Genomic DNA, 57671 nt, shown 5'->3' with positions numbered 1-57671 from the left:
ATCCGACGGAAGATGGTGGTATCGGTATGCAGATGGAAGCTACCCTGTAAATACCTGGAAAGCGATCCGCGGCAACTGGTATTTCTTTGATGTACACGGCTGGATGCAGACAGGCTGGATCCAAAGCGGAGGCAGTTGGTATTACCTGGACGGAAGCGGCGCCATGAAAACCGGATGGCTCAAAGAGGGAATGTTCTGGTACTATCTGGACAGAGGAGGCACCATGCGGACCGGATGGCTCAAAGAAGGAGCTTCCTGGTATTATCTGGATGGAAACGGCGCCATGAGAACGAAGTGGCTGCAGTGGAAAGATCACTGGTATTATCTGGCTTCTTCCGGTGCCATGCAGATGGGATGGATTTTGGAGGACGGCAACTGGTATTACCTGGATGGAAACGGAGCCATGCAGACCGGATGGCTGCAATGGCAGGGAGGCTGGTACTATCTGGCTTCTTCCGGTGTGATGCAGACCGGTTGGATCACATCTGGCCAGTTTTCCTACTATCTGGATAAAAAAAGCGGAAAAATGCTGGCGGATACCATTACTCCCACCGGACATTATGTATATCCGGACGGGCACCGCAGCAAGGAGGAGCAGGACATTACTTACCGAAAAACAGATACTGTGGCCGGGAAGAGCTACTACAGGAAATATTACAAAAAAATCGCCACAGAAGATACGGCTGTGATGGAGGAAACGGGAAGAGTCACAGAGCGGGAAAATAAGATCACCCTGGAGCTTTTGAAGAAAATAAAGTTTGATCAGGGAGAAAAGCTGTTGCTGCAGCTGGATCAGAAAAATAAAGAAGAGGGATTTGAAAAGGTAGGAGAGGCATATATTGCATTTGACTGGAGCTATCATACGTTTGATGTACCGGTGTACGGCGTGCTGTACGAAAAAACAGAAGAAAACGAAGAACAAGGCTACGGCGGCAAACATTATGTCCGGATCTACAGCCTGGAAACGGGAAAATTGTGCGCGGAATATGAAGAAGGTCTGAAATAGAGGCATGGACTGCAGTAAAGCGATAGAATAACAGAAACATACGGCCTGCAACGTAGTGATCCTGCAATAGCCGGGGGTACCTCAGAAGTCATGGAATGGCGGAGGTGTCCCCGGTTTTTCCACGTTCTTTTGTTCTGGCGGAAGTCTTGACAGGTTGGAGAAAAGCGTATAAAATGAAAACGGATTTCAATTTTAATTTTAAACTAGCGGAGAAATATCATGAGAGAAAAAAGAAGATACAGAACCAAACAGCAGGAACAGATTAAAACGCTGCTGGAAAAGCAGGGAATGCAGTTTTACAGTGTAGATCAGTTGGCAGAGCAGTTGAAAAAGGAAGGAACACAGGTAGGACATACTACCGTCTATCGCCTTTTGGAAAGATTATCAGAAGAGGGCAGCGTGCTGAAAGTTCCGTCCATGGACGGACGTCCGGCGCAGTACCGGTATCTTGCCGGTCAGGAAGGATCGGTGGGGAAGCTGGTCTGTATTGCCTGTGGGCGGATGATCCCTCTGGAATGTGGCTGTATTGACCAATTTTCAGAGCACATTCAGAAGGCGCATCAGTTTCTGCTCAGCCGGCAATATGCTGTTTTATATGGTTACTGTGAAAACTGCAGATAAGAGAAAGGAAGGACGTATGAAAAGAGGAAAAGCGTTGGGGATTCTTGTGCTTGCAGCATCTGTCATCTTGTGTGGCTGCGGGAAGGCAAAAGGGGAAAGCAAAGACACATCCGGAAAGGAGAAAAAGATCAAAGTAGTGACCAGCTTCTATCCGATGTATGATTTTGCTACGAAAGTGGCGGGAGATAAGGCAGAGGTGGTGAATCTGGTACCGGCAGGGACAGAGCCCCATGACTGGGAGCCCACTACGTCGGATCTGAAGGAACTGGAAGAGGCAGATGTGTTTGTTTATAACGGGGCAGGCATGGAAGAATGGGCAGAGGACGTGCTGGAAAGCCTGGAAAACAAAAAACTGGTAGTGGTGGAGGCTTCCAAGGGAGTGGAGCTCCTGAAGGGGGAGGCGCATCATCACGAAGAAGAGGGAGAACATTCTGAGGAAGAGGAGGATTCGACCGAATCTGAAACAGGAGAAGCGGAAGAGGAACACTACGATCCACATGTGTGGCTGAACCCTTTGTACGCCGGAATGGAAATGGAACAGATCAAGGAAGGACTGATCCGGGCAGACAGCGCCAACAAGAGCAGTTATGAAGAAAATTGCAGCAAATACAAGGAGAAGCTGGAACAACTGGACCAGACCTACAAGGAAGCCCTGACAAACGTTTCCCGGCGTGATCTGGTGACGGCGCACGAAGCATTTGGCTATCTGTGTCAGGCATATGGCCTGAATCAGGTGGGGATCGAGGGATTGTCGCCCGATTCGGAACCGGATCTGGAGCGGATGCATGAAATCGTAACCTTTGCAAAAGAAAACCATGTCACGACTATTTTCTTCGAGGAACTGGTAAGTCCCAAAGTGGCAAAAACCATAGCGGAGGAATTGGGAGCAAAGACGGCGGTACTCAACCCGGTGGAAGGGTTGACGCAGGAGCAGATGGATGCAGGAGAAGACTATTTTTCCATCATGAAAACAAATCTGGAGGAACTGAAGAAGGCCCTGCAGTAGTACAAAAAACAGACGGATTGTGCAGAAACGAAGGAAAAGGAAGGATTACAGACTATGGAGATGATCCGATTGGACAGGGTGACTTTTTGCTACAGGGAGATCCCCGTTCTAAAAGAGGCAGACCTGTTGATGGAACAGGGGGACTATGTGGTGTTGACAGGAGAAAACGGAAGCGGGAAAAGCACCCTGCTGAAGCTGATCCTGGGGGAAAGGAAACCGCAGAAAGGGCAGATCCGTCTGTTGCAGAAAGAAATCCTGCAGGCTTTGAAAGAGGAAAAAGTCGGTTATGTGCCACAAAACAGCATTAGTCAGAACGCCAGCTTTCCGGCCACCGTGCAGGAGGTTATGCGAACAGGACTTTATCGGAAAGTATCACGATTTCAGGTGGGAAGAGAAAGGCAGATCTGTCTGGATATGCTGGAACGGCTGGGAATGGCGGAAACTTTCCACAAAAAGATCGGAGAGCTTTCCGGAGGCCAGCAGCAGCGGGTCATGCTGGCACGCGCCATGGCGGGAGACCCCAAACTTCTGATCCTGGATGAGCCTACCGCCGGAGTAGATGCCGTGTCGGTGGAAACGCTGTACCGGTTACTGGAAGAATGGAACAAAGAAGGCTTGACCATTTTGCTGGTGACCCATGACGACCCTGCAGAATGTAAGGGCGCGACAAAAATTTTAAGAATGAAGCAGGGGAGGATAACAGAGGTATGACCATCTTACAGTACGGATTTATGCAGAGGGCTTTTCTGGTGGGGATCCTTGTGGCTCTGATCACCCCCTGTATCGGGATGACGATCGTGTTGAAGCGGATGTCTATGATCGGAGACGCCTTGTCCCACGCCTCTCTTTCCGGTGTGGCCATCGGATTGCTCCTGGGGAGCAACCCGGTACTGGGGGCGGCCGCCATCTGTGTGGCGGCTGCGCTGGGAATAGAAGGGATCCGCAGAAAGCTTCCCCGCTATTCGGAGATGGCCATTGCTATTGTTATGTCGGCGGGGATAGGCCTGGCAGGCGTTCTGTCAGGATTTGTAAAAAACAGCGCCAATTTTAACAGCTTCCTGTTCGGCAGCATTGTGGCCATCAGCCGGGAGGAATTGTTTCTGGTCTGCGGGATCAGTCTTCTGGTACTTCTGACCGTTATTTTTTTGTATCGGGAGCTGTTTTATATTGCCTTTGATGAAAATGCAGCAAGGATCTCCGGGGTTCCGGTAGATCGCATCAACTTTATCTTTACGGTGTTGACGGCGCTGACCGTCTCCGTTGCATCTAGAACGGTAGGAGCCTTGATCGTTTCTTCCATGCTGGTGGTTCCGATAGCCGGCGGAATGCAGATGGGAAAAAGTTACAGGGGCGTGCTGGTGTTTGCAGTCATCATTGCAGTTTCTACGACGGTAGGAGGACTCCTGCTTTCTTACCATTTTGGATTGAAACCGGGAGGAACCATCGTTTTACTGGAAGTGTTATGGTTTTTGATCGTATTGGTGGGAAGACGGCTGTGGGGGCAGCGAAGATAACCGTCTGAAAGAATCTTCCTATTGGCTTCCTTTTTGAAATATTTCTTGTAAGACCTGGCAAAACAGCGTATAATGAGGCGTTGAGAGAACGAAAAGAAAAGGAACAGCGTGAGATCATGTCAGAAAAAAATCAGGAAATCAAAGAAGAAATCAGGAAGCGGAGGACATTTGCGATCATTTCCCATCCGGATGCGGGAAAGACAACCTTGACAGAAAAATTCCTTCTGTACGGAGGAGCCATCAACCAGGCGGGAAGCGTGAAAGGAAAAGCGACGGCGCGCCATGCCGTTTCCGACTGGATGGAGATCGAAAAAGAACGAGGGATCTCTGTAACATCTTCCGTGCTTCAGTTTGAATATGGAGGCTTCTGTATCAATATCCTGGATACGCCGGGACATCAGGACTTCTCCGAGGATACTTACCGGACGCTGATGGCGGCAGATTCTGCGGTGATGGTAATCGACGCTTCCAAGGGAGTGGAAGCCCAGACCAGAAAATTGTTTAAGGTGTGTACCATGAGACACATTCCCATTTTTACCTTTATCAATAAAATGGATCGGGAAGCCATGGACACCTTTGAACTTTTAGATGATATTGAGCAGGAGCTGGGGATCGCCACCTGTCCTGTGAACTGGCCGATCGGATCCGGGAAAGAGTTTAAAGGAGTGTATGACCGTCAAAAAAACCAGGTAGAGCTATTTTCAGACACACAAAAAGGAACCAGGCAGGGAAGTGTAAGGATCCTTGACCGAAAAGACCTGGAGAAAGAAGAATGGATCTCCGGCGAACAAAAAGACAGATTGTTTGAGGAGCTGGAACTTCAGGACGGAGCCGGGGCGGTATTTGATCAGGAGCTGGTAGAAAAGGGTAAGCTTTCTCCGGTATTTTTTGGTTCGGCGCTGACGAATTTTGGAGTGGAAACCTTCTTGAAATATTTTCTGGAGATGACGACGTCTCCCCTGCCGAGACGATCGGACCAAGGAGAGATCGACCCCATGGAGGAAGAGGCGTTTTCTGCTTTTGTATTTAAGATCCAGGCAAATATGAATAAAGCCCATCGGGACCGGATCGCATTTATGCGGATCTGCTCCGGCAGATTTGAGGCAGGGATGGATGTGTGGCATATTCAGGGAAACAAAAAAGTCCGCCTTTCCCAGCCTCAGCAAATGATGGCAAGCGAGCGCAAAATGGTGGAAAAAGCTTATGGGGGCGACATTATCGGTGTATTTGATCCCGGAATTTTCTCCATCGGTGATACCTTGACGACAGCGAAGGAGCAGTTTGTCTATGAAGGGATCCCCACTTTCGCACCGGAACACTTTGCCAGAGTTCGGCAGGTGGATACCATGAAGCGAAAGCAGTTTTTAAAAGGGGTCAATCAGATCGCGCAGGAGGGTGCGATCCAGATTTTTCAGGAGTATCACACCGGAATGGAGGAGATCATTGTGGGAGTCGTTGGAATCCTGCAGTTTGACGTGCTGAAATATCGGTTGGAGAAAGAATATAATGTGGAGATCCGCATGGATTCTCTGCCGTATGAGTATATCCGGTGGATCCGCCACTGCCCGGTGGATCTGGATAAGCTTTCGGGTACTTCTGATATGAAAAAGGTCAAAGATCTGAGAGGACGTCCGCTGCTGCTGTTTGTAAACAGCTGGAGCATCCGTATGACCCTGGAACGGAATGAAGGTCTGGAACTGACGGAATTCGGATAAAGGCAGTCTGAAAAAATGACAAAATGATCCGGAAGAAAAGACGCGGCGCTGGGAGACAGAAGTGTTTAAGTACAGGCATTTGCCTGTAGAAGAAACAAGGCTTTCCAAATAGCCGCGAATTTGCTATAATCAAGGAAAGTAAGTTTTCGAGGAGGTTTTTTCATGGGCAAGGAAGTAAAGAGCAATACATATACAATACCGACGGAAAATCAGTTGGGAGAAGTAAAGGTGACAGACGAGGTTGTGGCTATGATCGCAGGCATTGCGGCGATGGAAGTAGAAGGGGTTGCTTCCATGGCGGGAAGCACTACCAGAGAGATCATGGGAAAATTCGGAGTCCGTTCCGTTTCCAGGGGCGTCAAGGTAGATATTCTGGAGCAGATCGTGACGGTATCCTTGGCGTTGAATCTGAAATACGGATATTCGGTGAAAGCGACCACAGGGAAGGTGCAGGAAAAGGTAAAAACCGCCATTGAGAACATGACGGGACTTACCGTGGCGGACGTGAATATACGGATAGCAGGAGTGACAGTTTCGGAGGAAGCATAAGTGAAAAGGACACAGTTGAGAGAACACAGCTTCCGCCTTGTTTTTGAGGCAGAATTCTATCCGCTGCAGGAATGGAAAGAACAGGTAGAGATCTATCTGGAACACACAGAGGAAGCAAGTGAAGAAGAAAAAGAATACATCCGCAGCCGGGTCTTTGCAGTGATCGAACAAAAAGAAGAGATCGATGCGGGGATCAATCTGCGCGCCAACAGATGGAAGACCAGTCGTATGAACAAGACGGATCTGGCGATCCTGCGGCTGGCGATCTACGAGATCCGATGGGATGAAGAGATCCCGGAAGGAGTGGCGATAGACGAGGCTGTGGAGCTGGCAAAGCGTTACAGCAGCAACGAAGCGCCGGCGTTTGTCAATGGTATTCTGGCCGGGTTTGCCAAAGCGGAGTAAGAGGGAAGGAAATGGCTGACAATATTTATACAGTAAAGCAGGTAAATTCTTATATCAAACATTTGTTTACCGGAGACTATTTATTAAAGCGAATTTCCGTAAAGGGCGAGGTGTCCAACTGCAAATACCATTCTTCGGGGCACATATATTTTTCATTGAAAGATGAGTCTGGAACGATTGCCTGCGTTATGTTTGCGGGGAAGCGAGGCGGACTCTCTTTTCATATGAAAGAGGGGGACCAGGTGGTCGTCAGCGGCGAGATCAGCGTTTATGAAAGAGACGGAAGGTATCAGCTCTATGCCGGGCGTATTGAGGAAGCCGGGAAGGGGCAGCTGTACGAGCAGTTTCTGAGACGGAAAAGAGAACTGGAAGAGATGGGGATGTTCGATCCGGGGTATAAGAAACCGATCCCCGTTTATGCAAGGACGGTAGGAATCGTAACGGCAGCTACAGGAGCCGCAGTCCATGATATCATCAATGTGGCAGGCAGAAGGAACCCTTTCGTGCAGCTGATTCTGTATCCGGCAAAGGTACAGGGAGAGGGCGCGGCGCAGAGCGTGGCAGATGGGATCAAAGCCCTGGAAAAACAGCAGGTAGATGTGATGATCGTGGGAAGAGGCGGGGGTTCTATAGAGGACCTTTGGGCATTCAATGAAGAAATTGTTGCGCGAGCTATTTTTGAATGTACAGTGCCTGTCATCTCGGCTGTGGGACATGAGACGGATGTGACGATCGCAGATTTTGTGGCGGATATGAGAGCGCCCACCCCGTCGGCAGCCGCAGAGCTGGCTGTCTGGGATGCCGGCCAGACCCGGATGAGGCTGGAGGAGTACAGGCTTCGTTTCCGAAGGACGATGGAGCAGAAGACAGACCGGCTCCGTTTGCGTCTGAGAGAGATCCGGACCAGACTGACCTATCTGCATCCCCGATATAAATTGCAGGAAAAGCAGCAGCGCCTCACAGAGCTGGAAGATCGTCTGAAGGGCAGGATGCAGCAGTCTCTTCTCAGAGATAGGCATAGGATGGAGCTTTACATCGAAACATTCCGGAATCTGTCCCCTTTGACAAAATTGATGGGCGGCTATGCCTACGTGGAAAAAGAGGGGCATCAGAGAGTTAAAAGTATTCGGGAGATTGCGCCGGGAGAAGCTCTTTTGATCCATGTAACAGACGGAGTGATCCGCGCACGGGCGGAGGAAGCAGAGGAAAGAACACAACCATACGAAAGATAGCAGGGCGGGAGAAATTATGGCAGAGAAAAAAGAAAAAAAACAGGAAGAAAATCTGGAAATATTATTTCAAAAGCTGGAATCTGTGATCCACACAATGGAAACAGAAGAACTTCCCCTGGAGGAGGCTTTTTCCAAATACCAGGAAGGGATGGAAGTGTTAAAAGAATGTTCCAAGCGGGTAGAACAGGTGGAGAAACAGGTGCTGTACCTGGACGATAAGGGAGAGTTGCATGAATTCTAAACAGGAATTTTCAGCGCAGCTGAAAGAAAAGATAGCAAAGATCGAACGGATCCTGAAACGGTTTATGCCGGAAGCCGGAAAAGAATATAAGGTTTTGGAGGAATCCATGTCTTACAGCCTTTTTGCAGGCGGAAAACGGCTGCGTCCGATGCTGATGTGGGAAACCTATCGGCTGTTTGGAGGGGAAAAAGAGGTGATCTTTCCTTTTATGGCAGCCATTGAGATGATCCATACCTATTCTCTGATCCACGATGATCTGCCGGCCATGGACAACGATGACTACCGCAGGGGCAGGCTGACCTCCCACAAAGTCTATGGGGAGGATCTGGCGATCCTGGCGGGAGACGGCCTGTTAAATCTGGCATTTGAAACGGCAACGTCCGCCTTTTCCATGAAAGAAGCAGACGCAAAGACGGTAGGCCATGCTTTGCAGGTACTGGCCAACAAGGCGGGGATGTACGGAATGATCGGCGGACAGGTGATCGATGTCACCTCCTGTCAGACAGACGTTTCCAGAGACCGGCTGCTTTTGATCTATCAGATGAAGACGGCGGCTCTTTTGGAGGCGTCTATGATGATCGGAGCCATTTTAGCGGGAGCAGACCAGGAACAGGTCGAGAGCATAGAACAGGTGGCAAGAGACGTAGGAATTGCCTTCCAGATCCAGGATGATATTCTGGATGTCACCGGAGATCCGGAGACAATGGGAAAGCCTGTCTACAGTGATGAAAAAAACAAAAAAACCACATACGTTGCTTTTGCAGGTGCAGACGGCGCCGCAGAAGAGGTCGGCCGACTGTCAAACAGAGCCGTTGCCGGGCTGCAGAACTTTCCCGAGCAAAATCCCTATCTGGAGCAGCTTCTGCTTTGGCTGATCTGCCGGGACAGGTAAAAAGGTGGACAAATTATGCTGGAAAAAATAAAAAAAGAAAATGATATCAAAAAAATAAAAAAAGAAGAACTCCCCCTGCTGGCACTGGAGATTCGGCGTTTTTTGCTGGAGAAACTCAGTCAGACAGGAGGACATCTTGCCTCCAATCTGGGCGTGGTAGAGCTGACGATGGCCATGCATCGGACATTTTCGCTTCCGGAGGATAAGATCATCTGGGATGTGGGACACCAATCCTATACCCACAAGATCCTGACCGGCAGAAAGGACGGATTTGATCAACTCAGGAAATATGGCGGGATGAGCGGATTTCCCAAAAGAAAGGAAAGTGACTGCGACGCTTTTGATACAGGACACAGCTCTACTTCCATATCCGCGGGACTGGGATATGTATACGCCAGGGATCTGAAACAGGAAAAGTATCATGTGATCTCTGTATTCGGAGACGGATCCCTGACAGGCGGGATGGCGTATGAGGCCTTAAACAACGCCGCCTCCCTTCGCACCAATTTTATCATGGTTCTGAATGACAATCATATGTCCATCTCCGAAAATGTAGGCGGGATGTCCAAGTATCTGGCGAAACTGCGGACGGCAGACATCTATACCGGACTGAAAAAACAGGTGGTGCGGACTCTTCATAAGGTTCCGGTGGTGGGCAAACCCATGATCCGGAACATCCGAAAAACCAAAAGCAGCATTAAACAGCTCCTGGTTCCGGGAATGTTTTTTGAAGATATGGGAATCACCTATCTGGGTCCTGTGGCAGGACATGACATCGAGATGCTGTGCGAGGCTTTCCGGGAGGCGGCAAAGGTGGAAGGGCCGGTGCTCCTTCATGTCCTGACGAAAAAGGGTAAGGGATATCCGCCGGCGGAACAGTACCCGGACAGATTTCACGGCATCGGACCTTTTCAGGTATCTACAGGACTTAGCCGGGACAAAAAGGAGAAGGAAACTTACACGGATGTGTTTGGAAAAACATTGACCAAACTGGCCAAAGAAGACGAGAGGATCGTAGCCATCACGGCGGCCATGGCGGGAGGAACGGGTCTGGAGCCCTTCCAGAAACAGTTCCCGAAGAGATGCTTTGATGTGGGGATCGCAGAAGGCCACGGGGTCACCTTTGCGGCAGGACTGGCAGCCGGAGGGCTGCGCCCGGTCTTTGCGGTGTATTCTTCTTTTCTGCAAAGAGGGTACGACCAGATCATCCATGATGTGGCGCTACAAAAGCTTCCGGTGGTCTTTGCTATCGACCGGGCAGGGATCGTAGGAAGCGATGGGGAAACCCATCAGGGAATCTTTGACCTCTCTTATCTGGGAAGCATTCCCAATATGACCATCCTGGCACCCAAAAGCGGACGGGAGCTTTCCGATATGCTGGAATATGCCATGAAGCTGGACGGTCCATCCGCCATCCGATATCCCAGAGGGACAGCTTACGAGATGCCAGAGGAAGTCTGTCAGGAAATTCGATATGGGAAAAGTGAGATTATTGCATGGGAAAGCCAGATCGCCATCATAAGCTACGGGCATCTCTTTGAGGAGGCCGTGACGGTCAGGCGGCTGCTGAAGGAAAAAGGGTATTCCTGCACGCTGGTCAACGGAAGGTTTGCCAAGCCGCTGGATACCGATATGCTGGAGGAAGTCTGTAAGGAACACCGACTGGTGGTTTCCATGGAAGAGAATGTGCAAAGAGGAGGCTTTGGCGAAAGCATCATCGCCTACTATGCAGGCAGAGGCAAAGCTGTCAGGGTATTGCCCCTGGCTCTTCCCGACGACTATGTAGAGCACGGAAGTATTGGTGTGCTCCGAAAAGAAATGGGACTGGATGCGCAGACCATGGCAGACAGAATCGAAACAGCCTATCAAGAACAGGAGAAGCTATGAAAGAAAGACTGGATATCCTGCTGACGAAACGGAACCTGGCGCCTTCCAGAGAGAAGGCGAAGGCCATTATCATGTCAGGGATTGTTTATGTAGAGGGACAGAAGGAAGATAAGGCCGGATCCTTTTTTCCGGAAGAGGTGTCCATAGAAGTAAGAGGCTCCACGCTTCCCTATGTCAGCAGGGGAGGATTGAAGCTGGAAAAGGCCATGAAACAGTTTGCGGTGTCGGTGAAAGGAAAAGTATGCACCGATGTGGGAGCTTCTACGGGAGGATTTACCGACTGTATGCTGCAAAACGGGGCAAAAAAAGTGTATGCCATCGATGTGGGGAGAGGACAGCTGGACTGGAAGCTGCGGCAGGATGCGCGGGTGATTTCCATGGAAAAGACCAATATCCGGTATGTGACACCGGAGGCGTTTCAGGAGCCGGTAGAGTTCTCTTCCATTGATGTTTCCTTTATTTCTCTAAAGAAAGTCCTTCCGCCTGTTGCAGCGTACCTGACAGAAGACGGCGAGATCGTAGCCCTGATCAAACCACAGTTTGAGGCGGGGCGGGAAAAGGTAGGGAAAAAAGGAGTGGTACGAGATAGGACTACGCATGTTGAAGTCATAGAAATGATCGTCCGACATGCAGAAGATATCGGATTTCAGGTGAGAAATCTGGAATATTCTCCCATCCGGGGGCCGGAAGGGAATATTGAATACCTGATCCATCTTGCCAGAAAGCATTCTCCGGGGGAGGATCTTGCTGTGGAAATTCCAAAACTGGTGGAGCAGGCCTTTGGAGAACTGACAAAAGAATAAAGGGACAAAATCAATGGACAAATTTTTGATCGTAACAAACGACGGAAAAGATAAAGACGGAAAAGTGACGGGAGAGGTTCTTTCCCTTCTGGAAAAAAACGGAAAGAAGGGAATCCTCTGTCCGAAAGATGCAGAAAAGAAGATCCTGCTAAAGGAGATCCCGGAAGATGTGGAGTGCGCCCTGGTGATCGGCGGAGACGGCAGCCTGATAGAGGTGGCGCGCTTGCTCCGGGGACGCGGGATTCCCATCCTGGGGATCAATATGGGAACCTTGGGGTATCTGACGGAGGTGGAACCTGGAAGTCTGGAAGCTGCCATGACTCAGGTGGTTCGGGGAGAATTTGACATAGAAAACCGAATGATGTTGTACGGAGAAACAGGAGAAAATCGATGGGATGTGGCTCTGAATGATATTGTAGTGACCCGAAATGGCGGGCCCAGGATCATTCGCTTTGACCTGTACGTAAACGGAGAGCTGCTAAATGAGTATGAGGCGGACGGCGTCATTATTTCCACACCGACAGGATCTACGGCATACAATCTGTCGGCGGGGGGGCCTATCGTGGAGCCTACTGCTTCCCTGATCCTGGTAACGCCTATCTGCTGCCATGCCCTTTATGCAAGGAGCATTATTTTATCGGCGGAAGATGAGATCATGATCAAGATCGGGAAAGGACGAAGAGGGACAAAGGAAGAGGCGCTGGTGTCTTTTGACGGAATAGAAAGCATGGCGGTGAAGACGGGGGACAAGATCAGCGTGCGCAGAGCAAAGGAAGCCACTCGGATCCTGCAGTTGAACCGGGTCAGTTTTCTGGAAACATTACGAAGGAAGATGAGAGGAAATTAAGATGGTAAAAGCGGGCAGACACACAAAAATCATAGAGCTGATCCACAAATATCAGGTGGAAACCCAGGAGGAACTGGCCAGTTACCTGCGGGCGGAGGGATATGATGTGACACAGGCGACGGTGTCCCGGGATATCCGCAATCTGAAGCTGACAAAAATCCAGGGGGAGAACGGTCGTCAAAGATATGCCCTTCAGCAAAAGAGTCACGGCAGTATGAAAGAAAAACATAGGAGAGTTCTGAAAGAAGGATATTTGTCCATGGACGTGGCGCAGAACATTCTGGTGGTCAAAACCATGTCGGGAATGGCGATGGCGGTCTGCGCAGCCATTGATGGAATGGAATGGGAAGAGATCGTAGGAAGCGTGGCAGGAGACGACACGATCATCTGTGTAGTCCGCAGCAAAGAGGCTGTCGGGACGGTAATGGAAAAGATTCGCAAGATCATTTGATGGAGGCAGGATGTTACAGAATCTATATGTAAAAAATCTGGCGTTAATAGAAGAACTGGATATGGAATTTACAGAAGGACTGAATATTTTGACCGGAGAGACAGGTGCCGGAAAATCCATTCTGATGGGATCGATAGGACTGGCTCTGGGCGGGAAGTACGCCGCAGATATGATCCGGGAGGGTGCGGAATCCGGACTGGTGGAACTGACCTTTCTGGTACAGGATCCGCAGCAACAGAAAAAGCTGCAGGATCTGGGCGTCGAGACAGAGGAGGATCAGGTAATCCTGTCCCGCAAGATCAGCGGAAAAAGAAGTGTCAGCCGGATCAACGGAGAGACGGTGCAAAAATCCAGACTGTCAGACGTGGCGTCCCTGCTGATCGATATCCACGGTCAGCATGAGCACCAGTCTCTGTTACAGAAAAAGAACCATCTGGAGATCCTGGACAGTTTTATCGGAGAAAAAGCATTTGAAAAAAAGCGGGAGATCCGGCACTGTCACCAGGAGTACCATCGACTGCGAAGAAAGCTGGAGCAGGGCAGTGCAAGGAGCGCAAACAGCGGCAGAGAGCTGGATCTTTTGCTGTATGAGGTGAAAGAGATCGAGGAGGCGCGCATAACCCCGAAAGAGGATATGGAACTGGAAAAAACCTACCACAAGATGCTTCACGGAAAAAGGATCCGGGATGCCTTGTGGGAGACCGTCAGATATACCCGGGAAGGGGGCGAAAGTGCAGGAGACGTCCTGAGCAGGGGAGTCCGTTCCCTTGCGGCAGTGGCAGACCTGGATGGAGAGGTGGACAGCCTGTACCAACAACTGGTTCAGATAGAAGGACTGCTGGAGGATTTTCATCGGGATCTGGATCATTGCAGCCACAGTCTGGAGTTTTCCCCGGAAGAATTTGAGGAGACAGAGGAGCGATTAAACCTGCTGAACCACCTGAAGGCCAAGTATGGAGCAAGTGTGGAAGAGATTCTGGAAGCCTGTCAGAAAAAGAAAGAAAAGATAGCGATCCTGAAAGACTTTGACGGCTATCTGAAGCGGCTGGAAGATAAAGTAAAAGAGATCGGAAGGATCTTACGTGAGAAGGCAGGAGAGCTTTCTGAACTGCGCAGAGAGTATGCAGCCCGACTGGAGCCGATGATCGAGGAAGGACTGCGGGATCTGAATTTTGAATCAGTGGTATTTCAGATCTCCCTGGCGGAAGCAAACGCCTGTACAGCCGATGGGATCGATGAAGCAGAATTTCTGGTATCCTTAAATCCGGGCCAGTCGCCGAAACCCTTGATCCGTGTGGCATCCGGCGGAGAATTATCCCGTCTCATGCTGGTCATTAAGACCATTACAGCCAGAAAGGGACAGACGGATACTCTGATCTTTGATGAGATCGATGTAGGGATCAGCGGCAGGACAGCCCAGAAGGTATCGGAAAAAATGGCAGTGATCGGAAAGCATCATCAGGTTCTTTGCGTTACCCATCTGGCTCAGATCGCAGCGATGGCAGATACACATTTTCGGATCACAAAGACCACGAAAGAAGATTCGGTCAAAACACAGATCAGCCGGCTAAATGAAAAAGAACAGGTGGAGGAACTGGCAAGGATCCTGGGAGGGGCAAAGATTACAGAGGCAGTAAGAAAGAATGCCTCCGAAATGAAAGAACTTGCGTTTCAGATAAAAAGTGATATATAATGATTGCATATTTTTTTCAGGGAGGGAAACGATATGAAAAAGGTATTGTTTGTAGCATCGGAATCGGTTCCATTTATTAAGACGGGAGGACTTGCAGATGTAGTAGGCTCCCTGCCTAAATATTTTGAGAAAGAAGAGTGGGATGTGCGGGTCATTCTTCCCAAATATCTGTGCATGAAGGAAGAATGGAGCAGTAAGCTGATCTACCGGACACACTTTTATATGGATCTCAATTGGCGGACGCAGTATGTGGGGATCCTGGAACTGGTTCATGAGGGGATCACCTTCTATTTTATAGACAATGAGTTCTATTTCGGCGGATTTGCCCCTTATGGAGATGTATATACCGATGTAGAAAAGTTTGCTTTTTTCTCCAAGGCCGTATTAAGCTCCCTTCCGGTCATTGATTTCTGCCCGGATATTATCCACTGCCATGACTGGCAGTCGGGGCTGGTGCCGGTTTATCTGGATAATTTCAGATACGGAGATCCCTATTACAGAGGGATCCGTACCGTGATGACCATTCACAACCTGAAATTCCAGGGAATCTGGGATACCAAACGGATCCAGGATATCACAGGACTTCCCTCTTACTATTTTTCTCCCGACAAAATGGAAGCCTACAAGGACGCCAATTATCTGAAAGGCGGAATCGTATATGCAGATCGGATCACGACAGTCAGCAATTCCTATGCACAGGAAATACAGATGCCCTTCTACGGAGAAGGACTGGATGGATTGATGCGGGCCAGATCCAATCATTTGTGGGGAATTGTCAACGGGATCGACTACAAAGAATATGATCCGGCCACAGACCGGCATATTTTTAAGAAATACACGGTGGACAGCTTCCGCAGGGAAAAGAAGAAAAACAAAACGGAGCTGCAAAAGGAGCTGGGGCTGGAAGAAAACCCCAAGGTTATGATGCTGGGTATCGTATCCCGACTGACAGACCAGAAAGGCCTGGATCTGATCGCCTGCATTTTGGACGAACTGTGCCAGGACGCCATTCAGTTGGTAGTTCTGGGAACCGGAGAGGAGCGGTATGAAAATATGTTCCGTCATTTTGAATGGAAATATCCGGAAAAGGTTTCTGCCAATATCTATTATTCGGAGCCTATGTCCCATAAGATTTACGCATCCTGCGACGGATTTTTAATGCCGTCCCTGTTTGAGCCCTGTGGCCTCAGCCAGCTGATGAGCCTTCGGTACGGAACAGTGCCGATCGTGCGGGAAACGGGAGGATTGAAAGACACGGTGGAACCGTACAATGAGTTTGAAAAAGCAGGAACAGGATTTAGTTTCAGTAACTATAACGCCCACGAAATGCTGGGGATCATCCGCTATGCAGAGCATGTCTTCTATGACAAAAAGAGGGAATGGAACCGGATCGCTCAGAGAGGGATGGAAAGAGACTTCTCCTGGAACAGTTCCGCCCGGCAATATGAGAGACTGTACCGGGAACTGACAGAGTAAACGCAGATGTTTTGGATAACGAAAAGGATGAGCAATGAAGATTAAAGACATTTTAGAAAAAAAAGGCGCCCATATTTCTTTTGAAGTCTTTCCGCCCAAGACGGAAAGTGGAAAAGAATCTGTTTTGCAGACAGTAAAAGAACTGATAACCTTGCAGCCGGATTTTATCAGTGTGACCTACGGCGCAGGCGGAGGAACCAGCAGTCAGACGGCGGAGATCGCAGCCGCCATCTCCAAAGACGGAGTAACCAGTCTGGCACATCTGACATGTGTGTCTTCCACACGGGAGCAGGTACACCAGGTCATTGACAGACTGAAAGAAGAAGGGATCGAGAATATCCTGGCCCTTCGGGGGGACATTCCGGACTCCGGTCAGTTTCCCCTTCCCAATCACTATCGGTATGCATCGGAGCTCATCGAAGATATCCGGACCAGAGGGGATTTTTGTATCGGAGCTGCCTGTTATCCCGAAGGACACGTGGAAACGCCCCATAAAAAAGACGATATCCGGCATCTGAAGGAAAAAGTGGACTGCGGTGTGGATTTTTTAACGACACAGATGTTTTTTGACAACCATATCCTTTATAATTTCCTCTACAGGATCCGGGAAAAAGGGATCACGGTTCCGGTAATACCGGGAATCATGCCGGTAACCAATGCCAAACAGATGCAGAGGATCTGTCAACTGTCCGGAACAGTTCTTCCGGCAAGATTTCTGGCAATCCTGGATCGTTTTGGAGAAAACAGTGCGGCGATGGAGCAGGCCGGTATCGCATATGCCACCGATCAGATCATAGATCTTCTGGCAAACGGGATCCGCCAGGTACATATTTATACCATGAACAAACCGGAGATCGGAAGGAAGATCCTGGAAAATATTTCCCAGATCATCCGGGTATAGGGCAAAGCAGATGGACAGAAAAACAAAAGAAGCGATCCGTTATCTGGGATATGGAAAAAATGCGGTAGATGCTGACACCAAAAGACTGATATCCGACTCCTTCCGGGAGCTGGATCAGGTGGCAGAGCAGCGAATGGTCTACCGCATTTTTGAATTGCAGGAGACGGACGGGCAGATTACCATAGGATCCCTGCTGATAGAAAGCAAAGCTCTGAAAAAAAACATGAAGGGGTGTGAAAAAGCTCTTATGCTGGGAGCGACCCTGGGTGCTGAGGTAGACCGTCTGCTTCGGAAATATGAACTGACAGACATGGCAAAAGCGGTGGTCTTACAGGCGTGTGCCGCGGCCATGCTGGAAGAATATCTGGACACCCGGCAGGAGGAACTGAAAGAAGATCTGGGCCAGGAGGGATGGTATCTGCGTCCCAGGTTCAGCCCCGGGTATGGAGATTTTGATATCCGCCACCAGAAACTGGTACTTCGTATGCTGGAAAGTGAAAAAAAGATCGGACTGATGGCTACAGACAGCTGTATGCTGATTCCTACCAAATCGGTAACAGCAGTGATCGGGCTGAGCAAAACGCCGATTTCCTGCCACAGACAGGGCTGCGAAGCCTGTGATAAGACGGACTGCACCTATCGGAGGGCTACTTCATAAGATAAAGAAGAGATACAGGAGGCATCGTATGCTGCGAGACAGATTAGGAAAAGAACTGTTGTTTTTTGACGGAGGGATGGGAACTCTTCTCCAGGAGGAAGGATTGAAGCCGGGAGAGCTGCCGGAATCCTGGAATATAGAAAAACCGGAAGTGATCATTGACATTCACAGACAGTATGCGCAGGCCGGAAGCCGCATCCTTCTGACCAATACCTTTGGGGCCAATGCCTTGAAGTTTCAGGGAACGAGGTATTGCTTACAGGAAGTAGTGGAGGCAGCCGTCGATCATGTAAGGCAGGGGATCCGAAGAAGCGGGTGCAGGGAAGAGTGCTATATCGCCCTGGATCTGGGGCCTACCGGAAAGCTGTTGAAGCCCATGGGGGATCTGGGATTTGAAGAGGCCTGTAACGCCTACAAGGAAGTGATCCGTTACGGAGAAAAGGCCGGGGCAGATCTGATCCACATCGAGACCATGAGCGATACCTATGAGGTGAAGGCGGCCGTGCTGGCAGCAAAGGAAGCATCCGACCTTCCGGTGTCTGTCACCATGATTTTTGACGAAAAAGGAAAACTTCTGACGGGGGGAGACGTTCCTTCGGTGGTAGCCCTTCTGGAGGGATTGGGCGTAGATGCACTGGGAATCAACTGCGGACTGGGACCGGCACAGATGCTTCCCATTCTGGAGGAACTGACCCGTTATGCCAGCGTCCCGATCATTGTGAAGCCAAACGCCGGCCTTCCTATACAGAAGGAAGGAGAGGTGTTCTATGACATTTCGCCGGAAACATTTGCCGAGATCATGGGAGAGATCACAGACAAAGGAGCCTGTATCATCGGTGGCTGCTGCGGAACGACGCCGGAGCATATCCGTCGGATGATCCGGGTATGTAAAGATAAGACCTGCCCGAAGGTTCTCCCCAAGCCGCACACAATGGTCTCTTCCTACGGAAAGGCGGTTCTCTTGGGAGAAAAGCCCGTCCTGATCGGAGAGCGGATCAATCCTACCGGGAAGAAGCTGTTTAAGCAGGCTCTGAAGGAGCATAACATTGATTATATCCTAAAGGAAGGGATCACTCAGCAGGATGGGGGAGCAGACATTTTGGATGTGAATGTGGGACTTCCCGATATTGACGAAGTGCGTATGATGACAGAGGTGGTAAGAGAACTGCAAAGTGTCACCAGCCTTCCTCTCCAGATCGACACGGTAGACGCAGAAGCGATGGAACAGGCGATGCGTATCTACAACGGGAAGCCTATGATCAATTCCGTCAATGGGAAACAGGAATCCATGAAGGAGGTGTTTCCCCTGGTTCGAAAATATGGAGGCGTGGTAGTGGGGCTGACCATTGACGAGGATGGGATTCCCGATACGGCAGAGGGGCGGGTGCAGATCGCAAGGAAGATTGTGCAGACAGCCGCCGAATACGGGATCGCAAAAAAGGATGTGGTGATCGACGTACTGGCTATGACCATCAGCTCGGAACCAATGGGCGCAGCAGTTACGCTGGAGGCTCTCAGGAGAGTTCGGGAAGAGCTGGGAGTCTGTACCGTTCTTGGTGTTTCCAACATTTCCTTCGGTCTTCCCGGCAGAGGGATCATCAACTCCCACTTTTTCACGATGGCCATGCAAAGCGGCCTGTCGGCAGGGATCATCAATCCCTCCTCGGAAGATATGATGCGGGCGTATCATGCCTTCTGCGCCTTGATGGGATATGACGGGAACTGTGCGTCTTATATCCGGACATACGCGCAGCAGGCGACCGGACAATCGTCCTCCGCAAAAAGCGGAGGGAGCATTTCCTTACAGGAGGCCATTGAAAAAGGACTGAAGGAGGAGGCTTACCAGTCCACCCTGGCGCTTTTAAAAGAAACGGACGGATTTACCATCATCCAGAAGCATCTGATCCCGGCGCTGGACGCGGTAGGAAAAGGATTTGAAAAAGGCAGTCTCTTTTTGCCACAGTTGCTTATGAGTGCGGATTCTGCTAAAATTGCCTTTGGAGTCCTGAAGGACAGGCTTGGCGGGGAGGAAGGGCAGGCGAAGAAAAAGGAGCCTGTCATCCTGGCAACCGTCAAGGGAGACATTCATGACATCGGAAAAAATATCGTGAAGGTCCTGCTGGAAAATTATGGCTTTGACGTGATCGATCTGGGCAAGGACGTAGCGCCGGAGACGATTGTGGAAACAGCGCTGAAGCGGCAGGTAAATCTAGTGGGCCTAAGCGCTCTTATGACGACTACCGTAGTCAGCATGGAGCAGACCATACGGCTTCTAAGGGAAAAGAAACCGGACTGTAAAGTCATGGTAGGAGGAGCCGTACTAAATCAGGAATATGCAGACAGCATCGGAGCAGATTTTTATGGAAAAGATGCCATGCAGTCTGTATACTATACACAGAGACTATTTGAAGGAAAACAGAAGCAGGAGGAAACAGCATGGCAATAACCATTCCAAACAACTATGATCCACATTTGAGTGTGAGAAAAACGCAGGAGGCGATCAAATACATCCGGGATACCTTCCAGAAGGAGCTGGGAAAGGAAATGAATCTGGAAAGGATTTCCGCCCCCCTGTTTGTAGAAAAGAGCAGTGGATTAAACGACAATCTCAATGGGGTGGAGCGGCCGGTATCCTTTGATATGGCAGCGATCGCAGGAGAAGAGATGGAGGTCGTCCATTCTCTGGCCAAATGGAAGCGTATGGCGCTGCATAAATATGGATTTCAACCGGGAGAAGGACTATATACCAATATGAACGCCATCCGCAGGGACGAGGAACTGGATAACCTTCATTCCTGCTATGTGGATCAGTGGGACTGGGAAAAGGTCATCACCAAAGAAGAAAGAACGGTAGAGACCCTGAAGGACACAGTTCACAACCTGTTCAAGATCATCAAGCATATGCAGCATGAAGTCTGGTATAAATATCCGGAAGCGGCAGCCAAGCTTCCTTCCAAGGTGACCTTTGTGACCACGGAAGAGCTTTTGGAGCGTTACCCGAATCAAACAGCCAAGGAACGTGAAAACCTGATTGCAAAGGAGCATGGCTGCGTCTTCCTTATGAAGATCGGCGACCGGCTGGCAAATGGAATCCCTCACGATGGACGGGCGCCGGACTATGATGACTGGGCGCTGAACGGAGATATTCTCTTTTGGTTCGAGCCTCTCCAGTGCGCGCTGGAGATTTCCAGTATGGGAATCCGGGTGGATGAAAAGGCGCTGGAAGAGCAGTTGAAAAAAGCCGGATGTGAAGAACGCAGAGAGCTTCCCTATCACAAGATGCTGTTGAACGGAGAACTTCCGTACACCATCGGGGGTGGAATCGGACAATCCCGGCTTTGTATGCTGCTTTTAGGAAGGGCGCATATTGGTGAGGTCCAGGCCAGTATCTGGCCTCAGAAGATGAGAGAGACCTGTGAAAAGCACGGGATGATTCTGTTATAAGAGAAGGAAGAAGGAGGGCTGTCCGCGATGATGCGAGGATTGAACACAACCGTCAGAAAGCTTCGGAACGAAGTGTTTAAAGAAATTGCCGCATTGGGATTTCAGGAAAACAAGGAGCATCTCAATGATGATATAGAGGCGATTCCTTACAAAATGGTCAATGATGAGACTACCTACAGGGAAAGCGTGTACCGGGCGAGGGCTGTCGTCAGGGAACGGCTCAGATTGGCAATGGGACTTTCCCTGCGTCCCGAAAACAAACCGGTTCATCTGACAGCGGGGCTGGAGGACAGCAATATTTCAGAAAAGTATTATGAGCCTCCTCTCATGCAGGTGATTCCTTCTGCCTGTGAGGCTTGCGAGGAAAATATGTATGAGGTCAGCAATATGTGCAAGGGATGTCTGGCACATCCCTGCGTGGAGGTCTGTCCCAAGGGAGCCGTCTCCATGAGAAAGGGACGTTCCTTTATCGATCAGGAAAAGTGCATCAAATGTGGGAAATGCAAGGCCGTCTGTCCCTATGACGCCATTGCAAAAAAGGAAAGGCCCTGTGCGAAGGCCTGTGGAGTAGGAGCCATTGGTTCAGATAACTGTGGAAGAGCCGAGATCCAGAACGACAAATGTGTGTCCTGCGGAATGTGCATGGTACACTGTCCATTTGGGGCCATCTCTGATAAATCCCAGATTTTCCAACTGGCAAAGAGCCTGAAAGAAGGAAATGAGATCATTGCAGAAGTAGCGCCGGCATTTGTGGGACAGTTTGGCGACAACATTACAGCCAGGAATCTGAAGGCGGCACTGAAGGAAATGGGATTCTCTGATTTTTATGAGGTGGCTTTGGGCGCAGATATCGGAGCCATTGCAGAGGCGCATCATTACGTGGACAAGGTTACGACGGGGGAACTTCCGTTTCTTCTGACTTCCTGTTGTCCCTCCTGGGCGATGCTGGCGAAAAAATATTTTCCGGATATTGTAGATCAGGTATCAGAGGAACTGACGCCTATGGTGGCCACCGCCAGAACCATCAAAAAAGAACACCCCAATGCCAAGGTGGTCTTTATCGGTCCTTGCGCTTCCAAAAAACTGGAGGCTATGCGCACTACGGTGAGAAGTGATGTGGATTTTGTGATCACATTTGAAGAATTGCAGGCAATGTTTGACGCCATGGAAATCGATCTGACAGAGTATGAGGCGGAGTCCTCCTTCCATAATGCTACCGGCGCCGGAAGAGGGTACGCAGTTTCCGGCGGAGTGGCAAAGGCCATCGAGGACTGTATCGCAGAGTACTATCCGGAAGTGGAGGTAAAGATCCAGCATGCGGAGGGGTTGGCAGAATGTAAAAAGATGCTGTCTCTTGCCAAGGTAGGACGGCTGAACGGGCATCTGGTGGAGGGCATGGGCTGTCCCGGAGGATGCGTTGCCGGAGCGGGAACCAATATTCCTATTGCCAAGGCCCAGAAGAAAGTGGAAACCTTCGTCAGCGGATCCAGCAGAAAGGTTCCTCCAAAGGAATTAAAGGAAATCGAATTGAAATAGACAAACACCGTATCATAAGGACATAAACCGGGAATGGGAGGAAAAAGAGATGAAAAGTTATGGAGTAAACGAACTGCGACAGATGTTCCTGGATTTCTTTGCAAGCAAAGAGCATCTGATCCTGAAAAGCTTTTCCCTGGTCCCCAACAACGACAAGAGTTTGTTGTTGATCAATTCAGGGATGGCACCGATGAAACCCTATTTTACAGGGCAGGAAATTCCGCCCAAAAGGCGTGTGGCCACCTGTCAGAAGTGTATCCGTACAGGCGATATCGAAAATGTAGGAAAGACAGCGCGTCACGGTACTTTTTTCGAAATGCTGGGGAACTTTTCCTTTGGAGACTATTTTAAAAAGGAATCCATCGGCTGGACCTGGGAGTTTTTAACAGAGGTGATCGGCCTGGATAAGGACCGGCTGTATCCTTCCGTGTATCTGGAGGACGACGAAGCCTGGGATATCTGGCACAATCAGATCGGGATTCCAGAAGATCGGATCTTCCGCTTCGGAAAGGCAGACAACTTTTGGGAGCATGGGGCAGGTCCCTGCGGTCCCTGTTCCGAAGTCTACTATGACAGAGGCGAACAATATGGTTGCGATAGGGAAGACTGTACGGTAGGCTGCGACTGCGACAGATATATGGAAATCTGGAACAACGTATTTACCCAGTTTAACAACGATGGAGAAAATCATTATACAGAACTGGAACAAAAAAACATCGATACCGGAATGGGGCTGGAGCGTCTTGCCTGCATTGTGCAGGAAGTAGATTCCATGTTCGATATTGATACCATGAAAGCTCTGAGAGATCATGTATGCAAACTTTCAGGGAAGGAGTACGGAAGGGGCGGGGAAACAGACGTATCTACCCGCGTCATCACGGATCATATCCGTTCCGTAACCTTTATGATCTCCGACGGTATCATGCCATCTAACGAAGGCCGGGGCTATGTACTGCGCCGTCTGCTCCGGAGAGCCTGCCGGCATGGGAAGCTTTTGGGAATCTCCGGAGAATTTTTGGTAGATCTGGCGAAAACGGTAGTGGAAGGATCAAAGGACGGATATCCGGAGCTGGCGGAAAAGCAGTTCTTTATCTATGAGGTGATCGCCAAGGAAGAAGAACTGTTTGCAAAGACCATTGACCAGGGACTGACGATCCTTGCAGATCTTCGGGAAGAAATGAGAGCGGAAAAAAGAACGATCCTGAAGGGAGAAGAAGCCTTCCGCCTCTATGATACCTATGGCTTCCCCCTGGATCTGACAAAAGAAATCCTGGAAGAGCAAGGGCTTTCGGTAGATGAAGAAGGATTTTCCAGATCCATGGAGATCCAGCGGGAGACGGCAAGAAAAGCAAGAGAGAAGACCAGTCTTTTGGGAGCAGATATGACGGTCTATGAATCCATTGACCCGTCTGTCACCTCCTCCTTTGTGGGCTATGAAAACACGGAATTTGATTCGGAAATCCTGGTGATGACTACGGAGGATCACATCACAGACCGGCTTTCTCAGGGAGAAAAAGGAACGGTCTTTGTAAAAGAGACGCCCTTTTATGCCACCAGCGGAGGACAGGAGGCAGATACGGGGTGGATCTGTACAGATACAGGAAGATTTGTGGTAGAAGATGTGAAAAAGCTTTCCGGTGGAAAGATCGGCCATGTCGGTTATCTGAAAGAAGGAGCCTTCCAAAAGGGGGACAGGGTGCATCTGGCTATTGACAAAGAGCGAAGAATGCTGGCAGCCAACAACCACAGCGCCACCCATCTGCTGCACAAGGCGTTAAAATCTGTATTGGGAAACCATGTGGAACAGGCAGGATCTTTGGTAAATGCAGAGCGGCTGAGGTTTGATTTTACCCACTTTTCCGCTTTGTCGAAAGAAGAACTGGTTCGTATAGAAGCGATCGTCAACCGTCAGATCCTGGAGAATCTTTCTGTTTCTGTAGAAACCATGCCCATCCAGGAGGCAAAAAAGACAGGAGCCGCCGCTTTGTTTGGCGAAAAATACGGCGACATGGTAAGAGTCGTCCGGATGGGAGAGTTTTCGATTGAACTTTGTGGCGGAACCCATGTATCCCATACCGGAATGATCCTGGCATTTAAGATCCTGTCGGAAACGGGAGTCGCTGCCGGTGTCCGCCGGATCGAGGCGCTGACAGCCAAAGGGCTTTTGGAATACTATGCAGAGATAGAACGTTCCTGGCAGGAAACGGCTTCCCTGCTGAAGGTTTCTCAGGATCGCGTAACAGAAAGAACGGCTTCTCTTTTAGAAGAAAATAAAAAGCTTCATGCAGAGATAGAATCTTATAAAAGCCGGCAGGCAAAGGACGTGTCCGGCAATCTTCTGGATCAGGTAAAAGAAGTAGGCGGAATCCGTTTTCTTGCCGCCAGGGCAGACGGAATGGACATGAATGGCCTTCGGGAGATCGGGGACCAGTGCAAGGAGACGTTAAAGGAAGCAGTCATCCTTCTTCTCTCCGAAAAAGACCAGAGGGTCAGCCTGGTAGCAATGGCGACAGACGGTGCCGTGAAAAAGGGAGCGCATGCCGGCAACCTGATCAAAGCCGTCGCACCTTTGGTAGGCGGAGGGGGAGGCGGACGTCCTTCCATGGCACAGGCAGGAGGGAAAAATCCGGCGGGCATGGCGGAAGCCATGGAAAAGGCCGAAGAGATCCTGCGAAGCCAGCTGAAAGATCTGTAAGAGCGTAAGAGAATAACAAAGGGAATAAGAAATTTTAGAAATTGTCAAAATGTGTTGACGAACAGGAAAAATATGGTATAATCTTTCTAGTGCAGTAAAAATACCCGAACAGTCGTATGATGCACAATACAAGGCTGGAGGGGAGGTTAGGTGTGAGTTTATGTCAAATGTAATCGTAAAAGAAAACGAAACGTTGGATAGTGCTTTACGCAGATTCAAAAGAAACTGTGCAAAGGCTGGTATTCAGCAGGAGATTCGTAAGAGAGAGCATTACGAAAAGCCAAGCGTAAGACGCAAGAAAAAGTCTGAAGCAGCCAGAAAGCGTAAGTATAACTAATATGTGCAGTAAATAGAGTGTTGATGAGACACTCTATTTTTGTGTAGCAGGAAGTTCAGGGGGATTTTCTGCTATGCAAAAGTCTTTGGTGCGGCGTTACGTATCTGTGAAAAAAGGAAACCAGAGAACGAAGTCATGGGAGGAAATATGTGGTGGAATAAAGTGGTGTTTGGCTGGAGTATGTATCATGTGGTGCTGTGGTTTTTAGCATACAGTTTTTTAGGATGGGTGCTGGAGTCTATCTATATGTCATTTTGCAACAGAAGACTGACAAACCGGGGATTTGCCAAGAGTCCGATGTGCCCGATCTACGGAGTAGGGGCGCTGACGGTCTATATCCTTCTGCGGCCGTACAGCTCCAATCCGTTACAACTGTTTTTCTTTGGAATGGTGCTGGCCACTACGTTGGAGCTGATAACGGCTTACATAATGGACAAGATCTTCGGAGAGATCTGGTGGGATTATCACGACAAGCCATTTAATTATAAAGGGATCATCTGTCTGGAAAGCTCCATTGCCTGGGGTGTGTATACATTGGGTCTGTTCTATTTCCTTCACAATTTTGTGTCGGCAGCCATTGACAGAGTGCCTCTGTCCTGGGGAAAGGTGCTGGGTAGTGTTCTGCTGCTGGCTTACGGGCTGGATTTTAGCTACACCCTATATCAGGAAAAGAAAGAGGATGTGTCTGAAAGGTTCGGTATCTGGAAGGAAAAGTTCTGGGGAAGATTTTCCTGATTCCTCAAACCATATACGGAAAACAAAAAGCCAAGGAGGATTTCGGTGCATTTCCCCCTTGGCTGTGATATTATATAGCCATATGCTATCTCTGTCATTGCAAAACTCTGTCATTGCAAAATCCTCTGCCCGGTTTGATGCAGGCAGTCCGACAGAAGCCCCGGCAGGAACGGACGCTGCGGCGGAGATCACAGAACATACAAAAGATCAGAGACGAAGGAGGAAGAATCTATGTATATCAGCGAAGTAAGAAATCAGGCTCCAAAGGATCCGAGAGGGAAACTGGAGCGGATGATGTATGATACCTTGGAAAAGCTGAACATTCCCTACCAGCAGGTGGACAATGATCCGGCAGCTTCCATGGAGGAGTGCGCCCGGATCGACGAAGTGATCGGGACACAGATCCGAAAAAACGTATTTCTCTGCAACCAGAAGAAAACCACCTTTTTTTTACTGGTGATGCCGGCTGACAAGCCTTTTGAAACATCTGAATTCAGCAAAAAGCTGGGCGTTTCCAGGATGTCCTTTGCTCCTCCGGAAAAGATGCTGGAGCATTTGGGGACGACGCCGGGATCTGCCAGCGTCGCAGGTCTGTTAATGGATGAAGACGATTACGTACAGGTGATCATCGACAAGGAAGTGGCAGAGGCAGAATGGTTTGGCTGTAATCCGGGGATCAACACCAGCCATTTGAAATTTAAAACAAAGGACCTGTTGCAGAAATTTCTGCCGGCGATCCATCATCGGGCAAGGATCGTAGACCTGTAGATCCTTTCTGCAGACCGGTTACCGTAAGAGAGAAGAAAAAACAGAAATTTATCCAAGCTTACACAGTAAGGGAGTGAGGGACTGATGGTGACAAAGAATCCTCCGGAAAAGAAAGACGAGACAACAACGCCTTCCTCCAAGGAGAAAATCGGAAGAACAGGAGCTTTCTTCCAGGATCAGGACAGTTCCGGAAAGAACTTTGCAGGAGTCGATTTGAAAGGGGCGGTTTTTCGGAACGTGCGGCTGGATGGGGCGGATTTTTCCGGCGCGAATGTGGAAAATGCGCTGTTTGACGGATGCAGCATGGCGGGAGCCAACTGGACCGGAGCCAATATGCGAACGGCTTCTTTTCGCTTCTGCAATATGCAGGGCTGCCGGATCAATGGAGCGGATCTTTACGGCGCCGTACTGGAACACGCCTGCCTGGAAGGAGTGATCTCTGATGATTCTACCAGATGGTTCCGGCTGCGATGCCCCGAAGAAGGAGCCTTTTTAGGTTATAAAAAATGCGTCAATGACAGACTGGTACAGCTTTTGATACCGGCGGATGCCAAACGGACATCGGCAACCCTGCCTTCCTGCAGATGCAGCAAAGCCAAGGTCCTTACCATCAAAAGTTTTGATCAGACGCAGGAATTTGAAGAGGCCTGGTCTTTGGTGGATGAAAATTTTGTATATCGGAAAGGAACATTTGTGGAGGTGGCGGATTTTAACGAGGATCGCTGGATGGATTCCACCACGGGCATTCATTTCTGGATGACGAGGGAAGAAGCCATCGCGTACTAGGCAGATCGTGGCCGAAAGCAGATCCGGACAATGGCCGGAAAAAGCCACCTGCACCAATTGAAAAAGAAAGGAAGCATTCATAAGAAGTATGATAAAAACATCAGAAGATTTAAGAAAACTATTGCAGGAAATCAATCACAGGAGCTATCCGGCTTATAAAGGAACTAAGGGACAATACCAGTTTGGAAAATATCTGCTGGGAATCGACCATGTGCAGGGAGATCCTTTTGCAGCGCCCTCCCGGCTGAGTATCCGTGTAAAAGGAAGAACTGCTGGGTTTCCGCAGGACTGCTATCAGGAAAAGCACAGAAGGATTGCCTTTGCCGATTATCTTCTGCGGTGCTTTGGAAAGGAAATTCAGAGCTACTCTTTTCAGGCAAAGGGATCGGGAAAAAGCGGCTTGATCTCCATCACCAGGTGCCGGCAGGAGGTGCTGGAACGAACGGCTTGCCAGGTGCGACCGGACGACGGAGAGATCCTTTTACGGTTTGAGGTGGGATTTCCCGCCAGAGGAAGAACCATTCAAAGCGATGAACTGGTACGAATCCTGTTTGACTTTATTCCCAAGTGTGTGGACAAGGCTCTGCTGTTTCGCACAGCCGACAAAAAACGGCTGGAAAGAGTGCTTTTTCTCGCAGATGACTACACTTTCCTGCAGTCCGGCCTAAAGGAAAGAGGACTGGTGGCATTTATTGCCAACGGCTCCATTCTTCCCCGGGAATCGGGGATTTCCAGCCGTCCTATGAAGGATGGAATTCCTTTTCATACGCCAGATGCCATGAAGGTAATGATAGAACTTCCCCATAAAGGAGTTGTGGAAGGAATGGGAATACCGGAAGGCATTACACTGATCGTAGGAGGCGGATACCATGGCAAATCCACTCTGCTGAAAGCCCTGGAGGCCGGCATCTACCCCCACATAGAGGGAGATGGGAGAGAGTACGTTGCCACAGAAGCTTCTGCCGTAAAGATCCGTTCCGAAGACGGACGGAGTATACGGGGAACGGATATTTCCATGTTCATCGGGGAACTGCCCAACGGAAAGGACACCAGAAGCTTCTACACGGAAGATGCCAGCGGAAGCACTTCCCAGGCCGCCAATATCACGGAAAGTATCGAGGCCGGGACAAGACTGCTCCTCATTGATGAGGATACCAGTGCTACAAATCTTATGGTTCGGGATGAACTGATGCAGCAGGTGATCCAGCGGGAAATGGAGCCGATCACTCCGTTTATTGAAAGAGTACGATCTCTGTATCAGACCCACGGGATTTCTTCTATTTTGGTGGCAGGAAGTTCAGGTTCGTATTTTCAGGTGGCGGATGAAGTGATCCAGATGGACAAGTACGAGCCAATCCACATTACAGCAATGGCAAAAGAAAAAGCAGCCGCTTACCCGGGGCTTGAGATACCAGAGGACTGTCCTTCGATCTCTTATTCGGAGCGGAAAGTCTTTCCGGACAGAAAACTGAATGCGGGAGACAGAATCAAACAGAAGGTACAGGGTCTGGATTCTATCTGTATCAACCATGAGGTCATCGATATGCGGTATGTAGAGCAGCTGAAGGATCCCGAACAGCTGCAGGCGTTGGGACAGATCCTGCTCTATATGGAGCGGTCTGTTTTTAACGGAAAAAAGTCGCTGCACCAAAGCGTGGAAGAAACATGGGCTATCCTGGAACGAGAAGGATTTTCCGGCCTGCTGGGACATGCGCTGCCGGGAAACCTCGCCATGCCGCGAAAGCAGGAGATCTACGCCTGCTTAAACAGATACAGACCGCTGGAAATCAGATAGAACGGAAAATACAGGATTCTGTAAGCAGGAAAGCGAAGAACAGTTTCTGTAGAAGCTCCGGAGAAAATGATAGAGAACAAGAGGAAACCAGGAAGACAGGAGGAGTTTTATGAGAGTCATATCCGGAACGGCGCGGAGGATCCCGCTCAAGTGTATGGAAGGCTTTAACACCAGACCGACTACGGATCGTATAAAAGAAACATTGTTTAATATGATTGCCCCTTATCTGTATGACTGCCGGTTTTTGGATCTGTTTGCAGGCAGCGGCGCCATAGGGATAGAGGCATTAAGCAGAGGAGCCAAAGAAGCAGTATTTGTAGAAGCGGACAGGCGGGCAATGGACTGCATCCGTTACAATCTGGAAAAAACCTCTTTGACTTCCAAAGCCATGACGCTGCATTCCGATGTCATGACAGCCCTTTACCGGCTGGAAGGCGAAAAATCCTTTGACTATATCTTCATGGATCCTCCCTATGGAAAGGGGTTGGAAAGGAAAGTCCTGGAATATCTGAAGAATTCAGAGCTTCTTGCTCCCGGAGGGATCCTTATCGTGGAGGCATCACTGGATGAAACCTTTGAGGATGTGGAGAAAATGGGATATATTCTGCTAAAAACCAAACGATACAAAACAAATCAGCACGTATTTTTGGAGCCGCAGGGGAGGAAGGAAATATGCTAAGAGGAATCTATCCGGGGAGCTTTGATCCGGTTACGTTCGGGCATCTGGATATCATTCGCCGTTCCGCAAAAATGGTGGATGAATTGATCGTGGGAGTACTGAACAACAAAGCGAAAATTCCATTGTTTTCTGTGAATGAACGTGTTAAAATGCTAAGTGAGGTAACAAAAGAGATACCTAACCTACAGATTGTCCCGTTTGAGGGATTATTGGTAGAATTTGCCAGAGAAAGAGAGGCTGACATCATTATTCGCGGACTTCGGGCGATCACCGATTTCGAATACGAATTACAGATGGCGCAGACCAATCACAAGCTGGCGGATGAGATCGAGACTATCTTTTTAAATACCAGTCTGGAGTACTCTTATCTAAGTTCTACCACCGTAAAGGAGGTCGCCTCCTTTGGAGGAGACATTTCACAGTTCGTACCCACCTTGGTCATGGATATGATGAAGGAAAAGAGGAATACAAAAGGAGAGTGTAAATGATGAGCAGCCGTATTGAGCAGATTATTGAAGAAATTGAAGAGTATATTGACAGTTGTAAGTTTCAGCCGCTTTCAACGACGAAGATCATCGTAAACAAGGATCAGATGGATGAGCTTCTTCGGGAGCTTCGCGTGCGCACGCCGGATGAGATCAAGCGCTATCAGAAGATCATTGCCAACAAGGATGCGATCCTGGCAGATGCCCAAAGCAAAGCCCAGGATATGATCGAGGACGCCCAGATCCACACCAACGAGCTGGTCAGTGAGCATGAGATCATGCAGCAGGCGTACACACAGGCCAACGAGATCGTGACGACGGCTACCGCACAGGCGCAGGAGATCCTGGACAATGCGACCAGAGACGCCAACGATATCCGCATTGGAGCCATGCGTTATACAGACGAGTTGCTGGCTAACGCAGAAAGCGCTATCGCTCATACCCTGGACAGCTACACCACCAAGTATGACGGCCTGGTAACCTCTCTGCAGGAATGCTACGACATGGTTCGTTCCAACCGTTCCGAGCTGGAGATCCCGGAACAGGAAGAGCCCTCCAACCTTGATGTCACCTACGAGGAGGACGCAGACGATTACGAATAATTCCCAAGAGGAATCATAATAAAGTAAGACAAAAGGAGGAGAAAGATGGGTGTATTAGAAGAGTTGCAGCCGCAAAAGGTCTTCGGCTTTTTTGAGGAGCTGTGCAGGATCCCCCACGGAACATTTGACATTCAGCGTATCAGTGATCACTGTGTGGCATTTGCAAAAGAACGGGGACTGGAAGTGGTTCAGGATGAGGCGGGCAACGTCATCATCAGAAAGCCGGGGACAGAAGGATATGAAAACAGCGCTCCTGTAATCCTGCAGGGACACATGGATATGGTTTGTGAGAAGCGCCCGGAATCAGATCATGATTTTAAAAAGGATCCCCTGCAGATCTATGTGGAAGATGGATTTGTAAAGGCCAAGGATACCACCCTGGGAGGAGATAATGGAATCGCAGTAGCAATGGCGATGGCTGTTTTGGACAGCGACGACATTGCCCATCCACCCCTGGAGGTTCTGATCACAGCAGACGAAGAAGTGGGAATGGGAGGCGCCAAGACGGTAGACCTTTACCAGCTGAAGGGCAGTCGTCTGATCAATATCGATTCGGAAGAGGAAGGTATTTTGACGGCAGGATGTGCCGGCGGGATCCAGTATGAGGCAGAATTCCCCCTCACCCGGACCAGCGAAAACGGAGTTATCGTTTCGGTGCGGATCCATGGTCTCTGCGGCGGACATTCCGGGATGGAGATTCATAAGCAGAGAGGCAACGGACACAAGATGATGGGCCGTTTCCTCCGGAAGGCTTATCTGGACACTCCTTTCCGACTGATATCAATCGACGGCGGAAGCAAAGACAATGTTATTTCCATGGACGTAACGGCCAAAGTCCTGGTGTCGGAGACAGAAACAGCACAGAAGATCACAGATCTGGCTCTTCAGATGAAAGAAATCTGGGATCACGAATTTATGGGAGAAGAACCAAATCTGGCGGTGGACGCTTCCTTCCTGGAAGGAGAAGCCATGGCAGCTACTTTCCAGGAAACAGAGTCTGTGATCCAGTATCTCGTTCTGGTTCCCAATGGAATGATCGAATACAGCAGAAAGCTGGAAAGCATTGTGGAAACTTCTTTAAATCTGGGAATCGTGGAAACAAAGGAAGCCTCTGTCAGGACGGCACACCTTCTCAGAAGCTCGGTAGAGAGCCGGAAGGAACAGCTGAAAGAAGAGCTGGATCAGTGTGTGACTGCCAGTGGCGGTACGCCTTTTGTTACCAGCGAATATCCGGCATGGCAGTTTCAGCTTCATTCAGAATTAAGAGATATCATGGTTGCTTCCTTCCGGGAACTGTACGGAAAGGAACCGGAGGTTTCCATGGTTCATGCGGGATTGGAATGTGGGATTTTTGTAGGAAATCGCCCGGATCTGGATTGCGTATCCTTTGGACCGGATATGTTCGATGTTCATTCTTTCCAGGAAAGACTGAGTATCGCATCCACACAGAGAACCTGGGAATATCTGAAAACGATTTTGAAAAACTGCAGATAAATGAGTCAGACAGGCGGAGAACACTTTGTTTCTCCGTCTTTTGTTTTGTATAATTTTATGCTATAATCTTATGGGTCATGTACCTGTTCAACTGATAGAAAAAAGGAGTATCTGATGAAACTGCCGGTTTCTTTTGAAGAAAAAATGAAACGCCTCTTAAAAGAGGAGTTTGATGCATATATGGACTGCTATAAAAAGCCGAGATTTTACGGACTTCGGGTCAATACCCGGAAGATCTCTGTAGAAGCCTTCCAAGAGATCTGTCCATTTCCCATCACGCCCATTCCATGGATCGAGAATGGCTTTTACTATGATGGGGCAGCCGTTTCTCCGGGGAAACACCCTTACTATGCGGCCGGTTTGTATTACCTCCAGGAGCCAAGCGCCATGACACCTGCCAATCGTCTTCCGGTTGTTCCGGGGGAACGTGTGTTGGATCTGTGTGCGGCACCGGGCGGGAAGGCCACTGAATTGGGAGCGAAGCTGAAAGGAGAGGGACTGCTTGTGGCAAATGATATCAGCAGCTCCAGAGCCAAGGGCCTTCTGAAAAATCTGGAGCTGTTCGGTATCGGGAATCTTCTGGTGCTCAGTGAAGAGCCGGGGCGTTTGGCGCAGTATTTTCCGGAATACTTCGATAAGATCCTGATAGATGCTCCCTGTTCGGGGGAGGGAATGTTCCGAAAGGACAAAAAGATGGTACGTGCCTGGGAAGAACACGGACCGGATTACTTTTCTAAGATCCAGAAGCACATCCTCCTTCAGGCAGCGGCTATGCTGCGCCCCGGAGGAAGGATCCTGTATTCCACCTGTACCTTCGATGAGAGGGAAAATGAACAGGCCATTGAATTTCTGCTGCAGGAGTGCCCGGAATTTAGTATACAGGCAATCATGCCGTATGACGGGTTTGCAGAAGGGATTCCCCAACTTTCTAATACGCAGATGGAAGACCTGAAAAAAACAGTCCGCATTTTTCCCCACAGGCTGGACGGAGAAGGGCATTATCTGGCTTTGCTTCAGAAGAGGGAGAAGGCTTTTGATCTTTCCGGAAGCCCTCGAAAATCTGGATCTCTCGCTCAAAAATCTCAAAGAGGCAGGGTTCGGGAGGTGCCGGAAGAACTTATTTCCTTCTGGAAAGATGTGAACTGGGAGCTTTCCCAAGATCGTCTGGAAATCCATGGGGAAAAGGTTTACTATATGCCTTCGGAAGTTCCTGATCTTAGCGGAGCCAGATTCTTAAGGACAGGGCTTCTCCTGGGAGATTGGAAAAAGCGCCGGTTTGAGCCAAGTCAGGCGTTCGCCATGTATCTGAAAAAGGAAGACTATCAAAAAATACTGGATTTTTCCCGTGCAGACGAAAGAGTCCGAAAATACCTGAAGGGAGAGACCCTGGAGGTTTCCGATCTCGTTTCACCTTCTGAAAAGGGATGGTATCTGATCTGCGTGGACGGGTACTCTCTGGGATGGGGGAAGCTTTCCGGAGGAACCTTAAAGAACAAATATTTGGCCGGGTGGAGGCTTTCATGAAGATACGTTTAGATAAATATCTGGCGGAAATGGGAAAAGGAAGCCGTCAGGACGTTAAAAAACTGATCCGCCAGAAGCAGGCGGCCGTCAATGGCACGACCACGACAAGACCGGAAGCGAAGGTGGACACAGAAACCGATGTTGTCACGGTTCAGGGAGAGGAAGTTCCCTTTGTCGCTTTTGAATATTATATGCTGAATAAACCTGCCGGCGTGCTTTCCGCCAGCAGGGATAAAAAGGAAAAGACGGTTTTGGATTGTGTCGGCAAAACAAAACGCAAGGATCTGTTTCCGGTGGGAAGACTGGATAAGGATACGGAAGGACTGCTTTTGATCACGAATGACGGAGAATTGGCACACCGGCTTCTGTCTCCCTCCTATCATGTTCCTAAATGTTACTACGTAAAAGTAGAGGGGAGATTTCCGGAAGATATCCGACAAAGATTCTATGAAGGCGTCAATATCGGAACTGCTGAAAAAGAAGAGAAAACGGCTCCGGCCAGCCTGGAGATTCTGGAAGAGGGTGAAGTTTCCAGAGTACGGCTTACTATCTGCGAAGGAAAGTATCATCAGGTCAAGAGAATGTTTCTTGCCTGTGGCTGCCAGGTGGTTTACCTGAAGCGAGAGAGTATGGGCAGCCTGCAGCTGGATGACTCTTTGAAACCGGGAGACTGTCGTCTGCTTACGCCGAAAGAGATAAAAGAACTTGGAGGAACCTATGCTGACAAATATTGACGGAATTATTTTTGATATGGACGGAACCTTGATCGATTCCATGTGGGTATGGCCGGGACTGGACGATCGCTATATGGAAAAATACGGTCTGCGCCAGCCGGAAGGATTCCACGAGATCATAGAGGGAATGAGCTGTGAGGAAGTGGCCGATTATTTTTTGGAAAGTTTTCCGAATCTGACCTGCAGCCGGGAGGAAATGATAGAAGAGTGGATCGATATGGCTTATGAGGCATACACCACCCAGGTCACCTTAAAAAAGGGCGTCTTAAATTTTATCCGGAAGATGAAAAAGGCAGGAAAAAAGATCGGGATCGCAACCAGCAATGCCAAATCTCTGGTGGACGATACCTTGCGTGCGCTTCAGGTGTCTCATCTGTTTGACGTGGTGAGGACGGCAGGAGAAGTGCAGGCGGGAAAACCGGCGCCGGATGTCTATCTTCTGGTGGCCCGGGAGCTGGGGATCCGTCCCGACAGGTGTTTGGTATTTGAGGATGTTCCCATGGGAATCTTGGCAGGAAAAAATGCCGGTATGAGAGTCTGTGCAGTGGCGGACGATTTTTCTTTGTTACAACTGGAAAAGAAAAAAGAGTTGGCAGATTATTTTATCCAGGATTTTCGGGATATCGAGCAGGAAACATATGAGATCCTGACAGAAAATCTGCCGGATGGGAGAAAATATAGATGAAGACAAAAGGACAGTTTGGAAATATCAGAAAACGGAGAGGAAAGATCCTGAAGCTGGTTCTTCTGAGTACGGTAGGTACCGCCTTACTGCTTTTGGCCGGATACTATCATACGCATACGCTGACTAATCTTATGACGCTGCTGGCCCTCAGTGCATATATTCCTGCTCTGATCCTGGCAATCCGCGGAATTTCCCTGTTTTTTCACAAGGGGCTTTCTGAGGAGCTGTTCCGGGAACTGGAGGAGAAAGGAAAGCTTCTGGAGAAATGCTATGACCTGATGATCGCCGTCAATGGAAAAACGGTCTCTGTGGGAGCGGTCGTGGTGTATGAAGCCCTGTTGTGCGGCTATTTAACAGAGCAAAAAGAGAGGACAAAGGAGACGGAAAATTTCTTGAAGGAATTTTTGAAACAATCCGGCCACACGAATCTCACCGTCAGATTTTTTGGAGACCGGGCGCCCTTTCTTTCCAGGGTAGAGGGAATGAACGCCATGGCAGACGTGGCAAAAGCCACCAGGGAAAGGCAGGAGGTTTACAGACAGCTGATTCAGTCTGTAACAGACATGTCTATGTAAAAGGAGAAATGGATGCGAGAGTTGAAAGTGACAGAAAACGAGGCAGGACAGCGATTGGATAAGCTGCTGCGAAAATATCTGGAGCAGGCGCCTTCCGGTTTTCTTTACAAGATGCTGCGAAAGAAAAATATCGTACTGAACAAAAAGAAAGCCAGCGGCAAAGAGATCCTGTCCCGGGGAGATGTGATCTGCCTGTTTCTGTCAGAGGAGACCATCCAAAAATTCCTGGTTGGTCCAAAGCAGTCAGGAATCCCCAAAGGATATCAGGGAAGTCTTCCTCAGATCATTTATGAGGACGCACATATTCTCGTACTGAATAAGCCTGTGGGAATGCTGTCCCAAAAAGCCGCCCCACAGGATGTGTCCGTGTCGGATTATGTCATAGACTATCTGATGGCTACGGGAAAACTGACAGCAAAAGAGTTACAGACCTTTCGCCCCTCCGTATGCAATCGTCTGGATCGAAATACCAGCGGTCTGATCCTGGCAGGAACTTCTCTTGCGGGATTGCAGACCTTATCCGCTCTTCTAAAGGACAGAACCCTTGCAAAGTATTATCTTTGTCTGGTAAAGGGAAGGATTCGGGAGCAAGGAGTGCTGACAGGATATTTAACGAAGGACACCCTCCGCAATCAGGTCAGGATCGGCCGGGAAGAAGAAAAAGAAATTGTGACGCAGTATGATCCCATCGCATGGAATCAGGAAATGACGCTGTTAAAGGTGCATCTGGTGACGGGAAGAACCCATCAGATCCGGGCGCATCTGGCTTCGGCAGGACATCCTCTGGCCGGCGACGGGAAATACGGCGACGACAAATGGAACCTGCAGCTAAAAAAGCGATATGGGATCCGCTGTCAGCTCCTGCACGCTTATGAAATGCATTTTCCGGTCATCAAGCAGGAATTGGCGCATCTCTCACAAAAAAGTTTTCAAGCGCCGGTTCCGGACAGCTTTGGAGCACTGATAAAGGAGACAGTATGGGAACATGGACAACAAGAGGCCTTCGCGGCTCTACACTGGAAGAAATGATCAATCGTACCAACGAATGGTATCGGGACAGACGGCTGGCGCTGATCCAGAAGATTCCCACTCCGATTACGCCGGTGCGCATGGACAAGGAACATCGGCAGATCACACTGGCTTATTTTCAGGAACGCAGTACGGTAGACTACATCGGAGCCGTTCAGGGGATCCCCGTCTGTTTTGACGCTAAGGAATGTGTGTCCGATACATTTCCTTTACAGAACATTCATCCACATCAGGTGGAATTTATGCAGGATTTCCAAAACCAGAAGGGAGTCTCCTTTCTTTTGATCTACTATTCGACAAGGAATGTGGCGTATTATATGCGCTTGGAGGAAGTCGTATACTTCTGGGACCGATCCAAAGCAGGCGGGCGGAAAAGCTTTCGATTCGACGAACTGGATCCGGAATTCTTTCTACAGCCGGAGAGGGGATATTATCTGCCTTACCTAAATCCTCTCAGCAAAGATCTGGAACGTTTGGATGCTGAAACATAAACGGACAAAAACAAAGAGAGGAGAAGCCTGTGAAAAAAGAGAGCAGATGGAAGAAGCAGAAAAAACTTTGGATGTTTTTACTTTGTCTGTTGATTCTGTTTCTTTGTAACCAAATTTTTGGATGGAGTCGTTACTGGAAAGATCTGGACAATCTGAAGGGGCTGCGAGATCTGGTACAGGATAATCTCCCGGCGGCAGTGGGAGTATATCTGCTGTTTACCATAGTAGGGTGCGTGGCTTTGGCTCTTCCGGGAATCACGTTTGCACTTTTGGGAGGAATGCTGTTTGGCCCGTGGCTTGGCACACTTTGCTGCCTGGCGGGGACTACTCTGGGAGCTATGGTTTCCTTTTGGGCAGGAAGGTATTTTCTGCGGGACAGTCTGAAGCCGGTGGTGATGAAGAACGCACTTCTGAAAAAGTGGCTGTTTGACCAATCCGGCGACCATCAGCTGGTTCTGCTGATGATCACCCGACTGATCCCTTTATTTCCCTTCAATCTCCAGAATTTTGCTTATGGGATCACAGATATGCCTTTTCGCACTTACGCCTTTGGGACCTTTTTGTTTATGATCCCGGGAACGGCAGCCTATACCATCGGAGCGGCCGGGATCACTGCGGGGAAACATCGGTTTTTATATTTTGGAGCTGCGTTGGTGTTGGTTCTTTTGGTTTCACTTCTGAGTATGAGGCTGAAAAAGAATTACCACATTGATGAAAAAGAGATAAAAGAAAAATAGATCATAAGAAAGCTAACATCGAAAACAAAAGCAAAAGAAGTACCAGAAGATCAAGAAGAGAAGCACACAGATAGAAGGAAAAGAGAAAATGGATAGACAAGCACAGGAAAGCGGGTCGAAATTGCCGGAACTATCGAAAAACCGAACGCGGCAGGAGGCCTGCATTCATTGTAAAAACTGTCAGAGACATTGCGAATTTCTGACGAAATATCATCTGGATATCGGAGATCCCAAGGTAAAGGATCTGGCATACCACTGCTTTTTGTGTGGGAAATGCTACGCTGTCTGTCCCATGGGGATCGACGGAAGGCAGATCCTTCTGGAGCAGAGGATTTCTGACTGTAAAACCGGCCGTTCGCATTTAAAGTCTGTCGGTTACGGACTCCTTCTTTGGGAAAAAGAGTCCTATCTGTTTCGCAATACGAAAAATCTGACAGCGGGAAGTGTTCTGTTTCCCGGGTGCAATTTTCCATCATTTTACCCGGAAACCACCAGATACCTGGCCGAAAAGCTGTATCGGGAAAAGGGAATCGGGACTCTATTGGACTGTTGTAAAAAGCCGGTAGACGAGCTGGGACTGGAAAAAGAGACGACAGAGCAGCTAGCAAGCCTGGAAAACCTTCTTGCGTCAGAGAACATTCAGGAGATCATCGTACTCTGCCCTAACTGCTACAGCTTTTTGAAGTCAAAGTTGACGGTCAGGGTGGTCAGTATCTATGAAAAGCTGACCGAATGGGGCTGGGGGCAAAAGGTATTTCAAAACAGACTCTTTCTTCCCTGTCCGGACAGAGAGAAACAGGAGATGCTAAGGCAGATCCGTCCGTTTCTTGCCAATCCGGAAGAGCTCATCCAGTCCGTGCAGTGCTGCGGTATGGGGGGATGCGCCAGTATCCGGGAGCCGGAACTGGCTTTTCAGCTTCGCAGAAAGGTGGGAAAGGAGCCTCTTTCTACCTATTGCGCCACCTGCTCCGGGAATTTTGTCAGAGGCGGCTGTAAGGATGCCTCCCACCTCCTTGTGGAGATCCTTGGCAGGAAGGAACAGGCAGATACCAGACATTCGCTTTGGAACCGGGCAAGATTGAAATACTATCGCCTGAAGAAGGTTCCGGATATGGAAAAGATTCGGACAGCCAACAGGGACAGGCATCAAAGCAGAAAGGAAATTGAGGGCAAAAACGAAAAAGAAAGGAGAGGACTTTGTATCCGGGGAATGCAAAGTCAAACAGAACATGAAGCATAAAAAGCAAAGGTATATCTGTATTGGATTTTTACTGGTGGGAGCTGCGATGCTGCTGCACCCTGCCGTTCGGGAAAAACTGTCTGATGTGATCCGGATGTTTGCAAGCGGAGACTTTCAGAAAGTAAAAGAATTTGTAGCATCCTATGGAATCTATGCAGCATTGATCTCTTTTCTTCTGATGGTGTTTCAATCGGTGGCTGCGCCACTGCCGGCCTTTCTTATCACCTTTGCCAATGCAAGTCTTTTTGGGTGGTGGAAAGGGGCGATCCTTTCCTGGAGCAGCGCCATGGCAGGAGCCGCTCTCTGCTTCTTTCTTTCCAGAGCCCTGGGACGGGACGCTGCCGAAAAATTCACCAGCAAGGCGGGACTTCAGCACATAGACGGCTACTTTGAAAAATATGGGAAACATACCATATTGATCTGCCGGCTGCTTCCTTTTGTTTCTTTTGATATTGTCAGCTACGCAGCCGGACTGACTTCCATGTCTTTTGGCTCCTTCTTTCTGGCAACCGGAATCGGGCAGCTTCCGGCAACCATCGTCTATTCCTATGTGGGAGGAATGCTGACAGGAGGCGCCAGACTCTTTGTAATGGGACTTCTCATTTTATTTGCCCTCTCAGTTTTGGTGGTATTGTTGAAAAAATTGTACACAGACAGGCAGAACAAGAAAGTGACCGATACGAAATGAAACGTGCTGTGATCCTATTTACACGAGCTCCGGTTCCCGGTAAAACAAAGACACGGATGATGCCCCGACTTTCTCCGGAGGAATGCTCCCTTCTTCATAAAATGTTCCTCTTGGATATTCAAAGGACTTTAAGGGGGATAGACGCAGACATCTATGTGTTTCATGCCTCGGATACCGCCCAGGAAGAACAACTGCTAAAACAGCTTTGGGAAGAGAAGCCCGCGGAAGAACCGTTTCTGAAAGAAAGCAGTTTCGGACAGCCATGGTCCAAACAGTTGAAAGGGTTTTTCCCGCAAAAGGGAGAAACTTTGGGGGTACGAATGTTTCAGTCTATCTGCCAGGTTTTGGAGGCAGGTTATGAAAGCTGCGTTCTGATAGGGACAGATGTACCGGAATTGTCCAGGGAAGATCTGGAAGCCGCCTTTGAAAGACTGCTGGATCAGGACGTGGTCTTTGGGCGAACGAAAGACGGAGGTTATTATCTGATAGGGATGAAGCAGCCTGTCAGGGAAGCTTTCGGACTGTCTTCTTACGGACATTCTGCAGTTTTGGAACAGACCGTCTCTCGGATCGAAGAAGCGGGATTTTCGGTGGGATTTACAGGAACCAGAGAGGATATGGATGTTTTTGAAGACCTGCTTGGCTACCTGCAAAGAGCCCGAAGCTCCAAAAGACTTCCCACCCAGTATACGTTTTTTTATGTACTTGGTTTGCTGCGTATTTCTGTGATCATTCCCATCTACCAGGAAGAAGATACCATCCGGAAGATGAAGCGGCAGCTGGAAGAGATCCAGACAACGAAAGAAGCCTTTCACGAGATCATTTTTGTGGACGGTGGCAGTAAAGACGCTACGCTTTCTCTTCTGGGAGAGGAATATCCTGTGCTTCACTGCTCCAAAAGCCGTTCCCTTCAGATGAACCTGGGGGCGAAGGAGAGTACGGGAGATATTTTGTTCTTTCTCCACTGTGACAGTTTACTGCCGCCTTTTCCAAAACGGGAGATTCTGGAGGTCATTGCGCAAAATCCGGTGGGATGTTTTGGAATCCGGTTCCCTTCACGAAATATATTGATGCACATCTGCAGCCGGCTCTCAAACTTCCGTGCAGAAAAAAGAGGACTTCCCTTTGGGGATCAGGGAATTTTTCTGGAACGCTCCCTCTTTTTTGAACTGGGAATGTTTCCGGAGCTTCCGATTATGGAGGATTACCAGTTCTCCCTGACATTGCGTGCGCAAAAGATCCCTGTAAGACTCACCCCACACAGACTGGTTACCTCCGGCAGAAGATTCCCCAAAGGAATTATCCCCAAGCTTCTGCTGATGTGGAAGATGTATCGTCTGCGCGCCTGGTATCGTCAGGGAGTCAGTGTGAAAAAGCTGGCAGATCTGTACGGAGATGTCCGGTAATACATGACAGCATCCGATAAACGCCGGAAACCAGAATAAAACTCAATAAAATTGGTAAAATAAAGAGGAGAACCATACTGTATGAAGAAGAAAACAATACCGATCTGGAGCTATCCGGTCCTTGCCGCCATCCTGATCCTCTTGGATCAGTGGAGCAAATACCTGGTGGTGCTTCATCTAAAAGGACAAAAAGATATTTCTCTGATTTCCGGAGTACTGGAGCTTACCTATCTGGAGAATAGAGGAGCGGCATTTGGATTGCTGCAGGATCAGCGGATCTTATTTTTGATCAGCGGCCTTTTGCTGATAGTGGCAGTCTTTTGGTTTTTCAGAAAGGCCTCCGGATCTCCCCGGTTCCTGCCATTAAAGATGTGCCTGACCATCCTGCTGGCCGGAGCTTTGGGAAATATGATAGACCGGGTGCGCCTGGGATATGTTGTAGATTTTATTTATGTCAAGCTCATTGATTTCCCGGTATTTAATGTGGCGGATATCTATGTGACGGTAACAGCATTCCTGTTAGTCTTTTTTGTTCTATGTTATTACAAGGAGGAAGATTTTGAAGAAATTTTTGGCAGAGGAAAGCGGAAAACGGATTGATGCCTACCTGGCACAGCAGATGGAGGAGCTCTCCAGATCTTATATCCAAAAGCTCCTGAAGGAGAAAGAGGTCCTTGTTAATCATATTCCTGTGAAGGCCAACTATAAGATAAATGCCGGAGATGTTATTGAGTTCACCCTTCCGGAGGCAAAAGAACTGGACGTTCTGCCGGAGGACATCCCATTGGATATCCTGTACGAAGATGCGGATATTATTGTGATCAACAAGCCAAAGCAGATGGTGGTTCATCCTGCCAATGGACATACGTCCGGAACCTTAGTCAACGGACTTCTGTATCACTGCCGGGAAAATCTGTCGGGAATCAATGGAGTTTTGCGCCCCGGGATCGTCCACCGCATCGATATGGATACCACAGGTTCTCTGGTGGTCTGCAAAAATGATATGGCACATCAAAGTCTTTCCCGCCAATTAAAGGAACATTCTATCTGCCGTGTATACGAAGCCATCGTACATGGCCGGTTAAAAGAAGAGGAGGGAAGAGTGGAAGCTCCCATCGGACGCCATCCCATAGAGCGAAAGAAGATGAGTACCCACTCCAGACATGGAAAGCCTGCCGCCACAAATTATCAGGTTTTAACGCGTTTTGAGCGCTACACGCACATCGCATGCCGTCTGGAGACCGGGCGGACCCATCAGATCCGCGTGCATATGGCAAGTATTGGGCATCCCATTCTGGGGGATTTGGTGTATGGTCCCAGAAAATCAGAATTTCCAAAACTCCAGGGACAGACTCTTCACGCAAAAATCCTGGGATTCCAGCATCCGAGAACAGGGGATTATATGGAATTTCAGGCACCTCTTCCCGCATACTTTGTACACTTGCTGAACTCTTTGAAATAAAAGCAAATAAAAACTATATTTAAAATAAAACCTACATTTTCGTGAAAATATGATATAATATAGGAAAATCACAGGAATGTTTCTGTGTAAACAGAACAATTTTTCTGTCAGAACCGGAAACTTTCTATCGGAACCGTAAACAGGGAGAGGAGTGATCCTATGAAAACACCGATCATATTGACAATCGGAAGACAGTTTGGAAGCGGCGGGCGTGAGATAGGAGAGCGTATTGCCAGAGAACTGGATCTTGCCTTCTATGATAAGCAGTTGTTGGAAATAGCTGCAGAGGAAAGTGATATTGCAAAAGAACTGTTTGAAACCCATGACGAAAGACCTACCAGCAGTCTGCTCTACACGCTGGCGATGGATCTTTATGCCATGCGGTATCCTACCAGCATCCAGGCAGATATGCCTCTGAATCATAAGATTTTTTTGGCTCAGTTCCATGCGATCCAGAAGATCGGAAAAGAGGGGAATTGTGTTCTGGTAGGGCGCTGTTCGGACTATGCCCTTGCAGATCAAAAAAATGCCGTTCACGTATTTATCCGCGCTGATCTGGATGACCGTGTCAGACGGGTTGCAGATACCATGGAGATCTCCCGGGGAAAGGCCAGGGAATTGATCATGAAAGAAGATAAGAAACGCGCTTCTTATTACAATTATTTTACCAGCAATAAATGGGGAATGGCAGAACATTATCATTGCTGCCTGGACAGCTCTCTTCTTGGGATAGAGGGAACGGTCCACGTCCTGAAGGAAATGCTGGAGTGGAAGAGGAGTCGTCAGAGCGGAAAAAGCGGTATTTAAAGCGACTTAATAGAAAGCAACCTAGAGATTGGCAAGAAAAAGATGTTTTTGCAATTAAAAAGCTTGTAATAAAAGGAAATGATAAAAGGAAATGAAAACCGCTGCAGCCCCGTGGCAACACAAGAGGGTTACGGCGGTTTTATCCGTTGTCAGTCTTCCCGGAGCTTGACGGCAGAAGCAGCCTTTCTCCGACGATCTTCATCAATGGCGGCGTAGTGCTTTCGGGTGGTATTTACATCTTTATGGCCAAGGACATCTGCCACCAGATAGATATCGCCTGTTTCTTTATAAAGGGCGGTACCATAGGTGCTTCTAAGCTTGTGAGGCGTGATCTTTTTGTGTGGAGTGACCTGTCTGGCATATTTTTTTACCATATTTTCAATAGCCTGAACCCCCATTCGTTTTCTCTGCGTAGACAAAAACAGGGCGGATTCGTGGCCGGCAGCCGGTTGAATGGCTGAACGGCTGCCTTCTATATATTGTCTCAGCACCTTTTCTACCTCTTCTCCAAAGTACACGACCATCTGACTTCCACCTTTTCTGGTGACGGTGATTCCGTTATTTTTAAAATCCACATCGGTGAGATCCAGGCCAACACATTCGGATACACGGATTCCTGTACCCAGAAGGAGGGTCATAATAGCCAGATCCCGTTCTTTTGTCTTTTTATAATAAAGAAGCGCCTGACCTGACAGCTGAAACTCACAGTTCTCTACATATTCCAGCAAAGAAGCCACTTCGTCCGCATCCAGTCGTACAATGGCTTTTTCATGCAGCTTTGGCATATCCACCAGCAAGGTAGGATTCTTTTCAATGGCCTGCCGCTTAAAATAATAGGCGTAAAAGCTTCTGAGAGCCGACATTTTTCGGGACAATCCCTTTTCCTGATTGGTCAATAATTCTTTATCGTCCGTTCGGACGTAAGCCTTTAAGTATTCCATATATTCTTCAATATCCACAGGCTCAACCCGCTCCAGATCTTCCAGACGGAACTGATCCATGGAATAATTTCGATAGACAGGATTTTCCTCCATCAGAAAATGAAAGAAAACACGAATATCATAGGCGTAGTTGATCCTGGTTTTGGCAGAGGAAGTCGGCTCGATCGCCCGAAAATAATCTTTGGCAAAAGGCGGCAGGGTTTTGAGCAGTTCCCGCAACCGCAGCGTATAAGAAAGCTGTGTGCTTTCATGATAGTTTTTTTCAATGGCCATATAAAAATTCTCCTTTGATGATAGGCTCAATAAGGACCCTGTATGGATCGCAACAGAATAGACAGTTTTCATCAGTCACACACAAATCAAGGAATACACCCTGATAATCATGGATAGTATAGCACGCCTGCTGTCGGATGTCTATATCTATTAAAAAAATCAGTATTTGACGTATAGATGTATTTCCTTTGACATGGCTACAAGCATGGGAAAAGCTGATCGCAGAAAATCTTCTTCTCTGACGATCAGCTCTGTATGGGGTAAGTATAATACTTATATATAATAGAAACAGATTTTCTGTTTCTTATTACATATCCTGGTTATCCATCTGTCTGCCCGATGATCGATCGATTGATTGATTCGTTCCTGGTTCGTGAATCTGTTAATTGGTCGATACATAATAAGGAACAGTCAGATATTGTCCGATAGAAATCTGATCAGATGCCAGATCATTCACTTTCTTCAGCTCTTCTACATAAGACTCTACGGATGCATATTCATCGGACATATTCTGGGAAGCGATCTCCCACAAAGTGTCTCCATCCTGAATGGAAACGCTCTTATAATACTTCTGGCGATTGACTTCCCTTGCAAAGCTGTGATCCAGAGCATTCATCCTGTTGATAAAAATAAGGGAAAGAATGATAATGATGATTCCCATAGTAAGTATAACGGTCCTTTTAATCGCCGCCTCTCTCCTTTTCTGGGCAGCTCCCGGACGATAATTTCGGGTGACCGACACGTGGCCTGTTGCTGATGTATTCCTCATAAGTTCTCTCCCTCCTTTAGAAACAAATGTTCGGAACGTTTGTTCTATTGAATCATATCACCAGAACAGGTGTTTGTCAATCTGTTTTGCAAAAAAATCGAACATATTTTCTGAATAAGTGTTTGCCTTTTCATTTTGCCTATGCTAAAATGAAAACACGAAAACGGATGTGTGGAGGGATATTATGGCTCAGGGTAAGATCAGTGCAAAACAGCAGGAAATATTAGATTATATTAAAATGCAGATCGTAGAAAGGGGATTTCCGCCTGCCGTAAGAGACATCTGCCAGGCAGTTCATTTGAAATCCACCTCCTCTGTCCATGCACATCTGGAGTCTTTGGAGAAAAACGGGTACATTCACCGGGATCCTACCAAGCCAAGAGCTATCGAGATTCTGGACGATGATTTTATGCTGATGCGCCGGGAAATGGCCAATGTTCCCATCGTGGGACAGGTGGCTGCGGGAGAACCGATCCTTGCCGAAGAAAATATCGAGGACTACTTTCCTGTTCCTACGGAATATATCCCCCAAAATCCCACCTATATGCTGAAGGTACGAGGTGACAGCATGATTCAGGCCGGGATTCTGGACAGAGATCTGATCCTGGTGGAACAATGTCCGGTAGCAAGAAATGGAGAAATCGTAGTCGCCCTGATCGACGACAGCGCTACCGTAAAGCGTTTTTATAAAGAAAGCAATGGGATGTTCCGGCTTCAGCCGGAGAACGACGCGCTGGAACCCATCATCGTCCCCCACTGTGATATCCTGGGCAAGGTGATCGGCGTATTCCGCTTTCATGTTTCCTGATAGAAAAACCACAGGTCATTGCAGCCAGCAGGACAGAGCTGCTCTTTGCAGGCGAGGACAAATACAACCCGTATAAATACAATCATATAAATACAAGAGGGGTGGTCTGTACCTGTTTTCTACAGTTTCGTTCTTCTGTCGTGAAAACGAAATGAACCCAAGGTATATAGACTCCCCCTCATAAAAAACGCTGTAGCCTGAAATAACAAAGGTTACAGCGTTTTTACAACTTTCTGTATCAGGACAGGATTTCTTCCGGATCCACTGCCTTTGCATCGGACCAGATCCTTTCCAGGTGATAGTATTCTCTGCTTTCCCTGTCAAAAATATGTACGATCACATCTCCGTAATCCAGCAGCATCCAGGTGGACATATTACGTCCTTCCTTGCTTTTCAGAGAAAATCCTGCTTTGTGCATCTTTTCCTCCACTTCATCTACCAACGCCTGGATCTGTGTACTTCCGGAACCGTTGGTAATGACAAAATAATCTGCAAAGGAAAAAATCTGTGAAACATCCAGAATTAGGATCTGTTCTCCTTTTTTTTCATCCAATGCATGATAAATGGTTGCTGCCATTTTCTTGATTTCCTTCAATCTGTTTCCCTCCCTGCTCTTCAACTGTCTGTATCGCCAATCTGTTTTTATCGGAACACTTTTCAGTCTCTTCTAGCGATGATAAAATTCGTAGGTTTCTTCTGTTTTCCGGTCAATGGAGATCCCTCTTTGTTTCAGATGGTGAAGAGATTGCCCGGACACCAGCCAGACTCCCTCGTCTATGTCCCGAAAACAAGCGGCTCGCGCCAGATCGATCCCTTCAAAAGCCGGACGGTTTGGTTCAATATAATCTGCCACAAAGATGATTTTTTCCAGAAGGCTCATATTTGCTCTGCCTGTAGTATGCCAGGTGATCGCATCCAATACCTCCGCTTCTTTTACCCCGTACTCTTCTCTTGCCAGCGCCGCTCCCAGCTTTGCATGGATCAAAGGGGGATGCGCTTTCTCGTGAGAGGAAAGAGATACCTGATATCTCTCACATAACCGAAGCATTTCCTCTGCCGGAATACACTTTGCGCAGTCATGGAGAAGGCCGGCCAGCATTGCCTTTCGGATATTGCAGGAATACCGCATGGCAAGGGCGGAAGCGGTATACATAACCCCTTGTGTATGCCTGTATCGGGAATAGGTCATTTGTCCCTTCAGCTTTTCCTCAATCTGCCTGATCGTCTGGTGCATCGTACTCTCCTTCCATCTTGGTTCTGGTTCCTGTATCACAGCCTTTTTCTTTCTTCTGTTTCTTCTTTACCTTTACCTATCCGTTATATCCTCTCATAATGACAGACTATCCCGTGCCCCGTATAGCCCCTTTTTTCGGATATATGCCTCCACCTCCGGCGGGAGCATTCCGGATACGGGCTGCCCGCTTCGGATCTGTCTGCGAAGCTCTCTGGAAGAGATGGGAAGGATGGGCGTCTCAAATAGTCGGATATCTCCCCGATATCTTTCAGTAAGATGGGAAATTTGCCGGATCAGTCCTTCCTTTGTGTTTAATTCATTCCGGTAGGTAGCCAGGACAGTGCTGTATCTGAAAATGTCTTCCGGGCGGACCCAGGACTCTATCGTCATAAGAGAGTCTCCGCCTATAATGAAGTAAAGATGGTCTTTTGCGTGGGTCCTGGCCAGATATTCCAGTGTATCTGCCGAAAATGCAATATCTGTTTTCTTCGTTTCATATAATTCCAGTCCAAAAGAAGGCTGCTTTGCAATTGCCAGTTCCAGCATGTGGATCCGGTCTTCTATGGTACATTCAATCGTGTTTTGCTGCTTGTGAGGCGGATGCCCGTTTGGGAGAAACCAGACAGTGTCCAGATGATATTGCATCAACGCCGCTTCTGCCAGGATCAGATGTCCGTTATGTACCGGATCAAAGGTTCCTCCCATGATTCCAATCTTCATAGTTTCTTCTCCTGCTTCTCTTTTTTTTCATGCCTGCTTATTTGGGAAGCTGGATCCTTTTCTGCTTTTCTTTTCCTTCTCTGTACAGCACGATCTTTTTCCCGATCACCTGGACAACCTGCGCATGTGTCCGCTCTGCCAGAATCTCTGCCAGAGTTCTGGGATCATCCGCACAGTTTTTCAGGACGCTGATCTTTATCAGTTCCCTTGCCGCAAGTGCTTCCTCTACTGCAGCCGTGATCTCCGGAGTCATGCTGTTTTTTCCGATCTGGAAAATGGGGTCCAGATTCATTGCCAGGCCTTTTAAATAAGCCCTTTGCTTTGTCGTCATCTCTTCTCTCCTCAGTCTTTCTTATTTGTAATAGTCGAATTGGAGACCATACATACGAACCGTGTCTCCCTCCGCTATGCCTGCTTCTTCCAGCTTTGTCAAAATCCCCGCCTCTTTTAAAAACTTCTGGAAAAATGCAAAACCCTTTTCCGAATCCAGATTGGTATATCCAAGCATTTTTTCGATCTTGGGACCTTCCACTACATAGATTCCATCTTCTACTTCTACCGTATAGGGGAGATTTTCGTAGATCAATTCCTCCTCCGGAAAATATTCCTGATTAAATATGACAGGCGCCTGATCCATGGTCTCCAGTTCCCTGGAAACATAATACAGCAGGTCTGACAGTCCTTCGCCGGTCGCCCCGGAAATAGGAAACACTTTTATACCCTGCGGTTCAAACTCCTTTTTCAAAAGCTCTACCGGATCCTCTTCCCCGCCTGCAAAGATCAGATCTGTCTTGTTGGCTGCAATGACCTGCGGTCTTTCCATCAGGCTTGCACTGTAGCTGCTCAGCTCATGATTGATCTTGTAAACATCTTCTATGGGACTTCGCCCTTCCGTACCGGCAGCATCTACCACATGGATCATAAGGCGGGTTCTTTCTATGTGCCTTAGAAATTCATGTCCCAGACCGGCTCCTTCAGAGGCTCCCTCGATCAACCCCGGAATATCGGCGATCACAAAGCCTTTTGCGTCTTTTAAATCCACCACTCCCAGATTGGGAGCCAGTGTGGTGAAATGATAATTGGCGATCTTGGGAGTTGCATTGGTAACTCTGGATAAGAAAGTGGATTTCCCCACATTTGGGAAACCGATCAAACCAACGTCGGCAATGACTTTCAGCTCCAGCAGCACCGTCAGTTCCTGTCCCGGCTGTCCCGGCTGTGCATATTTGGGGACCTGCATCGTAGACGTGGCAAAATGCTGGTTACCCAGGCCGCCTCTTCCCCCTTTAAGGACTACCTGCCTGCAATTGTCTCCCGACATATCTGCAATGACTTTTCCCGACTCTGCCTCTTTGATCACCGTTCCCTCCGGAACCTTTAAGATAATGTCGGAAGCATCCTTCCCGTGGCATTTTCTTTTGCCGCCTTCCTGTCCGTCCTTTGCCAGATATTTTCGTTTATGTCTGTAGTCCTGGAGGGTATTCAGTCCTTTGTCCACTTCGAAGATCACATCTCCCCCGCGTCCGCCGTCTCCTCCGTCCGGCCCTCCGTTGGGGACATAGAGTTCTCTTCGGAAGCTTACATGCCCGTCTCCTCCCTTACCAGATCTTATTAATATCTTTGCTCTGTCTGCAAACATATCTTCCATCCTTTCAAAAAAGAGTGCTGCTTTATAACTGATAGTAGTTATCCTGCAACACTCTTGATCTCTTCTGTTATTGAGCTACCGGGTAGATAGAAACCTGTTTCTTATCTCTTCCTTTTCTCTCAAATCTCACAACTCCGTCTGCCAGTGCAAACAAGGTGTCATCTCCGCCGCGTCCTACATTCACACCCGGGTGAATCTTGGTTCCCCGCTGTCTGTAAAGAATGTTTCCTGCCTTTACAAACTGTCCGTCTGCTCTCTTGGCTCCCAGTCTTTTGGACTCGGAATCACGTCCGTTCTTGGTAGAACCCACACCTTTTTTATGAGCGAAAAACTGAAGGTTTAATTTCATCATTGTGCTACACCTCCTCGAATGTTAAATCAATGTATCTTGCATAGTGTTTATCATCAGCCAGCTGTTGCAGTCCCAGCGCCATCGCTTTTAAGAGAAGCTCTGCCTCCTTTGACGGCCGGTCCTTTAGCTGATAATCGATCAGCCCTTTTTTGTCATCAGAAACCACAGAGAACTTATCCTTTGTATACGTTTCTATACTGTTGATCGTATTAATGATCAAGACGGAAACGGACGCACAGACAATATCCTGTCCTGCCCTGGCAAATCCTGCGTGTCCCGAAGACCGGAACCCACAATACTCTTTCTGTGGATTTCTGTAAAGGGTTATCTGAATCATGGATGCTCTCCAAATAATTAAGCGTTGATCTTTTCGATCTTCACTGCAGTGTACTGCTGTCTGTGACCATTTTTCTTATGGTATCCGCTTTTTCTTTTGTACTTGTAAACGATGACCTTTTTTGCCTTACCGTTTTCAACTACAGTAGCTTCAACAGTAGCGCCTTCAACTACCGGATTTCCGATTTTCAATCCATCGTTGCTGACTGCCAGAACCTGATCAAATGTATAAGCTTCTCCAGCTTCCACACCAAGCTTTTCCACTCTGATGACATCGCCTTCTGCTACTTTGTACTGCTTACCACCTGTTGCTATAATCGCGTACATATGGCACCTCCTATAATCATTACTCGCCAATTTCGGTGTTCCGAAGAATCTTAAAACCTCATTGTGCGGCATACTCTTGTATTCTACCATCTACAATTTATAAAAGCAAGCTTTTTTTATGAATGTCTATCCTGAATGTCCATACTTCCCGAACGGAATCCTTCCAGATCCACCGTCACATAAGTATAACCGGATTTTTTCAGCCGCCTGACGATCTTCTCTCTGTTTTTTAACAGCAAAGACAGATCCCTTTCATCTACTTCGATTCTTGCGGTATCGTCATGCACCCGGATCCTTACATTATAAAATCCAAAGGTCTTCAGCCATTCTTCCTCCTCTTCTACCTGGCGCATCTTTTCGCAATTCAGTTCCGTCCCATAGGGAAAACGGGTCGCCATACAGGGGGTGGACGGACGGTTTGCCACAGAAATGCCGTACTCCTGTGCCAGCTTCCGTACTTCTGCCTTGGTAAACCCACTTTCTGCCAAAGGACTGATGATGCCCAGTTCTTGTAAAGCCCGGATACCCGGACGGTACACATGCAGATCGTCTTCGTTGGTTCCTTCTGCCACCGTATCCGCCCCCAGCTCCTTTGCTTTTTCTTTCAGTCTGCCAAACAGCAGCGTTTTACAGCGATAGCACCGGTCCTTGGGATTGAGCCGGATATCGGCCTCCTGAAGCTCATTGATGTAGACCACAAAGTGCTGCGCCCCCGCCTCCCTTGCCACCTGTCTGGCGATCTTAACATCCTTCAGAGGATGCAGCTCCGTATGTACGGTAACGGCGTATACCGTCGTCCGGAAAGGTTTCGCCGCCTCACAAAATATCTTCAGAAGAAGGCTGCTGTCTACGCCTCCTGAAAAAGCAAGTACAAGGTCTTCTTTCATAAGAGAAGCCGCTCTCTCATGAAGGAATTTCTTTTTTTCTTCATATGTTTTCATCTATCGGCATTCCTCAATGATCCGGCGGTATACTTCCTGCCAGGATTTTCCACTTTCCTTACAGATTTTTGCAATACTTTCATGTTCCGGACAGATCCTTGGCCCGGATGGAAGGTGACAGATCTTTACCTGCACTTCTCCCAGTGACGTGTCGCGTGTCTGGATCTCTCTTGGCAAAACACTTCTTTCCATATGCTGGATCCGGATACCGATGCTGGTGGTTTCCTCAAAGATGATCTTTTGCAGGGAAGGAATCTGCTCTTGGGTACAGATCACATTCAGTTGATAGCCGGGTCGGTTCTTTTTCATGAAAACCGGGAAATAATGTACATCTCTTGCTCCCGCTTCCATCAGCCGTTCCATTGCGTATCCAAGCGCTTCTCCCGTACAGTCGTCTATATTGGTTTCTAGTTTTACGATACAGTCCGATCCGGCAGCCGGCTGTTTCTGTTCTTCGATCAGCATTGCCCGCAGGATGCTGGGTCTTTCATAGGTCCTCTTTCCTGCCCCAATCCCCGTCTTCAGGATACGGAATTTTTCAGGAAGTCTGTCCTCTGTCTTGATCGCTGCTGCTATCGCTGCCCCTGTAGGCGTGACAAACTCCCCTTCCGTTTCTGTAATGTGCAGGGTAAGGTTTTCTGTATTGACGATATTGACGACGGCAGGAACCGGAACAGGCAGGATTCCATGCTGACACCGAACGGTTCCGATTCCTTCATAAAGCGCCGGGATGATCACCTCATCAATTCCCAGATTATCTATGCAAACGGCAGCGGCAATCATATCTACGATCGAGTCCACGGCGCCCACTTCGTGGAAATGTACCTTTATTTTTAATGTTCCATGAGCCTTTGCTTCTGCATTTGCGAGAATATCAAACATGCTTTCCGCCAGCTTTTTTGCACGGTTTGTCAGGGAGCTGTTGTAGATGATCTTCTGGATCTCTGTCAGGCTTCGGTGACAGTGACCACAGCCCTCTTCCTTCGCCTGGTGGCTGTGTAAATGTCCCTGCGCATGACTGTGTGTGTGCTCTTGATCGTGACTGTGTGTGTGTTCCTGATCATGGCTGTGTGAATGCTCCTGCCCATGGCTGTGGCCATGCAGATACTGCATATCATGGTCATGATTGTCCTCCCGGAGTACCACTTCAAAATCACAGGCATCCAGTCCTGATTTTGACACTCTGCTGATCCTGGTCTGAAACTGATCGCTGATGGAAAGACTGTTTAATGCCTCGTCCAACACCTTTGGATCTGCCCCCAGATCCAGCAGAGCTGCCACTGTCATGTCGCCGCTGATCCCTGCGTAGCATTCCAGATATAGTTTTCGTTTACCCATTCTTGTATACCCCCAGTCTGTTGATCTGTGATGCGATATATCCAGCCCCATAGCCGTTATCAATATTTACGGTAGCAATGCCGTTGGCACAGGAATTGATCATTGTCAGAAGTGCCGAAATCCCATTCAGGCTTGCCCCATAGCCGACAGAGGTAGGAACTGCGATCACCGGCTTGTCTACCAGCCCTCCGATCACACTTGCCAGCGCTCCCTCCATTCCCGCCACTGCGATCACACAGTTGGCTTTCTGAACGGTTTCTACCCGGGAAAGCAGACGGTGTAGTCCGCTTACTCCCACATCGTACAGTCGTTCTACCCGATTCCCGAAAAATTCTGCCGTCTGCGCCGCTTCTTCCGCCACCGGAATGTCCGCCGTCCCCGCCGTACACACTACGATCTTTCCCACATACTCCTTGTCCTTCTTTTCGATTTTTAAAATACGTGACAGAGGATCATAGACGACTTCCTTCAATCTTCCCTGGACAAGCGCCGCCTGCTCTTTGTCGGCTCTCGTTCCTAGCACTTCTCCTTCTGCCAGATAAAGACGTTCATAGATGCTTAACAGATGATCGTCTGCTTTTCCGCTGCAAAAGATCACTTCCGCACATCCGGAGCGCAGCTTTCTGTGTGTATCCAGCTTTGCATAGCCTAGATCTTCAAACGGCTGTCTGCGAAACCATTCTTCCGCCTCTTCTATGGAGAGTTCTCCCTCTTTTACCTGTTCCAGTATCTTCTTTGTATCCATTTTCCCTACCTCCGGTTTATTTCCCTTAAATCAATGATTCTTGTGCAGACCCGTTTTGCCAGTTCCATATTATGGGTGACGATCACCATTCCGTAGCTGCGTTCTTCTGACAGCATAAGAAGCCTGTTCCAGATCTGCGCCTGGGAGATAACGTCCAGCATCGTTGTGATCTCATCACAGATCAAAAATTTTGTCTTGGGACTTAGCAGCCGTACAATACAAAACCTTTGTAATTCTCCTCCTGACAGCTCCCGCGGCCATCTTTTCAGCCAGTCCTTTTCAATGCCGAAGCACCGTAGGACCTCTTCATCCGGATCCCAACATTCTCTCAGGGTTTTTTCCATTTTCCACCTGGGGTTGACCGCCAGTTCCGGATGCTGGTAGATCAGCTGTACCGGACAGAATCCGTTTGTCTGTACAGGCTTTTGATCGATCAAAACCTGCCCGACCTCTGCACGCTGGTATCCCGCCAAAATTTTTGCCAGTGTACTCTTCCCGTATCCGGAGGGCCCGACGATCCCCACTCTTTCCCCCGTATCTACCTTCAGGCTGACATCCTTTAAGATCCAGGGAGATGTTTCTGTATATCGAAAACTGATATTTTCTGCGCTAAGTTGCATGTACACACCTGACCTTTCCGCCGCGTAAGCTTCTCATGGGAATCTCTTCCAAACATTCCTGCGTCACATTCGGACAACGGTCCGCAAACAGGCAGCCCTTTGGCAGGCAGGCCGCATGGGGTTGGACACCTTCCATGGCCTGAAACTCATTTTGCGGAAGTGCGGAAATAAACGCCTTGCTGTAAGGATGGCGAAGTTTTTTTGCACCGGCAAGAAAGTCTTCCGTCGGAGCAGATTCCAGGATGGTCCCGGCATAAAACACAGCGATCCTGTCAGCCACCGAAAACGCCAGGTCAATGTCATGGGTAATCAGAAGCACCCCCGCCCCCTGATCTGCAATCTCCCGAAAATGCTTCAGCGTATCCATGGCCATCTCAATTCCCAGCCCCGGCGTGGGCTCATCTGCGATCAAAAGCTGCGGCATCTCCGTGACTGCCGATGAGACCAGTACTCTTCTTGCCATTCCTCCTGAAAGCTGAAACGGATACATCTCCTCTGTTTCTTTCGGCAATTTGTATTTTTCAAACAGTTCCTCCTGGCGTTCCTTTGTGGAATAGACTCCTATCACCTGCTTTCCCACCTTCATTACAGGATCCAGATAGTCTACAGACTGTGGGATGAACGTCATCTTTTTTCCCAGAAGAGCTTTTCTGGTCTTTTGCGTCAGCTCTTCTCCGTCATAGCAAATCCTTCCACTCATCGCTGCATTGTCGGGAAGAAGCCCCATGATGGCATGAGCAAGAAGGCTTTTCCCGGATCCGCTGGAGCCTACCACAGCCACGATCTCTCCCTGATTGACATCCAAAGAAAGAGAATGCACGACTTCCAGACGCTCTTTCCGAAACAAACCTTTATACATATGAAACGACACAACCAGGTCGTCTACCGTTAAAATACTTTTCTCTTTCATTTCTCCCCCTACTCCTGTGCGCTTCCCGGATTCCAGAGTTTTTTAAGATTTTCTCCGATCACGTCAAATAGAATCACTGCGATCAGAAGCATACATCCGGGAAACAGGGCAAGCCACCATTTTCCTGTTGTGATATGATTCATCGCCTCTGATAAGATCACGCCGATGGCAGGCATTTCTGCAGGCATCCCAAACCCAAGGAAGGTGATGGCAGCCTCATGCATGATCGCATGGGGAAACAACAGGATCAGTCCGATCATGTATACCGGAAGAACATGCGGCAGAATATGACGGACTGCCACATAGATCTTTGATTTTCCCAATCGGTATGACGCCTGCACGTACTGTGAGGATCGTATCTGCATCACTTCCGAGCGGACGATCCTGGTCAGGGAAGGCCAGTGGGTCAGAGCTACCGCTATCGTGACTCCCCTGACCCCCTTTCCCATCATAAAAGAGATCAGTATTAAAAGTACAAGATGGGGCAGACCCATACACAGATCCACACACCAATTTACACATCGGTCCACCCAGCCGCCAAACACAGCGGAGGCAATTCCGGCCGCCAAAGCAATGACAGAGCTGACGACCGACGCCAGGATCCCCACGATCAGACTGTTGGACAATCCTTTGATACATCGGTAAAACATATCTCTTCCTACAAAATCCGTGCCAAACCAGTGCTTTGATCCCGGAGATATAAATTTGTCCGCATAATTTGTATCATAACAGGAAGGATCCATAGAAATCCCCCAGAAAAAGATCCCTGCCAGATATACGACTGCAGCGGACACCAAAAGAGCCACCAGGATCCGCCTGTTCCAAATCTGTCTTTTATTCACGCTGCTCCCCCTCTCTGATCCGGGGATCAAACACACCATACAGCAGGTTGGCGATCAGATTTCCCACAAATACAAATATTGCGCTGCATACGGCAATTCCCAAAAGAAGCGGTACGTCTGCATTGGTAGCTGCGGCAGTTGCTGCCGTTCCAATACCGGGATAGGCAAATACAGTCTCTGCAAGCGCCATCCCTCCAAATAGTTCGTTAAAAGAAGCAAACTGTACCGTGATAGCC

General features: G+C 48.6%; 63 protein-coding genes (2 of these 63 cut by a window edge). 46 read left to right on the top strand and 17 right to left on the bottom strand.

Annotated elements, in window-relative coordinates; all coding sequences use genetic code 11:
- The 45 genes from SOW26_RS06635 to SOW26_RS06415 form a co-directional block, all read left to right on the top strand.
- Positions 1-1006: the 3' portion of a hypothetical protein gene (locus SOW26_RS06635; RefSeq protein ID WP_276960065.1), read on the top strand. Its footprint begins 158 nt before the window's first position; only the last 1006 of its 1164 coding nucleotides appear in the window; the start codon falls outside the window, past its left edge; its stop codon occupies positions 1004-1006.
- Between the two features lie 219 nt (positions 1007-1225).
- The gene (locus SOW26_RS06630) at positions 1226-1627 is read left to right on the top strand and encodes a Fur family transcriptional regulator (RefSeq protein WP_154475571.1); all 402 of its coding nucleotides are present in this window, start codon (positions 1226-1228) and stop codon (positions 1625-1627) included.
- Between the two features lie 16 nt (positions 1628-1643).
- Entirely contained in the window at positions 1644-2633 is a 990-nt protein-coding gene (locus tag SOW26_RS06625; RefSeq protein WP_276960064.1) for a metal ABC transporter substrate-binding protein, read from the top strand.
- 54 nt (positions 2634-2687) lie between these two features.
- On the top strand, positions 2688-3344 hold the full coding sequence (locus tag SOW26_RS06620) for a metal ABC transporter ATP-binding protein (RefSeq protein ID WP_276960063.1): 657 nt from the start codon (positions 2688-2690) through the stop codon (positions 3342-3344).
- A complete protein-coding gene (locus SOW26_RS06615; RefSeq protein ID WP_320652109.1) occupies positions 3341-4147 on the top strand; it encodes a metal ABC transporter permease in 807 nt (268 codons plus the stop codon). The genes SOW26_RS06620 and SOW26_RS06615 overlap by 4 nt, the downstream gene beginning before the upstream one ends.
- A gap of 116 nt (positions 4148-4263) precedes the next feature.
- Positions 4264-5862, top strand: a complete 1599-nt coding sequence (locus SOW26_RS06610) for a peptide chain release factor 3 (RefSeq protein ID WP_276960061.1) — start codon at positions 4264-4266, stop codon at positions 5860-5862.
- Between the two features lie 162 nt (positions 5863-6024).
- Complete coding sequence (locus SOW26_RS06605; protein ID WP_154475563.1) at positions 6025-6411, top strand: Asp23/Gls24 family envelope stress response protein; 387 nt, start codon at positions 6025-6027, stop codon at positions 6409-6411.
- Complete coding sequence (gene nusB / locus SOW26_RS06600; protein WP_276960060.1) at positions 6412-6816, top strand: transcription antitermination factor NusB; 405 nt, start codon at positions 6412-6414, stop codon at positions 6814-6816.
- Between the two features lie 11 nt (positions 6817-6827).
- The gene (gene xseA / locus SOW26_RS06595) at positions 6828-8048 is read left to right on the top strand and encodes an exodeoxyribonuclease VII large subunit (protein ID WP_276960059.1); all 1221 of its coding nucleotides are present in this window, start codon (positions 6828-6830) and stop codon (positions 8046-8048) included.
- A gap of 16 nt (positions 8049-8064) precedes the next feature.
- Positions 8065-8289 (top strand): exodeoxyribonuclease VII small subunit, encoded by a 225-nt coding sequence (gene xseB, locus SOW26_RS06590; protein WP_154475559.1) that lies wholly within the window; start codon positions 8065-8067, stop codon positions 8287-8289.
- Positions 8279-9181, top strand: coding sequence for a polyprenyl synthetase family protein (locus SOW26_RS06585; RefSeq protein ID WP_276960058.1), 903 nt, complete (start codon positions 8279-8281; stop codon positions 9179-9181). The genes xseB and SOW26_RS06585 overlap by 11 nt, the downstream gene beginning before the upstream one ends.
- Positions 9182-9196: 15 nt before the next feature.
- Positions 9197-11068, top strand: a complete 1872-nt coding sequence (gene dxs / locus SOW26_RS06580) for a 1-deoxy-D-xylulose-5-phosphate synthase (RefSeq protein WP_276960057.1) — start codon at positions 9197-9199, stop codon at positions 11066-11068.
- Complete coding sequence (locus SOW26_RS06575; RefSeq protein ID WP_276960056.1) at positions 11065-11871, top strand: TlyA family RNA methyltransferase; 807 nt, start codon at positions 11065-11067, stop codon at positions 11869-11871. The genes dxs and SOW26_RS06575 overlap by 4 nt, the downstream gene beginning before the upstream one ends.
- A gap of 13 nt (positions 11872-11884) precedes the next feature.
- Positions 11885-12718 carry an NAD(+)/NADH kinase gene (locus SOW26_RS06570; protein WP_276960055.1) on the top strand — a complete coding sequence of 278 codons (834 nt, stop codon included), beginning with the start codon at positions 11885-11887 and terminating at the stop codon, positions 12716-12718.
- A gap of 1 nt (position 12719) precedes the next feature.
- A complete protein-coding gene (gene argR, locus SOW26_RS06565) occupies positions 12720-13169 on the top strand; it encodes an arginine repressor (RefSeq protein ID WP_154475549.1) in 450 nt (149 codons plus the stop codon).
- A gap of 10 nt (positions 13170-13179) precedes the next feature.
- On the top strand, positions 13180-14862 hold the full coding sequence (recN, locus tag SOW26_RS06560) for a DNA repair protein RecN (protein WP_320652108.1): 1683 nt from the start codon (positions 13180-13182) through the stop codon (positions 14860-14862).
- Between the two features lie 33 nt (positions 14863-14895).
- The gene (gene glgA, locus SOW26_RS06555; protein WP_276960053.1) at positions 14896-16338 is read left to right on the top strand and encodes a glycogen synthase GlgA; all 1443 of its coding nucleotides are present in this window, start codon (positions 14896-14898) and stop codon (positions 16336-16338) included.
- Positions 16339-16372: 34 nt separating this feature from the next.
- Positions 16373-17239: a methylenetetrahydrofolate reductase [NAD(P)H] gene (gene metF, locus SOW26_RS06550; RefSeq protein WP_320652107.1), complete on the top strand. Its 867-nt coding sequence runs from the start codon at positions 16373-16375 to the stop codon at positions 17237-17239.
- A 10-nt stretch (positions 17240-17249) separates the two neighbouring features.
- Positions 17250-17897 (top strand): Vitamin B12 dependent methionine synthase activation subunit, encoded by a 648-nt coding sequence (locus SOW26_RS06545; RefSeq protein ID WP_320652106.1) that lies wholly within the window; start codon positions 17250-17252, stop codon positions 17895-17897.
- A gap of 28 nt (positions 17898-17925) precedes the next feature.
- Positions 17926-20343: a homocysteine S-methyltransferase family protein gene (locus SOW26_RS06540; protein ID WP_276960193.1), complete on the top strand. Its 2418-nt coding sequence runs from the start codon at positions 17926-17928 to the stop codon at positions 20341-20343.
- Positions 20334-21341, top strand: coding sequence for an aspartate--ammonia ligase (asnA, locus tag SOW26_RS06535; RefSeq protein ID WP_320652105.1), 1008 nt, complete (start codon positions 20334-20336; stop codon positions 21339-21341). Before SOW26_RS06540 ends, asnA begins: the two co-directional genes overlap by 10 nt.
- 27 nt (positions 21342-21368) lie before the next feature.
- The gene (locus SOW26_RS06530; RefSeq protein ID WP_276960195.1) at positions 21369-22877 is read left to right on the top strand and encodes a 4Fe-4S dicluster domain-containing protein; all 1509 of its coding nucleotides are present in this window, start codon (positions 21369-21371) and stop codon (positions 22875-22877) included.
- A 49-nt stretch (positions 22878-22926) separates the two neighbouring features.
- Entirely contained in the window at positions 22927-25572 is a 2646-nt protein-coding gene (alaS, locus tag SOW26_RS06525) for an alanine--tRNA ligase (protein ID WP_320652104.1), read from the top strand.
- Between the two features lie 160 nt (positions 25573-25732).
- On the top strand, positions 25733-25909 hold the full coding sequence (rpsU, locus tag SOW26_RS06520; RefSeq protein ID WP_004054229.1) for a 30S ribosomal protein S21: 177 nt from the start codon (positions 25733-25735) through the stop codon (positions 25907-25909).
- Positions 25910-26056: 147 nt separating this feature from the next.
- Positions 26057-26644: a putative ABC transporter permease gene (locus tag SOW26_RS06515; RefSeq protein WP_276960197.1), complete on the top strand. Its 588-nt coding sequence runs from the start codon at positions 26057-26059 to the stop codon at positions 26642-26644.
- 231 nt (positions 26645-26875) lie between these two features.
- Complete coding sequence (locus SOW26_RS06510) at positions 26876-27412, top strand: prolyl-tRNA synthetase associated domain-containing protein (RefSeq protein ID WP_276960198.1); 537 nt, start codon at positions 26876-26878, stop codon at positions 27410-27412.
- Between the two features lie 84 nt (positions 27413-27496).
- Positions 27497-28198 carry a pentapeptide repeat-containing protein gene (locus tag SOW26_RS06505; protein ID WP_154475527.1) on the top strand — a complete coding sequence of 234 codons (702 nt, stop codon included), beginning with the start codon at positions 27497-27499 and terminating at the stop codon, positions 28196-28198.
- Between the two features lie 91 nt (positions 28199-28289).
- Positions 28290-29993, top strand: coding sequence for an ABC-ATPase domain-containing protein (locus SOW26_RS06500; protein WP_320652160.1), 1704 nt, complete (start codon positions 28290-28292; stop codon positions 29991-29993).
- A gap of 109 nt (positions 29994-30102) precedes the next feature.
- Complete coding sequence (gene rsmD / locus SOW26_RS06495) at positions 30103-30672, top strand: 16S rRNA (guanine(966)-N(2))-methyltransferase RsmD (RefSeq protein WP_276960199.1); 570 nt, start codon at positions 30103-30105, stop codon at positions 30670-30672.
- Positions 30666-31160 (top strand): pantetheine-phosphate adenylyltransferase, encoded by a 495-nt coding sequence (coaD, locus tag SOW26_RS06490; RefSeq protein ID WP_154475521.1) that lies wholly within the window; start codon positions 30666-30668, stop codon positions 31158-31160. The genes rsmD and coaD overlap by 7 nt, the downstream gene beginning before the upstream one ends.
- The gene (locus tag SOW26_RS06485; protein ID WP_154478743.1) at positions 31160-31759 is read left to right on the top strand and encodes an ATPase; all 600 of its coding nucleotides are present in this window, start codon (positions 31160-31162) and stop codon (positions 31757-31759) included. The genes coaD and SOW26_RS06485 overlap by 1 nt, the downstream gene beginning before the upstream one ends.
- 45 nt (positions 31760-31804) lie before the next feature.
- The gene (locus SOW26_RS06480) at positions 31805-33253 is read left to right on the top strand and encodes an aminoacyl-histidine dipeptidase (protein WP_276960200.1); all 1449 of its coding nucleotides are present in this window, start codon (positions 31805-31807) and stop codon (positions 33251-33253) included.
- Positions 33254-33367: 114 nt separating this feature from the next.
- Positions 33368-34777: an RsmB/NOP family class I SAM-dependent RNA methyltransferase gene (locus SOW26_RS06475; RefSeq protein WP_320652103.1), complete on the top strand. Its 1410-nt coding sequence runs from the start codon at positions 33368-33370 to the stop codon at positions 34775-34777.
- Entirely contained in the window at positions 34774-35511 is a 738-nt protein-coding gene (locus tag SOW26_RS06470) for a pseudouridine synthase (protein WP_320652102.1), read from the top strand. The genes SOW26_RS06475 and SOW26_RS06470 overlap by 4 nt, the downstream gene beginning before the upstream one ends.
- Positions 35495-36196: an HAD family hydrolase gene (locus tag SOW26_RS06465; RefSeq protein ID WP_320652101.1), complete on the top strand. Its 702-nt coding sequence runs from the start codon at positions 35495-35497 to the stop codon at positions 36194-36196. Before SOW26_RS06470 ends, SOW26_RS06465 begins: the two co-directional genes overlap by 17 nt.
- A complete protein-coding gene (locus tag SOW26_RS06460) occupies positions 36193-36771 on the top strand; it encodes a hypothetical protein (RefSeq protein ID WP_320652100.1) in 579 nt (192 codons plus the stop codon). The genes SOW26_RS06465 and SOW26_RS06460 overlap by 4 nt, the downstream gene beginning before the upstream one ends.
- 12 nt (positions 36772-36783) lie before the next feature.
- Entirely contained in the window at positions 36784-37800 is a 1017-nt protein-coding gene (locus SOW26_RS06455; protein WP_154475509.1) for an RluA family pseudouridine synthase, read from the top strand.
- Positions 37749-38291 carry a Holliday junction resolvase RecU gene (locus SOW26_RS06450; protein WP_154475507.1) on the top strand — a complete coding sequence of 181 codons (543 nt, stop codon included), beginning with the start codon at positions 37749-37751 and terminating at the stop codon, positions 38289-38291. The genes SOW26_RS06455 and SOW26_RS06450 overlap by 52 nt, the downstream gene beginning before the upstream one ends.
- Positions 38292-38320: 29 nt before the next feature.
- Positions 38321-39028, top strand: a complete 708-nt coding sequence (locus SOW26_RS06445) for a TVP38/TMEM64 family protein (RefSeq protein WP_320652099.1) — start codon at positions 38321-38323, stop codon at positions 39026-39028.
- Positions 39029-39116: 88 nt separating this feature from the next.
- Entirely contained in the window at positions 39117-40268 is a 1152-nt protein-coding gene (locus tag SOW26_RS06440) for a heterodisulfide reductase-related iron-sulfur binding cluster (RefSeq protein ID WP_276960158.1), read from the top strand.
- Positions 40269-40314: 46 nt separating this feature from the next.
- Entirely contained in the window at positions 40315-40956 is a 642-nt protein-coding gene (locus SOW26_RS06435; protein ID WP_418896396.1) for a TVP38/TMEM64 family protein, read from the top strand.
- A 101-nt stretch (positions 40957-41057) separates the two neighbouring features.
- Positions 41058-42362, top strand: a complete 1305-nt coding sequence (locus tag SOW26_RS06430; RefSeq protein WP_276960162.1) for a TIGR04283 family arsenosugar biosynthesis glycosyltransferase — start codon at positions 41058-41060, stop codon at positions 42360-42362.
- 81 nt (positions 42363-42443) lie between these two features.
- A complete protein-coding gene (gene lspA, locus SOW26_RS06425; protein ID WP_154475501.1) occupies positions 42444-42962 on the top strand; it encodes a signal peptidase II in 519 nt (172 codons plus the stop codon).
- A 19-nt stretch (positions 42963-42981) separates the two neighbouring features.
- Complete coding sequence (locus SOW26_RS06420; protein WP_235899444.1) at positions 42982-43824, top strand: RluA family pseudouridine synthase; 843 nt, start codon at positions 42982-42984, stop codon at positions 43822-43824.
- Positions 43825-43983: 159 nt separating this feature from the next.
- Positions 43984-44631 (top strand): cytidylate kinase-like family protein, encoded by a 648-nt coding sequence (locus tag SOW26_RS06415; RefSeq protein WP_276960160.1) that lies wholly within the window; start codon positions 43984-43986, stop codon positions 44629-44631.
- Positions 44632-44780: 149 nt separating this feature from the next.
- On the opposite strand, the gene SOW26_RS06410 is transcribed toward SOW26_RS06415, so the two are convergent.
- Both SOW26_RS06410 and SOW26_RS06405 read right to left on the bottom strand, forming a co-directional pair.
- Positions 44781-45845, bottom strand: a complete 1065-nt coding sequence (locus SOW26_RS06410) for a tyrosine-type recombinase/integrase (RefSeq protein WP_276960161.1) — start codon at positions 45843-45845, stop codon at positions 44781-44783.
- A gap of 382 nt (positions 45846-46227) precedes the next feature.
- Positions 46228-46614, bottom strand: coding sequence for a LysM peptidoglycan-binding domain-containing protein (locus SOW26_RS06405; protein WP_154475493.1), 387 nt, complete (start codon positions 46612-46614; stop codon positions 46228-46230).
- Between the two features lie 184 nt (positions 46615-46798).
- Between SOW26_RS06405 and lexA the strand changes: the two genes are divergently transcribed.
- Positions 46799-47422, top strand: coding sequence for a transcriptional repressor LexA (lexA, locus tag SOW26_RS06400; RefSeq protein ID WP_154475491.1), 624 nt, complete (start codon positions 46799-46801; stop codon positions 47420-47422).
- A gap of 238 nt (positions 47423-47660) precedes the next feature.
- Here lexA and rsfS read toward each other — a convergent pair whose 3' ends face one another.
- The 15 genes from rsfS to SOW26_RS06325 all read right to left on the bottom strand — a co-directional run.
- Complete coding sequence (gene rsfS / locus SOW26_RS06395; RefSeq protein WP_154475489.1) at positions 47661-48017, bottom strand: ribosome silencing factor; 357 nt, start codon at positions 48015-48017, stop codon at positions 47661-47663.
- A 72-nt stretch (positions 48018-48089) separates the two neighbouring features.
- Positions 48090-48656 carry a bis(5'-nucleosyl)-tetraphosphatase (symmetrical) YqeK gene (gene yqeK / locus SOW26_RS06390; protein ID WP_276960134.1) on the bottom strand — a complete coding sequence of 189 codons (567 nt, stop codon included), beginning with the start codon at positions 48654-48656 and terminating at the stop codon, positions 48090-48092.
- A 93-nt stretch (positions 48657-48749) separates the two neighbouring features.
- Positions 48750-49376: a nicotinate-nucleotide adenylyltransferase gene (gene nadD, locus SOW26_RS06385; protein ID WP_320652097.1), complete on the bottom strand. Its 627-nt coding sequence runs from the start codon at positions 49374-49376 to the stop codon at positions 48750-48752.
- A gap of 37 nt (positions 49377-49413) precedes the next feature.
- Positions 49414-49707, bottom strand: coding sequence for a ribosome assembly RNA-binding protein YhbY (yhbY, locus tag SOW26_RS06380; RefSeq protein WP_154475483.1), 294 nt, complete (start codon positions 49705-49707; stop codon positions 49414-49416).
- Between the two features lie 21 nt (positions 49708-49728).
- Positions 49729-51015 (bottom strand): GTPase ObgE, encoded by a 1287-nt coding sequence (obgE, locus tag SOW26_RS06375; RefSeq protein ID WP_276960132.1) that lies wholly within the window; start codon positions 51013-51015, stop codon positions 49729-49731.
- Between the two features lie 76 nt (positions 51016-51091).
- On the bottom strand, positions 51092-51376 hold the full coding sequence (gene rpmA, locus SOW26_RS06370) for a 50S ribosomal protein L27 (protein WP_154475479.1): 285 nt from the start codon (positions 51374-51376) through the stop codon (positions 51092-51094).
- A 4-nt stretch (positions 51377-51380) separates the two neighbouring features.
- Complete coding sequence (locus tag SOW26_RS06365; RefSeq protein ID WP_276960131.1) at positions 51381-51713, bottom strand: ribosomal-processing cysteine protease Prp; 333 nt, start codon at positions 51711-51713, stop codon at positions 51381-51383.
- 17 nt (positions 51714-51730) lie between these two features.
- Positions 51731-52039, bottom strand: coding sequence for a 50S ribosomal protein L21 (gene rplU / locus SOW26_RS06360; RefSeq protein ID WP_154475475.1), 309 nt, complete (start codon positions 52037-52039; stop codon positions 51731-51733).
- Between the two features lie 116 nt (positions 52040-52155).
- Entirely contained in the window at positions 52156-52980 is an 825-nt protein-coding gene (gene larE / locus SOW26_RS06355) for an ATP-dependent sacrificial sulfur transferase LarE (RefSeq protein WP_276960130.1), read from the bottom strand.
- Positions 52981-54318 carry a nickel pincer cofactor biosynthesis protein LarC gene (larC, locus tag SOW26_RS06350; protein ID WP_320652096.1) on the bottom strand — a complete coding sequence of 446 codons (1338 nt, stop codon included), beginning with the start codon at positions 54316-54318 and terminating at the stop codon, positions 52981-52983.
- Positions 54311-55063, bottom strand: a complete 753-nt coding sequence (larB, locus tag SOW26_RS06345) for a nickel pincer cofactor biosynthesis protein LarB (protein WP_154475469.1) — start codon at positions 55061-55063, stop codon at positions 54311-54313. The genes larC and larB overlap by 8 nt, the downstream gene beginning before the upstream one ends.
- 5 nt (positions 55064-55068) lie before the next feature.
- Positions 55069-55683: an ABC transporter ATP-binding protein gene (locus tag SOW26_RS06340; protein WP_154475467.1), complete on the bottom strand. Its 615-nt coding sequence runs from the start codon at positions 55681-55683 to the stop codon at positions 55069-55071.
- The gene (locus SOW26_RS06335; RefSeq protein WP_276960128.1) at positions 55673-56593 is read right to left on the bottom strand and encodes an ABC transporter ATP-binding protein; all 921 of its coding nucleotides are present in this window, start codon (positions 56591-56593) and stop codon (positions 55673-55675) included. The genes SOW26_RS06340 and SOW26_RS06335 overlap by 11 nt, the downstream gene beginning before the upstream one ends.
- An 8-nt stretch (positions 56594-56601) precedes the next feature.
- Positions 56602-57435 (bottom strand): ABC transporter permease, encoded by an 834-nt coding sequence (locus SOW26_RS06330; RefSeq protein WP_276960127.1) that lies wholly within the window; start codon positions 57433-57435, stop codon positions 56602-56604.
- Positions 57428-57671, bottom strand: the end of a protein-coding gene (locus SOW26_RS06325; protein WP_276960126.1) for an ABC transporter permease. 740 nt of this gene lie beyond the right edge of the window; 244 of the gene's 984 nt are visible here — the last part of the coding sequence; the start codon falls outside the window, past its right edge; its stop codon occupies positions 57428-57430. Before SOW26_RS06325 ends, SOW26_RS06330 begins: the two co-directional genes overlap by 8 nt.

This window comes from Suipraeoptans intestinalis (assembly GCF_034091795.1).
Classification (GTDB): domain Bacteria; phylum Bacillota; class Clostridia; order Lachnospirales; family Lachnospiraceae; genus Suipraeoptans; species Suipraeoptans intestinalis.
The sequence above is the reverse complement of the archived record's forward strand: the minus strand, read 5'-3'. Positions and strand labels throughout refer to the sequence as shown.

Bases quoted from the DNA above. Each gene is read 5' to 3' on its own strand.
- larE (WP_276960130.1), bottom strand. From the start codon at position 52,980: ATGAAAACATATGAAGAAAAAAAGAAATTCCTTCATGAGAGAGCGGCT.
- SOW26_RS06515 (WP_276960197.1), top strand. From the start codon at position 26,057: ATGTGGTGGAATAAAGTGGTGTTTGGCTGGAGTATGTATCATGTGGTG.
- lspA (WP_154475501.1), top strand. From the start codon at position 42,444: ATGAAGAAGAAAACAATACCGATCTGGAGCTATCCGGTCCTTGCCGCC.
- argR (WP_154475549.1), top strand. From the start codon at position 12,720: ATGGTAAAAGCGGGCAGACACACAAAAATCATAGAGCTGATCCACAAA.
- rsmD (WP_276960199.1), top strand. From the start codon at position 30,103: ATGAGAGTCATATCCGGAACGGCGCGGAGGATCCCGCTCAAGTGTATG.
- coaD (WP_154475521.1), top strand. From the start codon at position 30,666: ATGCTAAGAGGAATCTATCCGGGGAGCTTTGATCCGGTTACGTTCGGG.
- SOW26_RS06485 (WP_154478743.1), top strand. From the start codon at position 31,160: ATGAGCAGCCGTATTGAGCAGATTATTGAAGAAATTGAAGAGTATATT.
- SOW26_RS06585 (WP_276960058.1), top strand. From the start codon at position 8,279: ATGAATTCTAAACAGGAATTTTCAGCGCAGCTGAAAGAAAAGATAGCA.
- SOW26_RS06405 (WP_154475493.1), bottom strand. From the start codon at position 46,614: ATGAGGAATACATCAGCAACAGGCCACGTGTCGGTCACCCGAAATTAT.
- asnA (WP_320652105.1), top strand. From the start codon at position 20,334: ATGGCAATAACCATTCCAAACAACTATGATCCACATTTGAGTGTGAGA.
- SOW26_RS06530 (WP_276960195.1), top strand. From the start codon at position 21,369: ATGATGCGAGGATTGAACACAACCGTCAGAAAGCTTCGGAACGAAGTG.
- metF (WP_320652107.1), top strand. From the start codon at position 16,373: ATGAAGATTAAAGACATTTTAGAAAAAAAAGGCGCCCATATTTCTTTT.
- dxs (WP_276960057.1), top strand. From the start codon at position 9,197: ATGCTGGAAAAAATAAAAAAAGAAAATGATATCAAAAAAATAAAAAAA.
- recN (WP_320652108.1), top strand. From the start codon at position 13,180: ATGTTACAGAATCTATATGTAAAAAATCTGGCGTTAATAGAAGAACTG.
- SOW26_RS06450 (WP_154475507.1), top strand. From the start codon at position 37,749: ATGGGAACATGGACAACAAGAGGCCTTCGCGGCTCTACACTGGAAGAA.
- SOW26_RS06570 (WP_276960055.1), top strand. From the start codon at position 11,885: ATGGACAAATTTTTGATCGTAACAAACGACGGAAAAGATAAAGACGGA.
- SOW26_RS06430 (WP_276960162.1), top strand. From the start codon at position 41,058: ATGTTCCTCTTGGATATTCAAAGGACTTTAAGGGGGATAGACGCAGAC.
- SOW26_RS06615 (WP_320652109.1), top strand. From the start codon at position 3,341: ATGACCATCTTACAGTACGGATTTATGCAGAGGGCTTTTCTGGTGGGG.
- SOW26_RS06415 (WP_276960160.1), top strand. From the start codon at position 43,984: ATGAAAACACCGATCATATTGACAATCGGAAGACAGTTTGGAAGCGGC.
- SOW26_RS06470 (WP_320652102.1), top strand. From the start codon at position 34,774: ATGAAGATACGTTTAGATAAATATCTGGCGGAAATGGGAAAAGGAAGC.
- SOW26_RS06410 (WP_276960161.1), bottom strand. From the start codon at position 45,845: ATGGCCATTGAAAAAAACTATCATGAAAGCACACAGCTTTCTTATACG.
- SOW26_RS06465 (WP_320652101.1), top strand. From the start codon at position 35,495: ATGCTGACAAATATTGACGGAATTATTTTTGATATGGACGGAACCTTG.
- SOW26_RS06575 (WP_276960056.1), top strand. From the start codon at position 11,065: ATGAAAGAAAGACTGGATATCCTGCTGACGAAACGGAACCTGGCGCCT.
- SOW26_RS06365 (WP_276960131.1), bottom strand. From the start codon at position 51,713: ATGATTCAGATAACCCTTTACAGAAATCCACAGAAAGAGTATTGTGGG.
- SOW26_RS06605 (WP_154475563.1), top strand. From the start codon at position 6,025: ATGGGCAAGGAAGTAAAGAGCAATACATATACAATACCGACGGAAAAT.
- SOW26_RS06510 (WP_276960198.1), top strand. From the start codon at position 26,876: ATGTATATCAGCGAAGTAAGAAATCAGGCTCCAAAGGATCCGAGAGGG.
- yqeK (WP_276960134.1), bottom strand. From the start codon at position 48,656: ATGCACCAGACGATCAGGCAGATTGAGGAAAAGCTGAAGGGACAAATG.
- alaS (WP_320652104.1), top strand. From the start codon at position 22,927: ATGAAAAGTTATGGAGTAAACGAACTGCGACAGATGTTCCTGGATTTC.
- lexA (WP_154475491.1), top strand. From the start codon at position 46,799: ATGGCTCAGGGTAAGATCAGTGCAAAACAGCAGGAAATATTAGATTAT.
- SOW26_RS06460 (WP_320652100.1), top strand. From the start codon at position 36,193: ATGAAGACAAAAGGACAGTTTGGAAATATCAGAAAACGGAGAGGAAAG.
- xseB (WP_154475559.1), top strand. From the start codon at position 8,065: ATGGCAGAGAAAAAAGAAAAAAAACAGGAAGAAAATCTGGAAATATTA.
- rpsU (WP_004054229.1), top strand. From the start codon at position 25,733: ATGTCAAATGTAATCGTAAAAGAAAACGAAACGTTGGATAGTGCTTTA.
- SOW26_RS06505 (WP_154475527.1), top strand. From the start codon at position 27,497: ATGGTGACAAAGAATCCTCCGGAAAAGAAAGACGAGACAACAACGCCT.
- xseA (WP_276960059.1), top strand. From the start codon at position 6,828: ATGGCTGACAATATTTATACAGTAAAGCAGGTAAATTCTTATATCAAA.
- nadD (WP_320652097.1), bottom strand. From the start codon at position 49,376: ATGAAGATTGGAATCATGGGAGGAACCTTTGATCCGGTACATAACGGA.
- SOW26_RS06540 (WP_276960193.1), top strand. From the start codon at position 17,926: ATGCTGCGAGACAGATTAGGAAAAGAACTGTTGTTTTTTGACGGAGGG.
- SOW26_RS06630 (WP_154475571.1), top strand. From the start codon at position 1,226: ATGAGAGAAAAAAGAAGATACAGAACCAAACAGCAGGAACAGATTAAA.
- SOW26_RS06455 (WP_154475509.1), top strand. From the start codon at position 36,784: ATGCGAGAGTTGAAAGTGACAGAAAACGAGGCAGGACAGCGATTGGAT.
- SOW26_RS06340 (WP_154475467.1), bottom strand. From the start codon at position 55,683: ATGCAACTTAGCGCAGAAAATATCAGTTTTCGATATACAGAAACATCT.
- SOW26_RS06620 (WP_276960063.1), top strand. From the start codon at position 2,688: ATGGAGATGATCCGATTGGACAGGGTGACTTTTTGCTACAGGGAGATC.
- larC (WP_320652096.1), bottom strand. From the start codon at position 54,318: ATGGGTAAACGAAAACTATATCTGGAATGCTACGCAGGGATCAGCGGC.
- SOW26_RS06475 (WP_320652103.1), top strand. From the start codon at position 33,368: ATGAAACTGCCGGTTTCTTTTGAAGAAAAAATGAAACGCCTCTTAAAA.
- SOW26_RS06480 (WP_276960200.1), top strand. From the start codon at position 31,805: ATGGGTGTATTAGAAGAGTTGCAGCCGCAAAAGGTCTTCGGCTTTTTT.
- glgA (WP_276960053.1), top strand. From the start codon at position 14,896: ATGAAAAAGGTATTGTTTGTAGCATCGGAATCGGTTCCATTTATTAAG.
- larB (WP_154475469.1), bottom strand. From the start codon at position 55,063: ATGGATACAAAGAAGATACTGGAACAGGTAAAAGAGGGAGAACTCTCC.
- rplU (WP_154475475.1), bottom strand. From the start codon at position 52,039: ATGTACGCGATTATAGCAACAGGTGGTAAGCAGTACAAAGTAGCAGAA.
- SOW26_RS06335 (WP_276960128.1), bottom strand. From the start codon at position 56,593: ATGAAAGAGAAAAGTATTTTAACGGTAGACGACCTGGTTGTGTCGTTT.
- SOW26_RS06625 (WP_276960064.1), top strand. From the start codon at position 1,644: ATGAAAAGAGGAAAAGCGTTGGGGATTCTTGTGCTTGCAGCATCTGTC.
- SOW26_RS06420 (WP_235899444.1), top strand. From the start codon at position 42,982: ATGGAGGAGCTCTCCAGATCTTATATCCAAAAGCTCCTGAAGGAGAAA.
- SOW26_RS06440 (WP_276960158.1), top strand. From the start codon at position 39,117: ATGGATAGACAAGCACAGGAAAGCGGGTCGAAATTGCCGGAACTATCG.
- rpmA (WP_154475479.1), bottom strand. From the start codon at position 51,376: ATGATGAAATTAAACCTTCAGTTTTTCGCTCATAAAAAAGGTGTGGGT.
- obgE (WP_276960132.1), bottom strand. From the start codon at position 51,015: ATGTTTGCAGACAGAGCAAAGATATTAATAAGATCTGGTAAGGGAGGA.
- SOW26_RS06435 (WP_418896396.1), top strand. From the start codon at position 40,315: ATGCTGCTGCACCCTGCCGTTCGGGAAAAACTGTCTGATGTGATCCGG.
- SOW26_RS06545 (WP_320652106.1), top strand. From the start codon at position 17,250: ATGGACAGAAAAACAAAAGAAGCGATCCGTTATCTGGGATATGGAAAA.
- SOW26_RS06610 (WP_276960061.1), top strand. From the start codon at position 4,264: ATGTCAGAAAAAAATCAGGAAATCAAAGAAGAAATCAGGAAGCGGAGG.
- yhbY (WP_154475483.1), bottom strand. From the start codon at position 49,707: ATGACGACAAAGCAAAGGGCTTATTTAAAAGGCCTGGCAATGAATCTG.